The sequence below is a fragment of the Ruegeria sp. BHSB056 genome (genome assembly GCF_059613305.1).
The window spans coordinates 1-55,393 of record NZ_JBXWSG010000016.1; the positions used below are offsets into that span (position 1 = coordinate 1).

The window sequence follows — 55,393 nt, forward strand, 5'->3', positions numbered from 1 at the left end:
TTCGCCGATTTGCATCCGCGACCGACCGGCCAGATCACCTGCCTCGACCGCGATGCTGAAAACCTCGTTCGGCAGCGGTTCGCCATCGACTTCAATCGAATCCAGTGAAATGCCCAGTTTGTCAGCAGTGTAGTCATAGGTCATGTCTTCGGGTGTACCCGAAACAACCATGTTCAGTTGGCTGTGCGAATAAATCACTTTGGCTGCAAACTCTTCATCATCGGCTTTTCCCGTGACATCCATGGGAAAGCTTTCGGGCAGTCCGATGGTAACGGTTCCGTCACCATTTTCGGTCAGCGTCATTTCCGGCATGACCATCTGGAACTGCCCGTCTTCTTCCGGAAAGGTCAAAGAAAGTGTCATGTTCGAAATTGTGGTGACGTCACCGGCAATGCTTTCGTCGCCTGTAACGGTGTAGCCCATTGATGTGAAATAGCTTTGCCAGTCGGACCAGACATCATTTGCAGTAAGGTCGGCGAACGCGCCCTGGGTCGCAACAGCATAAGCCAGAACAGCACCGCAGCTGCGGTGGAGGAAAACGGACATAAGGTAACCCTTCTTGATCAATTTGCGGCGCATGGTCGGGGTTGTGGCACCTATCGTCAAGGGGGCAAGGGCTGGACCATTTCCCCGTTTCCGCGTTACGGCTGTTGCCGGGATCAACAACAATACGTGAGGAGAGGCAAATGCAGGGGAAAACAGTTCTGATCACCGGGGCCAGCCGTGGCATCGGGGCCGAAGCGGGGCGCGTTTTTGCCGCAGCCGGCGCCAATGTCGCATTGGTGGCCCGCAACCGCGATCAGATTGATGCCTTGGCCGCTGAACTGGGTGATCAGGCCATCGCGCTGGCCTGCGATGTCAGCGATTTCGCGCAGGTCGAGCAGGCAGTGGCCACATGTGTGGATCGGTTCGGAAGGTTGGATGTTCTGGTTGGCAATGCCGGTGTGATCGATCCGATCTTTCATCTTTCCAACGCCGACCCTGAGGCCTGGAGCAAAGCTATCGACATCAACCTCAAAGGTGTTTTCTACGGGATGCGTGCTGCGTTGCCAGTAATGCGGGCCGCCGGGGGTGGAAGCATTCTGACCGTCTCATCCGGCGCGGCGTCCAACCCGGTTGAGGCGTGGAGCCATTATTGCGCGTCAAAGGCCGGGGCAAAAATGTTGACGGAATGCCTGCATCTGGAAGAAGCCCAACACGGTATTCGCGCCATGGGGCTGTCGCCGGGGACGGTTGCCACGGATATGCAGCGGTCCATCAAGGCAAGCGGCATCAATCCGGTCAGTCAACTGGACTGGGACGCGCATATTCCCGCAGACTGGCCAGCGCGTGCCTTGTTGTGGATGTGTTCCAAGGACGCGGATGAGTATTTGGGAACGGAAATCTCGCTGCGTCTGGAAGACATCCGAAAAAGGGTCGGGTTGATATGATTGACCTGACGAAAGAGGATGGCCTGTGGGTCGTTACGATCAACAATCCCGAAAAGGCAAACGCCCTGACCGGAGCGATGCTGAATGAACTGGTCGGGATCGCCGAGGCCGCAACCAGCGCGCGGGCGCTGATCCTGACGGGCGCGGGCAAAGTGTTCAGCGCGGGGGCCGATCTGGACGAGGCGCGCGCCGGTCTGGCCACCTCTGACGTCTGGGAAAGATTGTCCGGTGCCATCGCCGCATTGCCCTGTCTGACCATTGCCGCGTTGAACGGAACTTTGGCTGGCGGGGCCAATGGCATGGCTTTGGCCTGTGACCTTCGCATTGCGGTGCCAACAGCCAAGTTCTTCTATCCGGTGATGAAGCTAGGGTTTCTGCCGCAACCTTCCGATCCGAAACGGTTGGCGGCATTGGTGGGTCCGGCCAGAACCAAGTTGATCCTGATGGCAGGTCAGAAAATCACCGCGCAAGAGGCTTATGACTTCGGTCTGGTTGATCGGATTGTCGAACCCGATCACCTGATGCAAACCGCGCGTGAGCTTGTGACAGATAGCGTGAACGCTGACCCCGTTATCGCCGCGGACATCGCAAGGATGTGTTCATGAGGATTTCGGCCATTCGGTTGCGGGTCGTTGATCCGGAAAGACTGGCCGTATTCTATCGCGACTTTCTGGGTATGCGGGTTGACCGGCAGGGATCAGGTTGTCGCGTCGGCTACAACTCGGAAGATGCAGACCTTGTGCTGTTGCCGGGTGGTGGCGGATACACCCATGACCGAGGCCAAAGATATTGGAAGATCGGAATAACCGTCCCTGATGTCGATCTTGCGGCAGCGCATCTGCGCGCGCTGGGTACTGCGGTAAGCACGCCGCGCCAGTTTCTGGATATCGGGTATATGTGCCATCTGGCTGATCCCGAAGGGTTTGTCATCGAATTGCTGCAACATGATTTCGAAGGTAACAAACCGGCGCAGGTGGCATATCCAGATGCTCCGTTTGCGCAGGCCCGGATCGGTCAGATAACCCTTCGGACCGGTGATATTGCGGGTGAGGGCGCGTTTTGGCGCGCGCAAGGCATGTCCTTGCTGTCAATGCAGGAGGTGGCCCCACATGGCTTTGATCTGCATTTTTACGCCTTTACCGACGAAACCCCTCCAAACCGCGATTTGTGGGCCATCGAGAATCGCGAATGGTTGTGGAAGCGGCCGTATACGACATTGGAATTCCAGCATCTTGCGGGCGCGCAGTTTGCGCCTGTACCGGATTACCGGGGAATAGAAGTCGAGGGGTTGGCCGCACCTTTGAAAGACGCCTTTGGCGATCCGATCCTGCCGGGCTGATCACCTGTTGCGTCGCTTGCCCGGAACTTTCGACCGAAATCCGGGTGGGCGTTTACGCACCCAGATCAGGAATTTCTCAAGCCTGGGATGCGCGCGCAAGGCTGCGACCGTGTTGTAACTGCGCGCCAGTTCGGCCTCGGTCAGGGTGGCATGCACTTCTTTGTGGCAAATCTGGTGCAGAAGGACGGTAGGTCCGCCCTTGCCTCCTTTGAGTTTTGGGATCAGATGATGCTGGCTGCCACCCCCGCTGGGGATTGGGCGGTCGCAGAGCGGGCAGATCGGATCGTTGTTCGTCATAATGGTTTGAAACTTGCGCCGATGGATGGCGAAGGCAAGAGGGTGCGAATGGTGCAGGCAGTGGTGATCGGAGCAGGCCCCGCAGGGTTGATGGCGGCCGAGCAACTGGCCGAGGCTGGGCATTCCGTACTGGTTGCCGAAGCCAAACCTTCGGTTGCGCGCAAATTTCTGATGGCAGGTAAATCGGGGCTGAACCTGACAAAGGACGAACCGCCTGAGACACTGATGCGGTCGTATAACAATGCGGCGGACTGGTTGCGCCCGATGATCACCGCCTTTGATGCGCAAGCCGTGCAACACTGGGCGCGTGGATTGGGCCAGACATTATTCACGGGCTCTACCGGGCGGGTTTTTCCTGAGGCCATGAAGGCGTCGCCCTTGTTGCGCGCATGGCTTGCGCGACTGGACGCAGCAGGGGTTGAGATCAGAACCCGTTGGCGATGGAAAGGTTGGGAAGCTGATGCGCTGGTATTTGACACCCCGGACGGGCCGCAAAACCTAACCGCTGCTGTAACCGTACTGGCGCTGGGCGGGGCAAGCTGGGCCCGCCTTGGGTCGGATGGTCATTGGGCGCAAATCCTGTCCGACAGGAGCGTGGATCTGGCACCGTTTGAACCTGCGAATTCAGCCCTGTCTGTGGACTGGAGCCCTCATATGCAGCCACATTTCGGGGCAGCGCTGAAATCGGTTCGGTGGATGGCCGGTGGCCTGGAAAGCCGCGGCGAGGCTGCGATCTCGGCAACCGGGCTGGAGGGAGGGGGGCTTTACACTCTCACCCCTGCCTTGCGCAAAGGGCAGCCACTTTGTGTCGATCTGGTGCCTGATCTGGACCAGCAGTCCTTGCAGGCGCGATGGTCTTCCAAAAAGTCGAAAACCACGTTTTCGCAATGGTTGAGAAAGTCGTTGAACCTGTCACCGCAGAAGATTGCTGTGTTTCACGAGATGGCAAAACGCAGTCACTTGCCGCTGCCGGGCGACGTGGCGGTCCTCAAGAAACTGCCAATCCTGCACGCGGGGCTGCGACCGATGGATGAGGCTATATCGACGGCAGGCGGCGTGAAACGATCCGCGTTGGATGACGGGCTGATGCTGAGGTCCATGCCGGGCGTGTTCTGCGCGGGTGAGATGATGGACTGGGAAGCGCCAACCGGGGGGTATCTATTGACGGCCTGTCTTGCCACGGGTCGCTGGGCCGGTCGGGCTGCTGCCGATTGGCTGGATCAGCGCAGATAACTCAGCGCGACCGCGCAAGCATCGCCAGACGAATCATAGCGCGCTCAACCAGTGCCATTGAGGGGGCTGTTTGTCCGGCGGATCGCAGGGACAGGTCGGTGTCTGTCAGAACGGTCAGCGCTGTTTGCAACTTGGGCGCCCCCCAGCCCTGTGCCTGACGCAGAATACGGTCACGGCGTTTGCCGTAAACCGGCGGGCGCAACTTACCGATACCCTGCGCAGCACCACCCGGATCCGAGGCGCAGGCATAAAGTGTGCGGAAATGCCGGGTCGCCCCAATGCACAGAGTTACCCCGTTGGTGCCTTGTGCCTGCAACCGCCGGATCAGCGGCCCGATCTCACCGGCGCGGCCTTCGGCAACCACGTTCAGCACGTCGTCAAGCGCCGCCTCGGTCGAACGCGGGGCGCAGGCTTCGAGGTCTTCCATTGTCAGCTCAGAGTTGTCACCGCGCTTGTAAAGCGACAGTTTTTCAACGGTTTGGGTGAAGTCACCGGGGCTGAGACTGTTGGCTAGTTCGCTGATGGCAGACATGACATCGCGGGGGATGTTTTTCAGATGCGCCTCAGTCAGAACCCGTTCGACCTCTGCGCGCGATGGCGGGTCGTCATAAATACCTATTGCATAGGCTGCGGGATGCCCCTCGAACGCTTTGCGGATTTTCGAATTTGGTTTCAGCTGACCAGCCGTCACGATGATCTGAGCGTCGCCGGGGGTCCATTCTTCAAGCGCAGTCAGAATCGCAGGCGAGGCGGTTTCGGTGGCGTCTTCCACAAACACCGCGCGCGGGCCGGGGAAAAACCCAACCGCCTTGACCGCGTCCAGCAGCGACGCCGGATCGCCGCGCAAGTCACCACCCGGCAGGCGGGTCAGGCGCATTTCCTCTTCCGCGCCGGGACCAAGCAGTGCGGCCAGAACCTGTTGCCGCTTAAGCGCCACCCGCATGGCATCCGCACCATAGATCAGCAGCCCGATCTTGTCCGCATCCGGCTTGGCGAAATACCCGTCAGCCTCGCGCGGGCTCAACTTCATTTGGACAAGCCCGGTGTTGAATACAGGCGGTTCACGATATGCCCGGACAGGATCACCATCAGGCGTTCTTTCGCATCGCGTTCGTCAGCCAGCGTCGACACGGTAGAGCCCGAAGCAGAATAGCCCACAAAATCGGTTACGGTGCCGGACGCCGCGACTTGCCCGGTTTCGTTGGATTTCAAAGCGTATTGCGCCCGTCCATCAATCGTGTACCGCGTTGTCTCGTTCGTCGTGGTTATGGCCGCGCCGCGGATTTCGGTCGAGACCTGAACATCCAGAGTGTAATCGCTGACAGAGCCCGCGCTGCGGCCCAGTTGCTGTTCAAGGTTCTGAACCAGGAGATAGCTTTCGACGGTATTTGGCGCAGATACCGCCACCCGACCGAACAAGGTAGAACCCGACCCGCCCGGAGCATAAACCGGTTGAAAGCCGCAGGCAGCCAGTACCAGCGGCATCACAAGCAATGTTCTGCGATCAAACAACGACATTCACAATCCGGCCCGGAACAACGATAACTTTCTTCGGCGCGTTGCCATCCAGCGCCTTTTGGACAGCTTCGGTGCTAAGCGCGATATTTTCAACCTCGGCTTTGTCCATATCTTTCGGAACGCTGATTTCCGCGCGACGCTTGCCGTTGATCTGGATCGGCAGGGTGACGGTGTCATCAACCAGCATCGCCTCATCCGCGACGGGCCACGGGGCGACAGCCACTAGGCCCTCACCGCCCTGATGCGCCCAGATATCTTCCGCCAGATGTGGTGTCATCGGTGACATCAACTGGGCCAGAGTTTTGATCGCTTGTTTCTGAGCCGCCGCACCGGCCTTGGATTTTGCCAGTGTATTGGTGAAAGCATAAAGCTTGGCGATGGCGGCGTTGAAACCAAAGCTTTCAACACCCAATGTCACGTCGCGGATGGTTTTGTGCATCTCGCGCAACAGGTCCTCATCGCCTTCGCCTGCTACATCGGCGTCCATAGCGCCGATCCTATCGCATAGGTTCCAAACGCGATTCAGATGCTTATAGGCGGCTTCGGCCCCTGCTGCCGTCCATTCCACGTCCCGCTCGGGTGGCGAATCGGACAGCACGAACCAGCGGGCCGTGTCGGCGCCAAAGGCTGAAATGATGCTAACTGGATCGACCACGTTTTTCTTGGATTTCGACATCTTGGCCGAAGGGATAATTTCGACTTCAGTACCATCGGCCAGTTTGCCGTCGGTCACATCCTCGGGCAGGTGATAGACCGGCCGGCCGTTAGCGTCGCGCGTTTGGTAAATCTCATGCGTCACCATGCCTTGCGTGAACAGCGCATCGAACGGCTCGATAGCCTTTTTTGGCAGGTGGCCGGTAAGGTTCATCGCCCGCGCAAAGAACCGGGAATAAAGCAGGTGCAGAATCGCGTGTTCAATGCCGCCGATATACTGGTCGACATTCATCCAATACTCGGCCTCAGCCAGATCGGTGGGTGTTTTCGCGCGCGGCGCGGTGAAACGGGCGAAATACCACGACGAATCGACGAACGTGTCCATCGTGTCGGTCTCGCGCTTGGCCGGAGCACCACAGGAGGGGCAGGAACAATCGCGCCAGGTCGGGTGGCGGTCCAGCGGGTTGCCGGGTTTGTCGAATGTCACATCGTCGGGCAGGCGGACCGGCAGGTTTTCTTTCTTCTCGGGTACCACACCGCAGCTTTCGCAATGCACAACGGGAATCGGACACCCCCAATAGCGCTGGCGGCTGAGGCCCCAGTCCCGCAGGCGGTATTTTGTGACACCCTCGCCCCAACCGGCTTTTTCAGCAAAATCGACGGTGGCGTTGATGGCTTCCTCGCCTGTCGCCTCGGTCAAACCTGCAAAATGATTCACCCAGCGAACCTTCTCGGTTTTCGGCGGGACGAATGCAATTTTGTCGACCGGCGTGCCGTCATCCAGTGCAAAGAATGTGTCGACCACGGGCAGGCCGTACTTGCGGCAGAAGTCGAGATCGCGCTGGTCATGCGCAGGGCAGGCAAAGATTGCGCCAGTGCCGTAATCCATCAGGATGAAATTGGCGATCCAGACCGGCAGTTCCCAGCTCGGGTCCAGCGGGTGCTTGACCTTGATGCCTGTGTCAAAACCCAGCTTTTCTGCGGTTTCTATGGCTTCTTCCGTGGTGCCGCCTTTGCGGCATTCGGCCACGAATTCAGCCACTTCGGGGTTTTCGGCCTCAAGCTGTTTTGCGATCGGGTGATCGGGCGAGATGCCAACGAAAGATGCGCCCAGCAGCGTGTCAGGGCGGGTTGTATAGACGGTGATCGGATCGCCGCCGTCAGTGCGTTCAAAGCCGAATTGCAGACCACGGGATTTGCCGATCCAGTTCTCCTGCATCAGGCGCACTTTGGCGGGCCAGTTGTCCAGAGTGTCCAGCGCGTCCAGCAATTCTTCGGAATAGTCCGAGATCTTGAAGAACCACTGGGTCAGTTCGCGCCGCTCTACCAATGCGCCCGAACGCCAGCCACGACCATTTTCAACCTGCTCGTTGGCCAGAACGGTCATATCGACCGGGTCCCAGTTCACCACAGCGTTTTTGCGATAAACCAGCCCGGCATCCAGCATATCGAGGAAAAGCGCCTGTTGTTGGCCGTAATACTCCGGGTCGCAGGTCGCGAACTCACGTGACCAGTCGATGGACAGGCCAAGTGGCTTCATCTGATCGCGCATGTCGGCGATGTTGCTGTAGGTCCAGTCCTTCGGATGACCCCCGATGGCCATCGCGGCATTTTCCGCAGGCATCCCGAATGCGTCCCAGCCCATCGGGTGCAGCACGTTATGGCCCGTTGCCAGCTTGTGCCGCGCGATGACGTCACCCATCGTATAGTTGCGCACATGCCCCATATGGATTCTGCCAGACGGGTAAGGAAACATCTCAAGCACATAGTATTTTGGCTTGTCCGCCTTGTGGTTGGCGGTGAAGATCCCGGCCTTGTCCCAGGCCTCCTGCCATTTTGCTTCGATTTCGGTGGCCGAGTAGCGCGACATTGTGCGGTCCTTCGTGAATGAAAACGCCGGGTAGGAACCCGGCGTGGTAATATTGTGATTTTCGGCGGGTTGCTAGAACTTGTTGTCCGCTATGCGTAGCTGCCGGGCACGCGACAGAATCGCATCCTCGACTGCGCGGGAAGTTGCTGCACTTACCGGAGCTCCCCCACTCGATTGCAGCGCAACCGACAAAGAGCGCGCGGCAAGCGCCGGATCGCTGATGTGAACAGTTGCCCGGTAGGATCGGCCGCCGCCCGGAGGTGTGCCGTAACCCGTTACGATTACACCGGTAAACGGATCAACCTCTTGCACAGGCAGGAAACTCAGCACATCCAGAGAAGCCGCCCACAGATACCGGTTTACGTTTGTGGTCTGTTCGGCGGTACTGCGGTCGAAAATATCCCAGATTGTTGTCCGCTCGGGATCATTCAGCTCCTGTTCGTCCGAATTGCCGCCAGCGAGGTTGGGGGAGTACGTTGTCGAAGTGTTTCGATTCTGCCCACATGCCGAAAGAGCGGCGGTCAGCAGGATCATTCCCAAAATCGTCGGCAGGCGCATTGTAAACAGGTCCTGTTTCACTTGTTCTACAGTATTCAGGGGATACTCCTAGCCAAGGACCCCCGCTGCAACAAGTCCATTCTTCTGAAATGTAAGTGTATCAGCTGCATCAGGGCGAAAACTGACTGTGGCATCCTTGCACCAATTTGACCTCAATGACGCTCCCGCCTTTATGCCAAGCTTGCGCAAAGGGGGCAAAAAGAGCGAAACGGTGTCCGTGCTGAGACATATGCCGAGGCATGTGTCGAGTAGATAACTCTTTTGAAACCGAGGGAAACAAGATGAAAAAAGTTCTCTTCGCAACTACGGCGCTGATCGCGACCGCAGGCGTTGCAGCAGCTGAAGTTAACTTCAGCGGTTATGGCCGTTTTGGTATTGGCTACCGTGAAGATCGTTCGACTGCACCTAACGTAGACGACACCATTCTGGTATCGCGTTTCCGTCTGAACATCGACGGCAGCACCGAAACCGATGGTGGCGTTCGCTTTGAAGGCCGTGTTCGTCTGCAAGCTGACGAAAACGCATCTAACGGCGAAGCAAACACCGCTGGCCTGAACGGCGCACGCTTCTCGGTCATCTACGGTGGTCTGCGTGTTGACGCGGGTAACGTCGCAGGTGCCTTCGACAACCTGGCAAACTACTACGGCAACGAAGTAGGTCTGGAACTGTTCGCAGGTCAGTATTCGGGCGTTGACTACAGCTTCCTGGGTTACTCGTCGACCGGCGCAGGTTCGAACGCTGTGTTCTTCCAGTACGCTGTTGGTGACTTCGCATTCGGCGCGTCCTACGACACCGACGGCATCAACGGTGCAGACCGCTGGGATATCAGCGCAACCTACACCTTCAACAACATCACTGCCGCTCTGGCTTACGGTCAGACCGACTCGACCGTTGCTGGTCAAAGCGATCCGAGCCTGACCGTTCTGACCCTGGGTGGCGAATGGGGTGACTTCTCGGGTACACTGTTTGTTGCTGACGACGCAACTGAAGTTGCTTCGACAGACGGTACTGCATGGGGTCTGTCGGCTGCCTACAACCTGGGCGCTGCAACCACCCTGCTGTTCACCTACGGTGACGGTAATGCGTCTGCTGATACTCAGCAGGTTGCTCTTGGCGCGATCTACGACCTGGGTGGCGGTGCATCGCTGCGCGGTGGTATCGGTGTCAACGACTGTGACAGCTGCGCAGACTCGACGCTGGTTGCTGACTTCGGTGCTCAGTTCAACTTCTAAGCTGATCTGAACCGCAAGGTTTAAGGGCGGGTCTTCGGACTCGCCCTTTTCTTTTGCGCCGACTTGGTGTTTTCCTGCTCCAAAACAGGATGAGGGCCCCATGTCGTTGCAAGACATCACCGCACGTATCGCCAAAGCCGAAGCCAAGTCGGACAGACCGGCAGGTTCCGTCAAACTGATTGCCGTGTCCAAAGTGCAGCCGAATGACAGGGTGCAGGAGGTTCTTGAGCAGGGGCACAGATGTTTTGGCGAGAATCGCGTGCAGGAGGCGGCAAGCAAGTGGCCCGCTTTCAAAGAACAGTTCGAGGGTATTGATCTGCACCTCATTGGCCCGTTGCAGACCAACAAGGCCCGTCACGCAATGGAACTGTGCGATGCGATCCATTCGGTAGATCGACCCAAACTGGCCAAGACACTGGCACGTTTGGCACAGGAAATGGGAACCTGTCCGGATCTGTTCATTCAGGTCAACACCGGTGAGGAAGACCAAAAGGCCGGTATCCTTCCTGCGGGCGCGGATGGTTTCATAGCCGAGTGCCGGTCATTGGATCTGCCCGTGCGTGGATTGATGTGCATTCCTCCGGTCGATGAAGAGCCTGCTCTGCACTTTGCGCTGTTGGCAAAAATCGCAGCGCGCAACGGGCTTGACGGATTGTCTATGGGGATGAGTGACGATTTCGAACAGGCCATCGCCCTTGGCGCGACACATGTGCGCGTTGGCTCAGCTATCTTTGGCGAACGAATTAAACCTCGGGAATAATCAACCGTGTTCCGGGGGCAATGCGCTGTGATATCCAGTGTAGATGGTCCCGACGAAATGCAACGCAGCCTTCTGTTGGATAGCCGGGTCTGCGCCATTGGTGCAGAAATATCGCTGACCCTCTGCCCGGAACGGCGTCTGGCCAGTTCCAGTCGGTCAACAAAATCAGATCATATAATGGGTCGGCGCGGTGCAGCCTTTCGTGGCTGAATGCATAGGGTGCGCTGACCATGTGGTTGTATCTGCTTTCAGACACGTCGTCAGACCACAAGTCTCGTGGGCCAATGGCACAGGCCCATTTGCTGGGGGCGGCCAATCGGTCTGCCCGGTATAGCATCCCAACGATTCGATGATATCCGGTGGGGGTCGCCCCATCGCCTTCGTGTTTTGCGTTGCTCAACCCGCCTTTGCCCACGGAACAGGGGAACACCCTGCCAAGAAACCGGATGCCGCGCGGGGTCAGAACAAGATCGCCTGGGGTCAAAGCAGATGGCCTGACTTCTTGGCCTTGGTTGCCAGGTATCCCCGGTTGTGAGAGGTTTCGCCAACTTTCAGAGGGACACGCTCGGTTACTGCGATACCTGTTCGCTCCATCATGGCGATCTTGGCCGGGTTGTTGGTCAGCAAGCGGACTGAGTTGAAACCCAGCGACTTCAATATGTCCGACCCAAGCCGAAAATCGCGCTCATCGTCCTCAAAACCCAGCCTGTGGTTCGCCTCAACGGTGTCAAAACCTTGATCCTGAAGGAAATAGGCGCGCATCTTGTTGGCCAGACCTATACCGCGCCCTTCCTGATTCAGATACAAAAGAACGCCTGCACCTTCTGCCCCCATCTGCTCCAGGGCGCCGCGCAGTTGCGGGCCGCAGTCACATTTCAGGCTTCCCATCAGATCGCCGGTGAAACAGGCAGAATGCAATCGGGCCAGCACAGGCTTATCGCGGTCCGGACGTCCGATCTCGACGGCGTAGTGTTCTTCACCGCCGTCTTCCGGGCGGAACACGTGTAACCGACCGGCTTCGGACACCTCCATCGGAAGGCGGGCCGCGACGACTTCGTGCAAAGTGCTGCGATCCGCCAGATGAGGCGTGGCGCGCGTGTGATCAATGCATGTCAGACCGTGGGACGCCGCAAATGCCTTGCCGTCCTCGACAGGTACCACGACCACAGCGGGAAGGATGCGCGCGGATTTGGCCAATGCAATTGCGATACGGTGCAGATTGGCATTGCCGTGACGCTCGGTCATCAACGGGCCCTTCATGGGCGCGTTCAGATCGTCGGAAGGATCGGCAACCGCCTGCACCCATGCGATATCTGCATCCGCCGGGATCGATACCCGTGCCAGATCCCCGTCGTATACCCGCGCTTTCAGGGTTTCAGCGCGTCGCCCAGTTATGGCCACCACCGGATTCCCTAGTTTTTTCAGGTCGGCCAAACGCTGCGGGCTGAGCGTTTCGGCAGAAACCGCAAGCACGCTGAAGCCGCTGTCATCAGTCAGCGCAACGGGAACGCCCATGCGCAGATCGGCCCGGGCCCGGGCGAGAAGTTCCGTGATATCGGGGATGAGACTCATCAATGTTACCCTATAACGCTCAATCTTTCTCCTAGCTCTTTCGAAAGGAAATGTGAAACAATTCCGCGAACTCTGACACGAAGGCGTGAAACGGTTGCAGCAAATCTTGTTGATTGCATATTCCACACGCAAGTGATGGAAAAGCGTTTGGAGGACCGGGAAATGGCTCAACTCAAGAAAATCCTGCTGGTGGACGATGACGAGGATCTGCGCGAGGCGCTCAGCGAGCAACTTGTCATGACCGAAGACTTTGACGTGTTCGAGGCGTCAGACGGTCACTCTGCCATGGAGCGCGCGCGCGAAGCGATCTATGACCTGGTCATTCTTGATGTAGGTCTGCCTGATACCGACGGGCGCGAACTGTGCCGCCTCATGCGTAAACAGGGTGTCAAAAGCCCGATCCTGATGCTGACCGGTCATGACAGCGATGCCGATACGATCCTGGGCCTGGATGCCGGCGCGAATGACTATGTTTCGAAACCATTCAAATTCCCGGTGCTTCTGGCACGTATCCGTGCGCAGCTTCGCCAGCACGAACAATCCGAGGACGCAGTATTTGTACTTGGCCCCTATACGTTCAAACCGGCGATGAAGATGCTGATCACGGAAGAGGACAGAAAAATCCGCCTGACCGAGAAGGAAACCAACATCCTCAAATTCCTGTACCGCTCGACCGACGGCGTGGTGGCGCGGGACGTGCTGCTTCACGAAGTTTGGGGATATAATGCAGGTGTTACAACGCATACGCTGGAAACCCACATCTACCGCCTGCGACAGAAGATTGAGCCCGATCCGTCAAATGCGCGCCTTTTGGTCACAGAATCCGGTGGATATAGGCTGGTGTCTTAACTGGGTGTGGATTGACTTGGATCAAAGTGATACCCTGTACTCATAATTAGGTTACTCCCAACCCGCGCATGTCCGGGTTATGACATGCACCTCCCTGTTGGACTGCCGGGCCGAATGGCCCGGCTTTTTTCTTTTCTGAAGGGCGAGATCATGCGCCGCCTATACCGTCACAGGCGTTGCGAAACCCATTTTGTTCCTGTAATGTTCTATTTCTTGCGAAGGGTTGGAGGAGCGCGTGATGATCGAAGGAAGCTGTTTGTGCGGGGCGGTGAAGTTTAACCTGAAGTCTCAACCATCCGTGATGGGAACCTGCCATTGCTCAAGATGCAGAAAAGCCGGGGCCAGCACAGTCGTATTTGTCAACAAAGAAGACTTGGTGTGGGTTCGGGGAAGGGAAAATGTAACGCTGCACCGGCCTGATCCGCCCTACAAATACGGCAGGTGTTTCTGCGGGAGTTGTGGGACATCTTTGGGCGAAATCATTTCAGAAGCAGACAGTTTTCCAATCGCAGCAAATGCACTGGATACTGGGTTAGAGCAGAAAGTTCAGTTTCACGAATTTGTTTCGGAGAAACCGGACTGGTACGAGATTTGCGATGATGCCCCCCAAAATGAAAGCCACCCGTCCTAGATTTTCTTTTCTGATGGTACCCCATCCCCCACCGCGTTAACCTTCGCCAAATCGCGACAGAGGAATCCTCGCCATGCCCTTCACACTTGCCACCTGGAACATCAACTCGGTCCGACTGCGCGAACCTATCGTGCTGAAACTGTTGGAAGAAGAGGCGCCGGATATTCTGTGTTTGCAAGAATGCAAGTCTCCGGTTGAAAAGATCCCGACCGAAGGGTTCTCGGCACTGGGCTATACCCACATGATTGCCCGTGGCCAGAAAGGATATAATGGCGTCGCGATCCTGTCCCGCCTGCCAATAGAAGAGGTGGGCGACAAGGATTTCGCAGATCTCGGTCACGCGCGCCACATAGCTGGTCGGTTGGAGAATGGTGTGACGATCCACAACTTCTATGTCCCCGCTGGCGGTGATGTGCCGGATCGTGAAGTGAATGAGAAATTTGGCCAAAAGCTCGACTATCTGACGGACATGCGCGATTGGTTCCACGCGGAAAAGCCGGAAAAATCCATCCTCGTCGGCGATCTGAACATTGCCCCGCGCGAAGATGACGTCTGGTCGCACAAACAATTGCTCAAGATCGTCTCGCACACTCCGATTGAAGTGGAACATTTGGCCGAGACCCAGGACGCAGGTGGTTGGGTCGATATCACCCGGCAGGATATTCCCGAAGGGCAGCTTTTCAGCTGGTGGTCCTACCGGGCCCGCGACTGGGATGCGGCAGACAAGGGGCGGCGGCTGGATCATGTCTGGGCCACGCCCGATATTTCGAATGCGGGCCATTCCAGTCGCATTCTGCGGGATGCGCGTGGGTGGGAAAAGCCCAGCGATCATGCGCCGGTCTTTGCGACTTTCGACATTTGAACTGAAACTCTGCCCTTGGTTTCTGCGACAAGCGATTGCATATAGGGCGCAAGTTCGAACGAAAGAGTGATTGCCATGGACATCCTGAACGGCGCAACCGCCCCAGCCACCGATCTGATCAAGGACGGGACCGAGGCCACTTTCATGGTCGATGTGATCGAAGCCTCGCAGGAAACGCCTGTTATTGTTGACTTCTGGGCACCCTGGTGCGGCCCGTGCAAGACGCTGGGCCCGATGCTGGAAGACGCTGTTACCGCCGCCAAAGGCGCGGTGAAGATGGTCAAGATCAACGTGGACGAGGCACAGATGATCGCCTCGCAAATGCGCATCCAGTCGATTCCAACGGTCTATGCGTTTTTTAAAGGGCAACCTGTGGACGGTTTTCAGGGCGCGCTGCCGGGGTCCGAGATCAAGGCTTTCGTGGACCGCGTGATCGAGGCGTCAGGTGGGGAAAGCCCGGGCGGCCAGTTGGATGACGCCGTAATAGCCGCCGAAGAAATGCTGAGCGACGGCGCAGCGGCAGATGCTGCGCAGACTTTTGCCGCCATTCTTGGCGAAGACCCGAACCACGCGGCAGCATATGGCGGGCTGGTGCGGGCACATATCGCCATTGGCGATCTGGAGCATGCCGAGGCGATCCTGAACGGTGCACCGGCCGAAATATCCAACTCGGCCGAGGTCGAGGCTGCGCATGCGCAATTGCAGCTGGCCAAGCAAGCGGCTGATGCGGGTCCGGTGGCGGATCTGACAGCTGCCGTTGATGCTGATCCCAATAATCATCAGGCCCGGTTTGATCTGGCGCAGGCATTGCACGCGAACGGCGAAGTGGAAGAAGCCGTGGCGCAATTGCTGGAATTGTTCCGCCGGGATCGTGAGTGGGATGACGGGGCCGCCAAGACCCAGCTTTTCACGATCTTTGACGCGCTCAAGGCCAATGACCCGATCGTTCTGAATGGTCGCCGCAAACTCAGCTCGATGATATTTGCCTAATTGCTGATCAGAGCTAGAATTGGGACATGATGCATCCCGCTGATCTGCCGGACACCGTATCCGTTTTCCCCTTGCCCGGGGCGCTGTTGTTGCCCCGCTCGCGCTTGCCGCTTCACATCTTCGAGCCGCGCTATTTGCAGATGCTGGACGATGCGCTCAAGACCAAGGAACGGCTGATTGCGATGGTCCAGCCAAATCCTTCGGCCCATGATGAGAACAAACTGCACCGCATCGGATGCGTCGGGCGCGTGACCCAGTTTTCCGAAACGGAAGATGGCCGTTATCTGATCACGCTGACCGGCGTGTCCCGGTTCCGTGTGGTATCAGAGCTGGACGCTTTCACGCCATATCGGCGATGCGAAGTCTCGTGGGACGGCTTTGACAGGGATCTGGGCAAGGCCGAAAACGACGACAGGTTCAATCGCACCAAGTTCCTGGCTTTGCTGGAACGCTTCTTTTCGTCCCGGCAATTGTCCACCGATTGGGATTCGCTGAAAGATGCCGAGGATGAATTACTGGTGAACTCGCTGTCCATGTTGTTGGACTTCGATCCGGAAGATAAACAGGCCTTGTTAGAGGCCCCTTGCCTGCGCACACGGCGCGAGACGCTGATGACATTGATAGAATTCGCAATGCGAGGCGGATCGAATGAGGAAAAACTGCAATGACTGACCCTGAACACGCCTTTGATCGCCGTATGCTCGAAGCTCTGGTCTGCCCGCAGACGCAAACGACCCTGCGCTATGACGCCGAAAGGCAGGAGCTTGTGTCACAGGCTGCTGGTCTGGCTTTTCCCATCCGCAACGGCATTCCGGTCATGTTGGTCGACGAGGCACGCCAGCTGGACTAAATTGGTTGCCCTTGCAGCAGCTTGGGCAAATCTCCGGTCAAACCGGCGGCTTCGCGCACGAAACCGCGCCGCAGCCCCGGCAGTGCGCCGACAATTCCCATACCAACGTCTCGCCCAATGCGCAGCAACGGGTTGTCGTTCGAGAACAGCTTGTTGAAGACATCCGTTGCCATCGCGAGAGCAGCGGTGTCGAACCTGCGCCATTCCTGATAGCGTTCCAGCACCATAAGCGATCCGATGTCTTCGCCGCGCCGTCCTGCCAAGGTCAGAACCTCTGCCAACGCGCCGACGTCACGCAAACCGGCGTTCAGGCCCTGACCGGCAATCGGGTGCATCCCGTGGGCAGCATCCCCGACCAGTGCCAGACGATCAGCGATAAAGGAATTGGCGATGGTCAGGTTCAAAGGATAGGTGAAACGATCACCAGCCAGGTGGATGTCACCGAGGAAATCGCCAAACCGCGGGCGTAGCACTTGCAGATACTCATCCTCGGGCAGGGCGTTGATCTGGTGCGCGGCCTCGGTGCGTTCGCTCCATACAATGGAACTGCGATTGCCGGTCAGCGGCAGAATCGCCAAGGGGCCCGGTGGCATAAAGAACTGATGGGCTATGCCGTGATGCGGCAGCTCGTGTTCAATGGCGCAGACAAGTGCGGTCTGGCCATAATCCCAACCGGTGCGCTTGATACCCGCGCGGTCCGCAGTGCCGCTGCGGCGACCGTCGCACCCGATCAGCAGTCTGCTGTTCACCGTCGAACCATCGTCCAGCGTCACGGTCACTCCAGTGGTGTCGGCTTGTTGCGACACAACAGTCTTGCCACTCAGCTGAGTGATGCGGGGCTCTTCGGCCATTGCATCCAGAAAGGCGCGGCGCAGGTGACGGTCTTCGACCATATACCCCATCGGGCCTTCTTCAATTTCGGCATGGTCGAAATGCATGAAAAACGGTGACGGGCCTGTACCGGCGTGGCCGTCTGTGACCTTGATCTCCAGCATCGGTTGGGCGTGTTCCGCAACGCGGTCCCAGACACCGATGGCAGCCAGCAAGCGCTGTGACGCCAAGGCCAGCGCATAGGCTCGCCCGTCGAACGCCGCATTCTTGCGGATCTTCTCTTCCAGCGCATCAATCACTGTGACCGAATGTCCGGTTTGTGCCAGAGCCAATGCCAAAGCCGGGCCGTTCAACCCGCCGCCCACGATCAGAATGTCAGATGCCTGTGTCATGCCCTGCAATATGCGCGCCCTTTCGGGATTGTCCATGTGCAGTCCTGTCGCTACCGTTCTTTCAAGCCAAAAAGCAGGAGGGGCGGGATGCAGGATTGGTTGACCATGACGGCGTGTGATTTGGGCCGTGGCATTGGGATGGGCCAGATCGATCCGGTTGAATTGACGGAAACCTACCTGTCCGCAATAGACGCCCATCCGCACCGCGACCGTATCTATGCCCGCGTCACCCATGATCGCGCCCGCGCCGAGGCCGAAGCCGCGCAGCAACGTGCGAAAATGGGATTGCGGCGATCGTTGCTGGATGGGGTTCCGATCAGCTGGAAAGACCTGTTCGACACTGCCGGCACCGCGACCGAGGCCGGGTCGGCGCTTTTGAAAGACCGTGTGCCGGATGCGGATGCGCTTGTGGTACGCAACGCAACCCAGATGGGAACGGTCTGTCTGGGTAAGACGCATATGAGCGAGCTGGCCTTTTCCGGCCTTGGATTGAACCCGATCACCGAAACGCCCCCTTGTATCCATGATGAAACGGCGGTGCCGGGTGGGTCTTCATCTGGCGCGGGCGCGTCGGTTGCCTGGGGGCTGGCGGCCTGCGGGATCGGTTCCGATACCGGCGGTTCGGTGCGAATTCCAGCGGCATGGAATGATCTGGTGGGATTGAAAACCACGGCCGGGCGGCTGAGCCTTGAAGGTGTGGTGCCGCTCTGCCTGCGGTTTGACACTGTCGGGCCACTGGCGCGATCTGTTGAAGATGCAGCACATATGCTGGCCCTAATGGAAGGCGGGGCACCTGCGGACCTGAGGGGTGCTTCGCTGAAAGACCGTCGCTTTGCCGATTTGCAGAACATTGCCAAGGACGACCTGCGCGATGCACCGCGAAAAGCTTATGACGAGGCCATCGAGAAACTTGCAGATGCAGGCGCTGAGATTGTTCCCTTGGACGTGCCCGAGCTGAACGAGGCGATGCCCCTGTCCAGCGTCGTCTACACGACCGAGGCCTATGGGTTGTGGCGCGATGTGATCGAGGCCAACCCAGGGGCAATGTATCCCGAAATCCTGGAACGGTTTCGCATTGGTAAGGGCTATTCCGGCCCCGATTATGTCGCGGCCTGGGCCAAGCTCAAGGCGTGCCGCAGTGCCTGGGATGCGGCAACTGCCGGGTTCGATGCGGTTCTGGCACCTACAGCACCGATTTTGCCGCCCAATCTGGACCGGTTGATGACCGATCACGACTATTACGTGACAGAAAACCTGCTGGCCCTTCGCAATACGCGGATCGGCAACCTGATGGGGCTTGCAGCGCTGACTCTGCCCACCGGAACGCCCAGTTGCGGGCTGATGATGATGGGGTATCCGAACTCGGAAGAGGCCCTGTTGCGGTTGGGGTCAGCGGCAGAATCGGCATTGGCCTGAATGCCACAATCCACTGATTCGGAACCTCTTTGTCTGGACGAAGAGGTATGCGGACTGTAATCTGCCAAAAAAACGGGGCGCAAACGACCCCGATATTGAGGCAGTAACATGGATTTTCCCGAGCGGTTTTCGAACCTACCGGAATATGCATTCCCGCGTTTGCGCGCCCTGTTGGATCACCATCAACCGGGCGGTGACGTCGTTCATATGACGATTGGCGCGCCCACGCATGATTTTCCGGCTTGGGTGACGGATGTCATCATGGAAAATGCTGCCGGGTTTCAGGGCTATCCGCCGAACGAAGGCTCGGAAGACCTGCGCGGCGCAATCACGGGCTGGATCAAGCGGCGTTACGGGGTCGAAATGGACCCTGACGTCAACGTCATGGCGCTGAACGGCACACGTGAGGGGCTGTATAATGCGGCCATGGCGCTGTGCCCGGAACAGAAGAACGGCAAACAACCGATCATCCTGTGCCCGAACCCGTTTTATCAGGTCTACATGGTCGCGTCGATTTCGGTGGGTACGCAACCCTATTTTGTCCCTGCAACTGCCGCGACTGGTCATCTGCCGGATTATTCCGGCCTGCCCGAAGATGTGCTGAACCAAACAGCGGTGGCTTATATTTGTTCCCCGGCCAACCCGCAGGGCGCGGTTGCATCGCGCGACTACTGGGCTGACCTGATCCGTCTGGCCGAGGCTTATGATTTCCGCATCTTCGCCGACGAATGCTATTCCGAGATTTACCGTGACCAAGCCCCGACGGGGGTTCTGACTGTCGCGCAGGAACTAGGGGCTGATCCCGAACGGATCACGCTGTTTAACTCCCTGTCAAAACGCTCGAACCTAGCTGGTTTGCGCTCGGGCCTGATTGCCGGTGGACCAAAGTCCATCAGCCAGGTGAAAAAACTGCGCACCTATGCCGGATCCCCACTGCCTTTGCCTTTGCAGGCTGCTGCGGCCCGTGTCTGGGCGGATGAGACACATGTCGAGCAAAACCGCGCGCTCTATCAGGAGAAATACGCCATAGCGGATAAGGTGTTTGCGGGCGTGCAGGGCTACATGTCGCCCGAGGCCGGGTTCTTTTTGTGGTTACCGGTCGAGAATGGCGAGGACGCGGCATTGAAGGTTTGGAAGGAAACCGGGGTTCGGGTTCTTCCGGGCGCATATCTTTCACAAGGTGATCCGGGAAATAACCCGGGCGAAGGCTTTATCCGGGTTGCATTGGTAGCCCCAAAAACAGAGTTGCAGCGTGGTTTGATCACACTCCGCGACTGCATCTATACGTGAGGTACGAGGGCAAAATGGCATCATATAACGCGCGAAACCGCGACCCATTGCTGGACAGCACAACACAGGCAGCCCTGGAGCGACGCAGTAAGGAACTGATCGGTATCGCGCTGATCCTGTTGGGCTTGGCCGCGGCTGCGATGATCTGGTCCTATACGCCCGATGATCCTAATTGGATGGTTTCGACCGACGCGCCGGTGCAGAACTGGATGGGACGGGTCGGCGCGTCTATTGCAGCCCCCTTGTTCATGATCGTGGGCTGGGGAAGCTGGGGCATCGCGCTTGTTCTGGTCGGATGGGGTCTGCGTTTTGCGGGCCATTTCGGTGAAGACCGGGCCATTGCCCGCCTGATCTTTGCCCCGATCTGGATCGCTGTAGCCTCGGTTTATGCCGCAACCCTTGTTCCCGGTGCCGAGTGGCGTGCAACGCATAGCTACGGTTTGGGCGGTTTGTTCGGCGACACGGTCATGGGCGCGTTGCTGACGCTGGTGCCGATCTCTTCGCATTTTTTGGTCAAAATGATGTCGCTGGCCATGGCCGTCGGCATGACCGCGCTGGGTGTTTTTGTGCTGGGCTTCACCAAGGCCGACGTGAAACGCGGCTTCCGAGCCTTCCTGCTGGGTCTTGTTATGTCTTATGACATGCTAATGACGCTGATGGGGCGTGGTGCGGCCTCGGCCGCGCAAGCCGCGCGGGATCGCCGGGCGCAGTGGGAAGAACGCAAGCTTGCTCGCGCTGAAGCGGCCGAGGCGATGTTTGACGACGAACTGGCCTATGCCGATCCTGTTTTTGAAGAACCTGAATTGGGACGTCCTGAACCTCCGGTCAAATCAGGCCTGTTGGCGCGAATGCCGTCGCTTATCCGGCGCCCCGATCCAATGCCCGAGCCTGAGTTGGTGGATCCTGAACCGATCGCGGGCTTTGACGACATGCCCGGTGAAGATCGCATCCGCTCCAAAATCTCGGCCGCCGTGCGAAATCGCAAGGTAGCCGTGGGCGAAATGACACCCGAGCCGGATCCCAACCTACCGTTGACCAAGGGTCGTGGACGCGGTCCCGATCCGCTGATCCTGAACCAGCATACCTCGTCCGAACTGCCACCCGAACCGCCGATGACGGCGTATGGTCTGCGCCCCGAGCCGCATTTTTCCGCTGGTGACACTCCAGAGGCGCAAGAGCCTGCTGTGTTCGGTTATGAGGTCGGGACAGAACAATACGACTACGCGTCCGAGTTGGATATCGATGATGAGTCGGTTTTCGAGGATGTCACCGACGCCGCGCCGCAACCGCGTCAGGCGATGAAGATCCCCGTGGCTGAACCGCGCAAACCTGTGGTGGCGCAGCCCGTGCGTCGGACACCGTTGCCGTCTCGTCGTGCGCAGGCCGAAGCGCAACCGGCATTGTCCTTCGAGGAACGGCACTCTGACTTCGAACTGCCGCCTCTGGGCTTGTTGTCCAACCCCGCCAGTATCCAACGCCATCACCTGAGCGATGAGGCCTTGGAAGAAAATGCACGGATGCTGGAAAACGTTCTGGACGATTACGGCGTCAAGGGTGAGATCGTCAGCGTACGCCCCGGCCCGGTCGTGACCATGTACGAGCTGGAGCCCGCTCCGGGCCTCAAGGCGAGCCGTGTGATCGGTTTGGCAGACGATATTGCCCGCTCGATGTCGGCGCTGTCGGCGCGGGTTTCGACCCTGCCGGGGCGTTCGGTGATCGGTATCGAATTGCCCAACGAAAACCGCGAGATGGTCGTGCTGCGGGAAATCCTGGCCAGCCGCGATTTCGGCGATGGCAATCAGGCGCTGCCGCTGGCGCTGGGCAAGGATATCGGCGGTGAATCCGTTGTGGCGAACTTGGCCAAGATGCCACACCTGCTTATCGCCGGGACTACGGGTTCGGGTAAGTCGGTGGCGATCAACACGATGATCCTGTCGCTGCTTTACAAGCTGACGCCGGATGAATGCCGTCTGATCATGATCGACCCGAAGATGTTGGAACTGTCCGTTTACGATGGCATCCCGCATCTGCTGTCACCCGTTGTGACCGATCCAAAGAAGGCGGTTGTCGCCCTGAAATGGGTCGTGGGCGAAATGGAAGACCGCTATCGCAAGATGTCCAAGATGGGCGTCCGCAACATCGCGGGCTACAATGGCCGTGTAAAGGATGCGCTGGCCAAAGGCGAGATGTTCAGCCGCACGGTGCAAACCGGGTTTGACGATGAAACCGGCGAACCAACGTTCGAGACGGAAGAATTCGCGCCCGAAGCGATGCCCTATATCGTCGTCATCGTCGATGAGATGGCCGATCTGATGATGGTCGCGGGCAAGGAGATCGAAGCCTGCATCCAGCGTCTGGCGCAAATGGCGCGGGCCTCGGGCATTCACCTGATCATGGCCACACAGCGCCCGTCCGTTGACGTGATCACCGGCACGATCAAGGCCAACTTCCCTACGCGGATTTCGTTCCAGGTGACCTCGAAAGTCGACAGCCGTACCATTCTGGGCGAGATGGGCGCCGAACAGCTTCTGGGGCAGGGCGACATGCTTTACATGGCCGGTGGCGCCAAGATTACCCGCTGCCACGGACCGTTTGTGTCGGATGAAGAGGTCGAGGAAATCGTCAACCATCTGAAACAATTCGGTCCGCCCGATTACGTGGGCAGTGTTCTGGACGGACCGGCCGAGGACAAGGTCGACAACATTGACGCCGTTTTGGGGCTGAACACTGGCGGCAACACGAACGGAGAGGATGCGCTGTACGATCAGGCGGTGGCAATTGTGATCAAGGACCGCAAATGCTCGACCTCTTACATTCAGCGGAAACTCGCCATTGGGTACAACAAGGCGGCGCGTCTTGTTGAACAAATGGAAGACGAAGGTGTTGTTTCGTCAGCAAATCATGTCGGGAAGCGCGAAATCCTCGTCCCCGAGCAATAGGATATTTAATAACAAGGGCAGACAGCCTATCTGTACGGTATGAAACAGATTGCTTTTGCCCTTGCCTTGACACTGGCCGCACCCGCCGCATGGGCGGCGGAAAAACTGCCGCTTTCGCAGATTTCCAATTACCTGAACGGATTGAAAACGGTTCAGACGACGTTCACGCAGGTGAACGATGATGGCTCGTTGAGCACCGGGCAGCTGTGGATGCAGCGCCCGGGCAAGATGCGGTTCGAATATGATCCGCCCAACAGTGCGGTGGTGCTGGCGCGCTCGGGCAGTGTTCAGATCTTCGATCCGAAATCGAACCAGCCGCCCGAGCAATATCCGCTGAAGCGCACGCCGCTTTCCATTGTGCTGGCACGCAACGTGAATCTTGATCAGGCCAATATGGTTGTCGGCCACAGCTTTGACGGCACGGCCACAGTGGTCACTGCGCAAGACCCCAAGAACCCTGAGGCAGGTCGGATTGAATTGATGTTCACCGATAATCCGGTCGAGCTGCGCAAATGGGTGATTCATGACAACGCCGGCAGCCAGACCACCGTTCTTTTGGGTGCGCTGACCGAAAGCAATGGTCTTGATCAGGGTCTTTTCTCAAACAAGGAAAGACGCGGGTCAGTCAATCGCTGACCCGCTTTTGCTGGTCAATACCGGCAATTCTCCAACTGCGCTTGATACAGTTGTGCGCGCGCGTCCACGTCATTGGCTACGCTCAACAACCACGACTTGCTGTTGTAAGTTCCGCGCGCGTACCCCGTGTGGCCTTCATGATAGGCTAGGTATTGATTGCGTGTGTCGCCGGGGTGGATTCCGTTGCGCTCATAGCTTTTGTTCATATACCAGCCGATGAAGTCCGACGCGTCGCGGATGCGATCTCGTTTGGCCCGGCGCTTGCCGGTTTCGCGCTGATATTGATCCCAGGTGCCGTCCAGTGCCTGGCTAAACCCATAGGCGCTGCTTTGCCGCCCCATCGGGATCACGCCCAGCACATAACGGTGCGGGGTGCGCGCATCGTGGCGATACCGGCTTTCCTGATAAATCGTGGCCATCTGAACGTGAACCGGAACACCCCATTTCTGCTCGGTGCTTTTGAAAGCCTTGATAAAATCGGGTCGTTCGCGTGCAATGCTGCACGCGTCGTTCAGTTTGCTGGGCGGTTGTTTTGACCCGCCGCCACAGGATGCCAAAAGCAGCACCCCGAAGAGTACGATAAGAATTCTGCTCATGTGCCTCATGCCTTTTTTGTTTATTCTAGCGCAGATTGAGCTCTGAGGAAATCACAATCGCTATAAAACAATGGCAAGAATTACGGGTAACGCCGCCACGGACAGCACAGTGGACACCATGACCATGCCGGCAACGGCATCGGAATCGGCTTCAAATCGCTCTGCCAACAAATATGAGGTCACAGCGACTGGTGTACAAATCTGCAATACCAGAACGCCAAAGGCGACAGTGTCCAGATCAAAAAACACCCCAATCCCCCAGCCCAACGCAAAGCAGACGATAAGTTTCAGGACTGACAGCCAGAGCGCTTGCCCCAGACTGCGCGAGGTCAGGCGGGCGATTGCCACACCGACCGTGACCAACATCAGCGGAACAGCCATTTGCCCCAAAAGCTCTAACGTGTTGGTCAGAAATGTCGGAGTTTGCCACCCTTGCCACAAAAACATCGCACCCAGAATGGACGCCCAGGCCATCGGCTGGCGTAAGACCTGTCCCCATGCGCCTTTTCCGGCGACCAGATAGATCCCATAGGTGAAAGAAAACAGCGCAGTTACAGACAGAAAGATGACTGCGTAACCCAAGCCAATCTGCCCGAACGCAAAGATACATAGCGGCAGGCCAAGGTTGCCGGTATTGCTGAATATCAGCGGTGACAGGTACGTGCGCTGATCCAGTTTCAATCCGCGAACCAGCAACCAGAACACCCCTGCCAGCAGAAGATTTGCGACCAGGGTCGCCGATGTGAAACGCGATAAATCTCCGCCCGGAATGTCGGTTTGCATGAGTGCAACAAAGATTAGACTGGGCATTGCCAGCGTTGTTGCAAAGCGTGTCACGAATTGCAGCCGGTATTCGAACCCCAGTTTGACCCACGTAAAGCCAATGGCCGCCAAGAGAAAAACCGGGGCCACGATTTCGAACACTGTCAATATTAGGTTCACAGACTGTTTCCCTGAATTTCACATCAATGATTGGCATTTCGGGCCAAAAACCGTTAGTAAATGCGGTGGGGGCCGAAACAATGTTAAAGACACGCGCGAAATACGGATTGGGCCAGGTGGTCCGTCACAAGAAACACCCTTTTCGAGGGGTGATTTTTGACGTGGACCCAGAGTTTTCGAACACAGAAGAATGGTATCAGGCCATTCCGGAAGACAGCCGTCCACGGAAAGAACAGCCGTTCTACCACCTGTTGGCAGAGAACGACCAATCCTTCTATGTTGCTTATGTTTCAGAACAAAATCTGGTTGCAGACTATTCTGGAGAGCCTGTCGAGCACCCGGATATCTCCAACATGTTCGGCCCGTTCGAAGACGGTGCTTACCCTTTGCATTTCCAACTGAACTAGGTTTGGCGAACCGGTCGGCATTGTACTGCCGCTGATCAGTATCCAAGGGCGCACCCATCCTTGCGCGGGTCGCTGGCGCCTTCCAAAACACCGTCTTTTCGGATTCGGATCGCTTGCGCTCCACCGAGCGGCGTTTCTGGAATTTCAATATTGTGGCCGATTTCAGACAATTGTTTCGCCACTTCTTCGGAATAGCCCCGCTCCAGTTTCAGGATATTTCCATCGAAAAAGGCTCGCGGCGCGTTGATGCTTTCCTGTAGCTCCAGCCCAAAGTCCCTAAGGTTCGAAACGAAACGCGCGTGCCCGGTCGGTTGATAAGCACCGCCCATAACGCCGAATGGCATCGTGACACGGTCATTTTCGGTCAACATCCCCGGTATGATCGTGTGCATCGGGCGCTTGCCGCCAGCCAGTTCATTGGGGTGACCCGGCTGAAGCGTGAACCCCGCCCCTCTGTTCTGAAGCAGAATGCCGTATTTCTCGGACGCGATTCCTGATCCAAAGCCATGAAAGATCGAATAGATTAGCGACACAGCCATAAGGTCGCGGTCGACCACTGTAATATAGACCGTGTCCTTGTGAACGGCTTCCGTCAAAGGTGCTGCTGCGGGCATTGCGCATTTTGGGTTAATCAGTGCCGCCAGCCTGACCGCAACATCCATATCAAGAAACCGCTCGGCCCGTGCGACATGATCGGGATCCGCAATGAACCGGTTGCGCGCGTCATAAGCCAGCTTGGTGGCTTCAGCCTCGATATGAACTCGTTCTGCTCCAAATGGATCCATACTGGCCAAGTCGAACTGTTTTAGAATGTTCAGTAACAGGATCGCGGTTGCGCCTTGGCCGTTTGGGGGGTGTTCGACCAGATCAACACCCTTGTAGGCCCCGCGCATGGGCTGCGTTTCAGTACACTTAGTGCGGTGGAAGTCCTCGGCGGTGTGGACACCTCCGAGTGCGGACAGGGCCCGGATCATATCCTCGGCAATGTCTCCAGAATAAAAAGCGTCGCGCCCATGGCTGGCGATCCTGCGCAGGACCTCAGCCTGACCGGGGGCGCGAAAAATCTGCCCGATTGTAGGTATCTGTCCGTTGATCAGATAATGATCACGCGCAGCGCCCTGTAATGTGGCCGCCCCCGTTTTCCAGTCAAATGCAACCCGAGGGGCCACCGGAACGCCAGCATCGGCATAGTGAATTGCGGGTTCCAGAATCGCACCCAGCCCCAAACGCCCTTCGGTTTCTGCAAGGTGACAGAAGGCGTCCACGGCACCGGGAACAGTCACCGCGTCCGGGCCGTTCAACGGTACAGATGACAGACCCTTGTCCCGCAAGGGGTCCGCCCGTGCGGCGGCCGGTGCGCGACCCGATCCGTTCAATGCGTGTATTCGGTTTTCGCCCGCACGGTTGAACAAAACGAAACAATCACCCCCTAACCCTGTCATCTGCGGTTCGCAGATCCCAAGCAGAACTGCACCTGCTATCGCGGCGTCCATGGCGTTACCGCCGCGCTCAAGAATATCGATTGCCACCTTGGCGGCCAGCGGGTGCGACGTTGCGCACATCCCCCGCGTCGCAAAAACTTCCGACCGGCCAGGTTTGTGCAGATCACGCATGGTGGGTTCTTTCTCCTTCAAACAAGGGAAAGCTATTCTCTGATTGCCGGTTGTCCAGTCATTTCAAGGGAGGAGATCCTCGGCGCCGTTCACTGGGTGGGGGCTGTGATAATTGGCGCCGAGGGAAGCTATCTGAGCTACGAGTCACTTTATGGCGGCGATTTGCGGCGCGACAATGTTTCGAAAAAGGCGTTATTGTGGCCAATTTCGGCGGGCTACCCGTTTTTTTCAAAGTTAAATCGCAAGGAAAGTCGATTGCACCCGTCGCGGCGTTCATAACAAATGTCGCTGGTAAGTTGATGAATCAGGAACCAGCCGAACCCGCCTTCGGGCAAATCCTGAATGCGGGTTCCCAGCGGCGCTGGTGTTCCGTCTGGTGGTTCGTAGCCAGGCAATGGATGGCCCGTGTCCGAAATCAGAATGTCCAGCCGGTTTCTGTCCAACCGGCATGTCACCTGAACCCCGGCCGGGGCCACGTCCATGTAGGCATGTTCCACAACGTTGTTGATTGCTTCTGCCAGTGCGATCTTGACGTCGTCCGCCTTGTGCGGCGGCAACCCTCGTTTCGCCAGTCCGGCGCTGAGTTTCGCAATCCCCGCGCTGGCTTCTGTTTCCGTTGCGGGAAAGCTCAGTTCCAAGCAGGTCGCGTTACAAATGGGCTCCACGTTGTCGCACTCCTGCTGTTGTCACCTGTCTGGTTCCGACAGGGCGTCATCCAGTGTTGCAAACAATCTGAAGACTGTATCCATGCGCGTCAGGCGAAAGACCTTTTCCACCACGGGCTGCGGGCCTGCCAGATCGAGTTTTCGGTTCAGACCCAGTTGTTTCATGGAGGCCACGATTGCGCCCAGTCCGCTTGAATCGATGAACTCGACGCCTGACAGGTCCAGAACAACCCGATCGGCGCAGGCCTCGGTTTCTGCGCGCATGTCTTCTTTGAACTGAATGGCCATCGCAGCGTCGATCCGGTCAGAGTGAACCGTGATAATCTGTGTCGTTCCGTCTGATGTGCTGGTCAGCCCCATGGTCCGGCTGCCTCCAATCTGAAAATGAGTCGTAGAAATACGCTAGACGCGAATTCTTACCATTCGGTATTCAAGGGCCGGACGACAGGAGGATTATCCGGATGAGAGATGTTGTTATTGCAGGTGCTGCCAGAACGCCAATGGGTGGTTTTCAGGGCATGTTCGACGGTGTCGCAGCATCCGAGCTTGGCGGCGCAGCGATTCGTGCCGCGTTAAAGCAGGCAGGGGCGCAGACGGTTGACGAGGTGTTGATGGGATGTGTCCTGCCCGCAGGTCAGGGGCAGGCACCGGCGCGCCAGGCGGGTTTCGCGGCGGGTTTAGGCGAGGAGGTTCCTGCCACCACGCTGAACAAGATGTGTGGTTCCGGGATGAAGGCGGCGATGATGGCCTTCGACCAGATCGCATTGGGTCATGCGGACACAATGGTCGCCGGAGGGATGGAGAGCATGACCAACGCGCCCTACCTGCTGCCGAAAATGCGGGGCGGTGCGCGCATCGGTCATGGTCAGGTGATCGACCACATGTTCCTTGACGGGCTGGAAGACGCCTATGACAAGGGCCGCCTGATGGGAACCTTTGCCGAAGACTGCGCCGAGGCGTATCAGTTCACCCGCGAAGCGCAGGATGAATATGCCTTGAAATCCTTGTCCAACGCACTGTCCGCGCAAGAAAGCGGTGCTTTCGACGGCGAGATCGTCCCCGTCACAGTGCGCACGCGAAAGGGTGAGGTTGTACAGACCGTCGACGAGCAACCCAAATCCGCCCGCCCCGAGAAAATTCCGACGCTGAAACCGGCTTTCCGCAAGGACGGGACAGTGACGGCCGCCAATTCCTCGTCAATTTCTGACGGCGCGGCGGCGCTTGTTCTGGCATCGGCTGAAACGGCGGAAGCGCTAGGGCTGACAGTTCTGGCGCGGATTCTGGGGCATGCCAGCCATGCTCAAGAGCCCGGACTTTTCACGACTGCGCCCGTTCCGGCGGCGCAAAAGCTTCTGTCCCGCATCGGTTGGAACAAGGATGATGTCGACCTGTGGGAAGTCAATGAAGCCTTCGCAGTTGTGCCGATGGCTTTCATGCACGAGATGGGATTGCCGCGCGACAAGGTAAACGTAAATGGCGGGGCCTGTGCCTTGGGCCATCCTATCGGCGCATCTGGCGCCCGTATCATGGTCACTTTGCTGAACGCGCTCGAGAAACGAAATCTCAAGCGGGGGGTTGCTGCAATCTGCATTGGCGGCGGTGAAGGAACAGCTATCGCGATCGAACGCATTTGACCCTTCATCTTTTTCGAAATACTCCGGGGGTTCGGGGGCAGCGCCCCCGAGTTTTCCAAGGGGTTCGGGACCTATGACCGTCGATTACAGTTCGCTGGCCAGTACAATTGCAGCATTGACCGAAGGCGAAACCGATCAGATTGCCCTGATGGCCACGGTTGCTTGCGAGGTCCACTATTCTGACGACCGCTTCGACTGGACCGGGTTTTACCGGGTGACAGAACCAGGCTTGCTGAAAATCGGCCCCTACCAGGGTGGGCATGGCTGTCTGGTCATCCCGTTCGCGCGCGGCGTATGTGGCGCCGCAGCGCGCACCGGGCAGGCGCAGCTTGTGCCGGATGTGGATGCGTTTCCGGGTCACATCGCCTGCGCCTCGTCCACCCGGTCCGAACTGGTTCTGCCGGTCCGGAACGCAGCGGGCGAGTTGATTGCAGTTTTCGACATCGACAGCAATCAACCCGATGCGTTCTCAACCGAAGACGCGGATAACCTGTCCGCGATCCTGTCAAAGACCTTCGCACAAGTCTGATTGAAACTAAGGTGGTACAGGGCGCGTCTGCCGATTTCTTCATTTCGATCTCACTCGGAGCCTGATAAAACCGGAAAATCCGAACCGTATTGGATTAACCATGGTCCCAGGCCATTTCCGAACTTCGCGCCTTTCGGTCAGCGACTGGAAGGTTGAACTCGCCGATCCGCGATTGCGAGGTCGGCTTGAAGATGATCTGGCAGCGCTTCTGACCCCTGAGGTCCTGAAACACCTGCCGCCGTCGATGCAGTTGCAGGGTCGGGGAATTTCGAGCTGGATTGATGACAGACGTGCTGAAAGCAATATTCTGCTTGCGCGCCAAAACCACGGTAACCACCTTATTGGCCTATTCGTGTTGGCCATGAGTTCAGAGGCCGATTCAATTCCAAACCTTCACATCGGCTATCTGATTGCAGAATCCGCCTGGGGGAATGGTTACGCCTCCGAGATGCTGCAAGGCCTGCGGGACGCATTGGCGCCTGGGCCTGACATACGCCTCATCGCCGGGGTTGGGCGCGACAATCCGGCCTCAGCCCGCGTTCTGCAAAAAACAGGCTTTACGCTTTGGCCGGAGCGCGCCTCAGAAACCGCCGATATTTATGTTTGCCATATCAGCTGAGTGACCGAACCGTCAGGGCATAGCCACCCGGAATACGGGCTTGCGTGAAAAAATGCTTGGAAATTTCACGGAATCGAGTCATCGTGAAAAACGAGGTGAAATTTTCACGATCGTTGGAGCCATCCTTGAACAGCCACGCCCCACAAAGTGCGACACTTGGTGCAGATATCCGCGCGCTGCGCAAGGCGCGTGGATTGACGCTGAGTGATATCGCGATCCGGTTGGACAGGTCTGTGGGCTGGCTCAGCCAGGTTGAACGTGACATATCCGAGCCGTCGATTTCGGACCTCAGGCAGATCGCCGAATGCCTTGGCGTACCCATGTCGATGTTGTTTGCGCATTCGGCGGCACCGGCGGACGAGCAGGGATATGTCGTGCGTGCCGGCTCGCGCCGCCCCATGGGGTCGGGCGAGGAAGGGTTGATCGAAGAGCTGCTCTCGCCGGATCTGACCGATGATTTCGAAATGGTACATTCCACCTTCAAACCCAACTCGCAGATGCAGACACCGGCCAATCGCCCGACACAGGAAGTCGGATACATGATCTCGGGCAGGCTGGACCTGACAATCGGGTCGCGCGCGTTCACGGTTGGGCCGGGTGACAGCTTTCGGATCCGACATGAACCCTATCAATGGGCCAACCCTTATGATGAGCCCGCTGTGGCCATCTGGGTCATCGCCCCGCCGGTTTACTGATGTCGTTCGAAGCCTGGGCCATATTCGCGTTGTTCTGGGTGGTTTTCGTGACCACCCCGGGCCCGAACGCGGTTAATTGCATCTCGAACGGGATGAGTTTGCCGTTTCCAAAGGCAATGCTGGGCGTATTGGCTATTCTCACACAGGCGAGCGCCTTTCTGATCCTGTCTGCGCTGGGCGTGACCGCCCTGATCGCGGCATCGCCGACCGGGTTCTTCGTCGCCAAGCTGATTGGTGCGGGGTTTTTGATCTGGTTGGGCATTCGCGGCTGGATGAATGCGACAAAACCCGCACCAGCCTCCGAGCGTCCGGCACGACATGTCTATCTGCACGCGCTTGCAGTGGCCACGATCAATCCCAAAAGCGTCGCCGGATACCTGGCCGCGTTTTCGCAGTTCGTTCAGCCCGAGGTCCCGATCTGGCAGCAGATGGGGGTTATCATGCCGACCGCGCTGGTCATCACCACACTCAGCTACACCGGCTTTACGGCGCTGGGTGCCTTGATGGGCAAGGCAGCGCTGGGCGCCGTGTTCAATATCTGGGTGCGCCGTATCATGGCGGCTTGTTTTGTCATCTACGGTGTGTTGTTGGGAACCAGCACCACACCCGCAACAAAGGGGTAGTCAGATGCATAAGGGATCCTGCCTTTGCGGCTCGGTCGCGTTCACGATCAACGGAGACATGTCGCCGCCTTCGGTCTGCCATTGCGGACAATGCCGCAAACAGTCGGGCCATGTCTGGGCTTCGGCTTCGACCCGTCAGGACAACCTGAGCTTCTCTGCCAGCGACACGCTCAGCTGGTATCGCGCGTCTGACATCGCCCGGCGCGGATTTTGCAGCAGCTGTGGCTCGTTCCTCTTCTGGCAACACAACCAAGAGGACACGATTTCGATTTCCATGGGCGCGCTGGACGCACCCACAGGTTTAAAGCTCTCAAAGCACATCTTCGTGGCTGACAAGGGCGACTATTACGACATTACGGACGATCTGCCTCAAGAGGCACAGTAACAAGGATCAAAACGCATGAGTGATTTTCCAACAAAAGCCCGCGTGGTCATTATCGGAGGCGGTGTGGTGGGGGCTTCCTCGCTGTATCACCTTGCCAAGAAAGGCTGGACCGATTGTGTTCTGCTGGAAAAGAACGAACTGACTGCCGGGTCGACCTGGCATGCTGCAGGGAACGTTCCGACCTTCTCGACCTCATGGGCGATCATGAACATGCAGCGCTACTCGACCGAGCTGTATGCGCGTCTGGGCGAGGAAGTCGATTACCCGATGAACTACCACCAGACCGGTTCGATCCGACTGGCGCATTCGAAAGAACGTGTGCAGGAATTCGAGCGCGCCATGGCGATGGGCCGTTATCAGGGGATCCCGATGGAAATGTGGACCCCGGAAGAAGCGAAAGAGCGTTATCCCTTCCTGGAAACGCATGACCTTGAAGGTGTTCTCTACGATCCGACGGATGGCGACATCGATCCGGCGCAACTGACCCAGGCGCTGGCCAAGGGCGCACGCGATATGGGGCAGAAGATCATCCGTTTCTGCCCGGCGACTGGCGTGACGCAGCATGATGACGGCACCTGGACCGTGCACACGGACAAAGGCGATATAGCCTGTGACTATGTTGTGAACGCAGCCGGGTATTATGCACAGCGCGTGGGCGAATGGTTCAAGCCCTTCGGTGGCCGCACCGTTCCGGCAATGGTCATGAGTCACCAGTACCTGCTGACCGATGAAATCCCCGAGATCGAAGCATGGACCAAGCAAAGCGGTGCCAAGCTGCCGCTGCTGCGTGATGTGGATGTCTCGTACTACCTGCGGCAGGAAAAGAACGGCTTCAACCTTGGTCCTTACGAGCCCAACTGCAAGGGCCACTGGATGACCGAAGACGATCCGATGCCGGATGATTTCAGCTTTCAATTGTGGAATGACGATCTGGACCGCATCGAAGATATCGTCACCGATGCGATGGAGCGGGTGCCGCTGATGGCAACCTCGGGCGTTGGACGCGTCATCAACGGGCCGATCCCTTACGCGCCTGACGGGCTGCCTTTGATCGGCCCGATGCCCGGCGTCAAGAACGCGTTCGAAGCACATACTTTCACGTTTGGCATCGCGCAGGGCGGTGGCGCAGGCAAGGTTCTGGCCGAGTGGGTCGTTGATGGCGCGACCGAATGGGATATGTGGGCCGTCGATCCGCGCCGCTATACCGATTACACCGATCAGGATTATTGCAACCAGAAAGGCATGGAAGTTTATGGCAACGAATATGCCATGCACTTCCCGCACCATGAATGGCCTGCCGCACGAGACAAGAAGCTGTCGCCCGTGCATGACAAGGTGATCGCGCACGGCGGTGTCATGGGGGCCTATAGCGGCTGGGAACGCGCCAACTGGTTTGCACAGCCCGGCGATGACACCTCGCTGGACGCGACCCATACTTGGGGTCGGTCCGGACCGTGGGAACAGCGGATCAAGGAAGAATGTGAGGCCGTGCGCGATCATTGTGGCGTGTTGGACCTGCCGGGCTTCTCGCGGTTCAAAATACAGGGGCCGGGTGCTGATGAATGGCTGCGCGGTCTGGTTGCAGGGGCATTGCCCAAGATTGGTCGGGTTGGGCTGGTTTACTTCGCAGATGACCGCGGGCGTATCCTGACCGAAATGTCGGTCACGCGCGAGGCCGAAGACCTGTTCGTTCTGGTCACTGCAGCGACCGCGCAATGGCATGACCGTGAATGGCTTGAGCGTCACATACCTGCCGATGCCGAGTTCACGCTGGAAGACTGGACAACGCGGATGAGCACGCTGATCGTTACCGGGCCTCGATCTCGGGACATTCTCAGCAAAGTTACCGAGGCCGATCTGACCTTGCCGTGGCTCAGCTTTCAGGAAAGCGAAACCAAAGGCGGATGGGTCGCTCTGCTGCGTGTCTCATTCGCTGGTGAGCTGGGCTGGGAAGTTCACGCTGAAAATGCGGATATGCCTGCGATCTACGACGCGATCATCGATGCCGGTGCCAAGCCGTTCGGGATGTATGCGCTGAACTCGCTGCGGATCGAAAAGGGGTACCGCGCCTGGAAGGGCGATCTGTCGACCGACTATTCCCTGCTTGAAGGCGGGTTGGAGCGGTTCGTCAAACTGGACAAACCGCAGGACTTCCCTGGCAAGGCCGCAATCCTGAACGAAAAGCAGCAAGGCGTGAAAAAGTCCTTCGTCACCCTGACTGTTGATGCGGGCGATTGCGACGCGCCGTATATGTCCTGCATCTGGCATGGCGATGAGATCGTGGGCGAAACCACATCCGGCGCATGGGGCTACCGTGTTGGTAAATCCATCGCGCTGGGCATGATCCGGGCCGAGCTTGCCAATCCGGGAACTGAGCTTGAGGTCGAAATCTACGGCCAGAAATGCCGCGCCGTTGTAGAGCTGGACCAGCCGCTCTGGGACCCCGAGAACGAGCGGTTGCGCGCGTGACGCTTCCGGCGACCATGTCCGGCGTCTATCTGACCGGCCATGGCGGGCCAGAGGCGCTGGAATGGCGTGACGATATCCCTGTCCCGGCCCCTGGGCCAGGGCAGGTGCTTGTTCGGGTCGCTGCAGCAGGCGTGAATAACACGGACATCAACACGCGGGTCGGCTGGTATTCATCGGATGTCACCGGTGCGACGGATGCCGTCGATCAGGATATTGAAGCCGGCGGATGGGGTGGCGCACTGAACTTTCCCCGCATTCAGGGGGGCGATCTGTGCGGGATCGTTGAAAAGGTTGGGCCAAACTCGGGGTTCAAAAAGGGCCAGCGCGTGACTTGCCCGATCAACCTGCCGCGTCCGCGCCCCGGCAGCCCTCAGGGCTTTATTGCGCTCGGGTCTGAGATTGATGGCGCTTTTGCCCAATACTGTCTGGTTGAAGCAAATGACCTTTATGACGCAAGTACATCGCCCCTGTCAGACGTGGAAATTGCGGCCATTCCATGTGCCTTTGGTACTGCCGAAAACCTGCTGACGCGCGCGGGCGTGACGGCAGGGCAAAAGGTTCTGATCACCGGCGCGTCAGGCGGCGTTGGTCTGGCGGCGGTGCAGCTTGCTGCGCTGCGCGGAGCGTCGGTTTGGGGTGTGACGGCGGCAGCGAAGGCAGAGGTCGTCAAATCCCAAGGCGCGTTGGGCACATTTGGCCGGGATGAGCTGCCGCCGCAGGATATGTTCGACGCGGTTATAGATGTGGTGGGCGGGCCCGCATGGGCATCGCTGATCCTTGCCCTGAAACCCGGCGGGCACTACGCCGTTTCGGGGGCAATTGCCGGCCCGATTGTCGAGGCTGATCTGCGAGACATCTATTTGCGCGATATCACCATCCACGGCTGCACGCATCAGGCGCCCGAAGTCTTTGGCCGCCTTGTGGAGTTGATGAATACCGGACGGATCAAACCACTGGTTTCCCGAACCTACCCGTTGAAGGATATCGCCCGCGCACAGGCTGATTTTCAGGCAAAGACCCTTCCGGGTAAACTCGTGCTGCTGCCTTAAGGAGCAAGGACATGACAAAGATCACTCTGTTGGACGGTTCAATCGGACAGGAACTGGTCAAACGCAGCGGAGACCGGGCGACGCCGCTATGGTCCACACGTGTGATGATCGACCACCCTGATCTGGTCGGCGCGGTGCATGGCGACTACTTCCGCAGTGGTGCCACGGTTGCGACCACCAATACCTACGCCGTCCACCGCTCACGCCTTGTACGGGTGGGGATGGAGGACCAGATGCCCGCCCTTGTCGACACTGCCCTGACACAGGCCGAACGTGCCCGTATTTCGACCGGGGGGCGGATCGCCGGGTCTCTGGGGCCGCTTCTGGCATCTTACCGACCCGACCTGAACCCGGACCCGGCAGACGCGGCGGAAAAGTTTGCTGAACTTGTAGCTTTGATGGCTGCGCGCGTCGATCTGTTTCTGATCGAGACAGTGTCCTCGGTGCAGGAGGCCGAGGGCGCGCTGCGTGGAACGACCGGATGTGGCAAACCGGTCTGGCTGTCATTCACGGTCAATGACGACGATGGCCGTCGCCTCAGGTCCGGCGAACCACTAAGGGATGTCGCGCCTTTGGTAGAAGAGTTTTCGCCTGACGCGCTGCTGATCAATTGTTCGCGCCCCGAAGCGATCCCGGCTGCTCTGGAAATCCTGTCCACTATGAACAAGCCCTATGGTGCTTACGCCAACGGCTTTACACATATTTCAGATGAGTTTCTAAAGGACGCGCCGACAGTGGATGCGTTGGATCAACGCCATGATCTTGGTCCCGATGCTTATGCGGATCACGTCATGCGTTGGGTCGATCAGGGGGCCACGATTGTCGGCGGGTGCTGCGAAATTGGCCCGGACCACATCGAAGCGCTGGCCAACCGGTTGCGTGCTGCCGGGCACGAGATCGTCTAAGGTGACAGCGATGAGGAAAGTTGCTTCTGATTCACCGCAGGCGATACAGCAACATTTCGATATTCTGGTCGCACCCGGATTTGTGCTGCTTGAACTGGCCTCATTGGTCGAGGTTCTCAGGCTGGCAAATCGTGTGTGTCCGAAGCCGCCGTTCACTTTTGCCTATCGGTCGCTCAATGGTGGCCCGATCTCCAGCAGCAGCGACGCGGTGGTGCAAACGGAACGCGTGCAGCCGCAACCCAAGGCGAATTATCTTTTTGTGATCGGCAATTCTGACCCGGATCACCCGGACTTGTCTTTGGGGCGGGTGGTGTCGGACTATACTTTCCGCGATGCCAAGGTGTTTCTGCTGGCGGAAGCGGCCAGCCGGTATATCGACGAACAGGGTTCAGATGATTTGGCAACTCACTGGGAAAACGCCTCGTTCCTGCGGGAACGCGGGGCCCGGTTTGAAGCCAAGCTGTCGATTGCAACCGAACAGGGCGCCGTTGTGACCTGTGCCGGAATGGAGGCGACAACAGATGTCGCGCTGGCAGTAATCGGTCGCCATATCTCGGGGCCTGCAAAGATGACCGTGGCGGACATCATGCTGCATGAAAACATCCGGGATTTCGCCTCGATGCAGCCTTTCTCGGGGGTAAAGTTGACGGCGACCGGAGATGTGAAGCTGGATCAGTGCATCAAGCTCATGCAGGCCAATATCGAAGACCCTCTGCCGATCAATCAGATCGTCGATTCGCTGCAACTGTCGAACCGCTCGCTTGAGCGTAAGTTCAAAACCTTCTTTGGCACCACACCCAACGGATTCTATCGCGAAATGCGGCTGGCCAAGGCCAACAACCTGCTTTTGAACACCACTATGAGCGTTCGCGAAATCGGGTTGGCCTGCGGTTTTCCGAACGGGTTTTCCTCTGTTTACAAAAGCTTCTTCGGCGTCACTCCCTTTGTCGTTCGGCGGGAAAAGCGGGCCGCGACACATCGGTGAAAAATGCGGATCTTGTGACGTTTTTGGTGCATTTATTGTCGATCTTCCGTGGCAGTTTACGCCTAACCTGACACAGCGGAGATTTCAGGATGGTTGATCTTCCCAGCAAGGCCCGAGTGGTCATCATCGGTGGCGGCGTCATCGGATGTTCGGTCGCGTATCATCTGACCAAGAAGGGCTGGACCGATGTTGTTCTGCTTGAGCGCAAGCAACTGACCAGCGGCACCACCTGGCATGCGGCGGGTCTGATCGGGCAACTGCGCGCGTCTTCCAACATGACCAAACTGGCGCGCTATTCCGCCGAACTTTATCTGGGCCTTGAGGAAGAGACCGGCGTCGCCACCGGCCTCCGTCAGGTCGGGTCCGTTTCGGTTGCCCTGACAAGTGAGCGGTTGGAAGAGCTTCACCGAAATGCGGCAATGGCCCGCGCTTTTGGCGTTCCGGTCGAAGAGCTTTCTCCGACTGAAGTCAAAGAGCGATATGAGCACATCAACCTCGACGGCGTGGCAGGTGGCGTCTGGTTGCCAACCGATGGCCAGGCGGATCCTGCTAATATTGCCTTGGCGTTGGCCAAGGGTGCGCGTCAACGCGGTGGGGTGATCAAGGAACGGGTGAAGGTGACCGGGATTTCCCGGCGCGGACGGCGTGCAACCGGTGTCGACTGGGTCAGTGATGATGGGCAAACCCAAGGGCATATCGCCTGCGATATGGTTGTTAACTGCGCGGGAATGTGGGGACACGAGGTAGGCAAGATGGCCGGCGTGAATGTGCCGCTGCACGCCTGCGAACATTTCTATATCGTCTCTGAACCCATTGAAGGGTTGAGCCAAATGCCGGTTCTGCGGGTGCCAGATGAATGTGCCTACTACAAGGAAGACGCGGGCAAAATGATGTTGGGCGCATTCGAGCCCAATGCCAAACCCTGGGCCATGAACGGTATTCCCGACAACTTCGAGTTCGACCAACTGCCCGAGGATTTCGATCACTTCGAACCGATCCTCGAAGCGGCGTGCAACCGGATGCCAATGCTGTCCGAGGCGGGTATTCACACCTTCTTCAACGGCCCCGAATCCTTTACTCCCGACGACGCCTATCACCTGGGTCTGGCGCCCGAGATGGACAATTTTTGGGTCGCGGCCGGGTTCAACTCGATCGGTATCCAGTCCGCCGGTGGCGCGGGCATGTCGCTGGCCGAGTGGATGGATACAGGTGAAAAGCCCTTTGATCTGGGCGACGTGGATATCGGTCGGATGCAGCCGTTTCAGGGTAATAAGAAGTACCTATTTGAACGCTCAAAAGAAACGTTGGGATTGCTCTACGCCGACCACTACCCCTATCGCCAGAAAGCCACCGCACGGGGCGTGCGCCGAACCCCGTTTCACCATCACCTGAAAGAACAGGGCGCCGTATTTGGTGAACTCGCAGGTTGGGAACGGGCCAATTGGTACGCGAATGAAGGGCAAGAGCGCGAATACCAGTACAGCTGGAAGCGCCAGAACTGGTTCGAGAATTCCGCTGCCGAGCACAGAGCCGTGCGCGAGAATGTGGGCATGTATGACATGTCTTCCTTCGGCAAGATTCGCGTGGAAGGCCCTGATGCCGAAGAGTTCATGAACTACATCGGCGGGGGTGACTACTCGGTCCCTGTCGGCAAGATCGTCTATACGCAGTTTTTGAACCGCACAGGCGGGATCGAAGCAGACGTCACCGTGACCCGCCTGACCGAAACCGCCTATCTGGTCGTGACCCCCGCAGCCACACGCTTGGCGGATCAGACATGGATGATGCGCCATGTCGGGGATTTCAACGTGGTCATTACAGATGTCACAGCGGGTGAAGGCGTTCTCGCTGTCATGGGTCCAAACGCCCGGGCTCTGATGGAAAAGGTCTCGCCCAACGACTTCACAAACGCGACCAACCCCTTCGGTACGGCACAGCAGATCGAGATCGGAATGGGCCTGGCCCGTGCACATCGCGTGACCTATGTGGGTGAGCTTGGATGGGAAATCTATGTTTCCTCAGACATGGCGGGCCACGTCTTTGAGACGCTGCATGAGGCTGGTCGGGACATGGGGCTGAAGCTGTGTGGTATGCACATGATGGACAGCTGCCGGATCGAAAAAGGTTTCCGCCACTTCGGCCATGATATCACCTGTGAAGATCACGTGGTTGATGCTGGTCTTGGCTTTGCCGTCAAGGTGGACAAGGGCTGCGACTTCATCGGCCGCGAGGCGGTGATCGCGCGCAAGGAAACCGGCCCGAAATCGCGCCTGGTGCAGTTCCGTCTGACCGACCCTGAACCGCTGTTGTTCCACAACGAGCCGATTGTGCGTGATGGCGAATATGTCGGCTACCTGAGTTCCGGCAATTACGGTCATAGCCTCGGCGGTGCCATCGGATTGGGCTATGTGCCGTGCGAAGGTGAAAAGGCCGCGGACGTTTTGGGTTCAACCTATGAGATCGATGTTTGCGGCGTGAAGGTCAAAGCCGAAGCATCGCTAAAACCGATGTATGACCCGAAATCTGAACGGGTGAAGGTCTGACAGACAGGGCAGGGGGCTCTGCCCCCACCGCCCGTGCCGGGCGACTCCCCCGGGATATTTGGAGCCAGGTGAAGCAAGAGATACGCACTTCATCTGGCCTAAAATATCCCGGAGCGCGAGGCAGCGCCTCGCATTTTTGGCGGCAATAGCTGCGGTCAGCTAACATATCACAAATGTTTATGTGACACTTCACTGTTTTCAGAGTTTTCAATCCGTTCAGTTCTGCCGTAAACGAAACCGGTATCAACCGGAGAGCCTTCGTGACAGCCTCGCCTTTATCACCTCAGAATGCAGACACGCCCAAAGGTTTGGCTTTGGCTGTCACGGCGTATGTCCTGTGGGGATTTCTGCCTCTTTACATGAAGGCGATGGATCACATAGGACCGGTCGAGGTGGTGGCGCATCGGATTATCTGGTCTGTTCCGGTTGCAGGTTTGCTGCTGGTCGCGCTGGGGCGCACCCGGGATTTGAAGGCGGCACTTGGCAATCCCCGGATGCTGGCCATGGCGGCTTTGACGGCGGCGCTGATTTCCGTGAACTGGGCGATCTATGTTTGGGCGATCTCGACGGGGCACGCGCTGGACGCGGCGTTGGGGTATTACATCAATCCGCTGTTCAGTATCGCGTTAGGCGCGATTTTGCTGCGTGAGCCCCTGACGCGGACCCAATTGTTTGCGGTGGGGCTTGCCGCGCTGGGCGTTCTTGTGCTTGTGCTTGAGGCTGGGCGACTTCCCTGGGCGGCGCTGGGTTTGATGGTCAGTTGGGGTTTCTATGCATTCTTTAAGAGATCCCTTCCAATTGGTCCCAACCAGGGTTTTCTGCTTGAGGTCCTGATCCTTTTGATCCCGGCCCTGGCCTATGTCACCTGGCTGGGTGTGCAAGGCGCAGGTCATTTTGGCGTAGCGATGTCTGATACCCTGCTGTTGTCCTGCGCCGGTATCGTCACGGCGGTGCCATTGCTGGTCTATGCGAACGGAGCCAAGCTGGTGCGCCTGTCGACCATGGGCATCCTGCAATACATTGCGCCGACTATGATTTTCACTACAGCCATCACTCTGTTTGGTGAGAAGATCGACACCGGACGCATGATCGCATTCCCCCTGATCTGGGTGGCTTTGGTCATTTACTCGATCCCATTGATCCGGCAGGCGCGGGCTCAGGCCTGAAGCAACAGGCGTGATGCAGCATCTGCCCACAGCGCATAGGCCCGCGGGCTTGGGTGATAGCCGTCCGGTGCCGCCAGGGCCGGGTCGTCGGGCAGATCAAGCTTCAGGTGCTCCACATGGGAATGGACGGAAACAACCTGTTGCAACGCGTTATCCAGCCGTGCAGCCTGACGGCCAAGCACCCAGGCCAATGGGTGTGGCAGGGCCGGAAACCTGTGCATTTGTGGAACGCCGGTGATGATTATGCGCCGCGCCTTCAGTTCGTTTGACAGGATGTTAATAAGCTGAGCCTGACGTTCCGAAAATGTGCGGCAGGAGACGGCGCAGGTGACGTCATTCACCCCCAAAGCCGTGACCACCGCATCGAATTCTCCCTTTATGCCCCTCAGACGTTCAATTGTGTCCAGCGTCGTGTGCCCTGTAGTGGCCTCAAGTTGCCATTCAACCGTGTGGTGTCTGGCCAACCGGTCCACAAGCTGTCCCGACAAGGCCTGTGCCTGAGTTCCCGCGCCCACTCCGGCCGCCGAGCTGTCACCAGTGATCAGCAGACGCAGGCGGGGCCCACGCCCTGTTCGGCCCTCTCTCGGGCCAGTGGGCTCCGGCAAAAGCCGGGCGTTGCGGCGCACCAAAAGCGCTTGCGTGGCCAGAACGGGCAGCAAGGGCACACGTAGTACCTGGTCGGGTGCTATCAGGGCGCGCATCATCAAGTCACGTCAGGGCGTTTTTGAATTCCAGAAAACGAGCGTCAGTCATCACGCGCGCCATCATCGCCTCGCGTAAAGCGCCGACTGTTTTGTAGGGGCGCATGGCGACTTCGAAGATTTGGATCAAACCGGCCTCGTTCAGTGTAATGAGGTCAACGCCAATGCCGTCCAAATCTCCAATCTTGCATTGAAATTCCAGCGCCCAATCGTTGCCGGCGCCCATGACCCGGCGATACCGGAAGTCGGAAAAGACCTGCCCGACATGGCCAAGAACGGCAGCCACAGGTGCGCGCCCGGTCCAGGTGCTGTAATAGGTTGGTGGCAGGAACTGCACATCTTCGGCCAACAGATCGTGAATCAGCGCCTCATCGCCCTTGGCGACAACCTCTTGCAGTCGTTCAATTGTCGGGTGCATGTCCTATCCTCCTGCGCAGAAGTTCACCGAACATGACCGGGCGCGCAAGGACGACGTTGCGGGAAGAGGCGTGCTGAGATAGGCAGGCCCGCATGAGCGAAACCTATGCCCCCCCGCAAACCGCGCTGGACGTGCTGCACGAAGATGCGCAGCTGATTGTGGTGAACAAACCGTCGGGTCTGCTTTCCGTACCGGGGCGGGGCGAGCATCTGGCTGATTGCCTTCTGACACGCGTGCAGGCGGCTTTCCCTCAGGCGCTGCTTGTGCATCGACTGGACCGGGACACATCAGGTGTCATGGTATTTGCCCAAACGCCCCATGCGCAACGGCATCTGAGTATGCAGTTCGAAAAGCGGCAGACCCGGAAAACCTATATTGCCCGTGTCTGGGGGCGGATGGAGCCAAAGACCGGCACCGTTGACCTGCCGTTGATCGTGGACTGGCCCAACCGACCCAGACAAATGGTGTGTCATGATACGGGCAAACCTGCTGTCACCGATTGGCGCGTTGTGAAACATGAGGGTGAAACCTCTCGCGTGCGTATGTTTCCCAAAACCGGGCGGTCTCATCAGTTGCGCGTTCATATGCAGGCATTGGGTCACCCGATTCTGGGCGATCCATTCTATGCAACAGGTGCGGCAAGGGAATTTCCCAGATTGATGCTGCATTCCGAAGAACTGCGCCTGAAGCATCCCGAGGGCGGTCATTCGATGAAGTTTCGCGCCCATCCCGATTTCTGACCTCAGACAATTCCGGCCCACAGCATCTTCAGGTTGCCCAGCGAAATACGTCTTGTTCGTTTCGTGGAAACCGGCTGGCGGCAATGGCGCTCCTGCGCGAGCTCACGTTCAATCTCGAAGGCACGCAGTGTGTGATCCTGTGACCATTGGCCAAGTTTCAATGTCATCATGATGTGGTTGTCGAGGTGCGGCATTTCTTGGCTCCTTGTGTGATATCCACCCATTGTCGCCCTTCACTGCTGACAGCATGGTGTCAGTGGGGTGTGCTAGGGTGTCAGCAGAGTGTCAGGAGAATGCGATGCGCCGTTCGACCCGTTTGTTCGAAATCATCCAGATTCTGCGGGCCGCAAGTGCGCCGGTCACGGCAGAAGCACTGGCCACCCGGCTGGAGGTGTCCATCCGCACTGTCTATCGTGACATTGCCGAATTGCAGGCCCAGCGAACACCCATCGAAGGTGAGGCCGGTGTCGGTTACATGATGCGGCGCGGTTACGATTTGCCACCGCTGAATTTCGACGCGGAAGAGGTTGAGGCCCTGTGGGTTGGCCTTTCTCTTCTGGCGCGCACCGGCGACAGCCACCTGCAGCGGGCCGCCAGTCGGATCTGTCAGAAGATCGATGCTCTGCATAGCCCGACCGATTGGTTGCAGGTTTCACCCTGGGGGGCTCCGGCGGATGATCCCGACAAAGGGTGTGTTTCTGTTTCGCATTATCGCGAAGCTATTCGGGCAGAACGGAAAATCCGTATCACCTATATAGACGGCGAAGGCGAACAAACCATCCGCGTGGTGCGCCCGCTGGCGCTGATCTATCATGTCGAATGCACGTTGCTGGCAGGGTGGTGCGAGATGCGAAACGGCTTTCGCCATTTCAGAACTGATCGCATCTGGTCCAGTGAATACACTGACGAAGGATTTCTGGGGCAGGGTAAATCTTTGCGCGATCTCTGGCAGGAGCAACAGCACGCGGGCACCTTTGCGGAACCGGTATGAGTGGCCTTTGGCGGGTATTCGCCTATTTCACCGCATTGTTGCTTGAGCCTGTGAGCAAGCGCAGTGATATACTGGGTGAAATGGATCAAGCCCGAAGAACGGGTACCGGAGCAGAAGGTGATATCATGACGATTTCAAAGTTTTTCCTGGCGACAGGCTTGTGTTCAATCATGGCCGTGACGGCCTGTACCGATCCGGGCACCCTGACCGTGCAGAACGACCCCAATAAAAATACCAAGCAGGGTGCGGTTCTGGGGGGGCTTATCGGTGCGGGTGTCGGCGCGATCGCCAATAATTCGAACCCGGGTCTTGGGGCGCTGGCTGGTGCCGCCATTGGTGCCACAGGTGGCGGTCTGATCGGCAACCAGTTGGACAAGCAGGCTGCGGAATTGCGTCAGCAACTGGCAAATGACGGGATTACCATCGTCAATGCGGGTGACCGGCTGATCGTGACTGTCCCGAATGACATTACGTTTGACACGGACAGCTCGACCGTGCGTCCGGCGCTGCGGGCGGATCTGGTGAAAGTGGGCCAAAACCTTGTCAACTATCCCAACTCGAACGTGCAGATCATCGGTCATACCGACAGCGATGGTGACGCGTCTTATAATCAGGGATTGTCCGAGCGTCGCGCAAACGCGGTCGCGGATATCCTGCAGGCCAATGGTGTCAGCTACAGCCGTATCAGAACCTACGGTCAGGGTGAAAACAACCCGGTCGCGTCCAACCTGACGCCGCAAGGAAAAGCGCAAAACCGTCGGGTTGAGATTGTCGTCGTCCCCAGCGGAAACGCGTGATCCTGAAACGCAGGACCGGTCTGGCCGGCCCCTGTTGCGCAATGACTGTGCGTCAATGGGGGTTTGGTCAGGGTCAATCTCGGTCTAACTATTGGGAAACACTGAAACGGAGTTGTCCCTGATGTCTCAACCGACCCTGCTTGGCCTGTCCGGCTCCCTGCGCAAGGACGCGACGAACCGCAAGCTGCTGCGCGAAGCGGCCCGGTTGTTCGACCCTGTCAGCTATGCCGAAGCAGACCTGAACCTGCCGCTTTATGATGGCGACCTGGAGGATGCCGAAGGGATACCGGCATCTGTTCAGATGCTGGCCGACCAGATCGGGCAGGCGGATGCGGTGATCATCTCGACGCCCGAGTACAACAAAGGGCCTTCGGGAGTTCTGAAAAACGCACTGGACTGGGTCAGCCGGACGAAAGGCAATCCATGGGCGGGCAAGCCGGTCGCCGTGATGTCGGCCGCGGGTGGCCGCGCGGGTGGGGAAAGGGCGCAGATGATCCTGCGCGCCTGCATGGTACCCTTTCAGCCCCGCATCTTGCAGGGTCCGGAAATCCACCTCGCCGACAGTTCGAATGAGTTCGACGATCAGGGAAGGTTGTTGTCCGAGCGATATGAAAATTCACTGCACATGCTGATGCAGAAACTCAGGGCCGAGGCCGGTTTCTGAGCTTGGACTGCCCATATGTTGGAACAGCGTCAAAGCGATATCCTTGACCCGGCCCGTGCCGCGTCGTTTCAGGTTGCGTTGGGCTCTGAGCCAACTATTGCCAAAGGCTCAACTCTGCCGCCATTCTTCCATCAACTCTATTTCTGGGCGCCGCAACCACCTGCCGCGCTTGGGCGGGATGGGCATCCCAAGGTGGGTGGCCTGATCCCGGATATGGGATTGCCCCGCAGAATGTGGGCCGGTGGGCAATTGGAATTTCATGCACCGCTGATCGCGGGTGTCCCTGCTGACAGGACATCGGTTCTTGAAAACCAAAGCGCAAAAGCGGGGCGGTCCGGCCCGTTGGGTTTTGTCACGTTGCGGCACGAGATACGGCAAGGCGGCCAACTTTGTCTGACCGAGTGGCAGGATCTTGTTTATCGTGAAGACCCCGCACCGGGTGTGATGACTCCGGCGCCGCCCCAATCGCGCACGGATGAAACGGATATCCGCGCGGTCGAGTTTAATTCCACCCTGCTGTTTCGCTATTCGGCGCTGACCTTCAACGGCCATCGCATTCACTACGATCTGGACTATGCGCGTGATGTGGAAGGATATGCAGGGCTGGTTGTGCACGGGCCACTTCTGGCGCAGCTTCTGATGCTGTTTGCAGTTGATCTTGGCGGACCACTCAAGTCGTTTTCTTTCCGTGCGACCTCACCGTTGATGCATTTCGAGACTGCACAGCTGTGCCGGAACGGTCAGGACATGTGGGTGCGCGGCCCGGACGGGCGGCAATGCATGAAGGCTATGGCCCTATTACAGTGAGACTTCGGGGCGGAAGTCATCGGGGATCGAATCCCGGTCCTCCAGCATCAGATCGGCCATAACCTCGGCAACTTTCGGAGCCATGCCAAAGCCGATCTTGAAGCCGCCATTGGCGATGAACTGGCCCTGGTGCAATGGATGCAGGCCCAACATCGGGGCGCGGCTTTTGCTGCGGGGGCGCACCCCGGCCCAACGTTCGATCACCTCGGCCCCGTGCAAAAGCGGCAGCGCACGCGTGGCTCGGTCTATGACATCGTTCAAAGCACTGTCTGTGCTGGTCGAGTCGTCGTAGTCCCGTTCGGACGTTGATCCGATTGCAAGCGTCCCGTCCGCATGCGGCACGATATGGACCGCATCCGCGAATAGCTGTGGCATCTCTCCTGCATCAAAGCGCAACAGGGCGGCCTGACCTTTGACACCGTTTCCGACGGTCTTTCCGTAGGCGTCGTTCAGTTCCAGTAATCCTGCAAGGCCCGTGGCGTGGACAACCTGCCCCCTGTCGTCTGCGTTTGCGACAACGTGAACACCCATGACCTCAAGGGCTGCAACCAGCGCGGCGCAGGCCCGCCGGGGATGCATGCGCGCCGTCAGCGTATCGCGAATGACAAAGCCTGTGGGGCTGGGCGGGCACCACGATCCGGCCTGCGATGTGCTGATCACCCGCCATTCTGCCTGCCCCTGCCAAAGCTGATCGGCTGAACCTTCGCGCTGCCGGGCCAGATCCAGGCTTCGGGTATCAGGAATGGGTTGAAGACGGCCCAGCCGCCCGTAGCCGGGAGAAACGCCGCCGGTACCCTCGACCTGTTGCCAAAAGGGTTCGGCCATGATCAGGCTGTCGAATTGAAAAGCTTTCTTGGCATTCCAGTTTTCGGGCACATGCGGGGCCAAGGCCCCCACCAGACCGCCACTGGACCCGGAACCAGGTCCAAAAGGATCGACGACCTGTACCTTCGCGCCCCGCCGGGCGCAGGCCCAAGCGATGGACAGGCCGAAAATTCCCGCCCCGCGAACCGTCACATCGACCATTGCCAATTCCCTTTTCCTTGTTCAGTGTCGCGCCGCTTAGCTACAGGATTCCCCGATGGCAGACCAGCATGCCGAATTGACGTGGACCGAGGATCAGATACCGGTCTCGGACCGTTTCGACGATCCCTATTACTCTTTGCAGAACGGGCTGGAAGAGACGCGCCATGTGTTTCTGGCAGGCAATGGTCTGCCAGAACGCTTTGCGCCGGGGTTTCATATTGCCGAGTTGGGCTTTGGCACCGGTCTGAACCTGCTGACGGTTTGGTCCGAATGGGAGAGATCCGGCCAAACAGGGCCACTTCGGTTCACCAGTTTCGAAGCCTTTCCCATGGCCACGGATGATATGCGTCGCGCGCTTGGGGCCTTCCCCGAGTTGCACCCGTGGAGCAGCCGGTTTCTGGCCCATTGGACAGGTTGCGCCTGCAATCTTGAAACCCTTCAATGCGAAGTGATCATCGGCGATGCGCGCAACAGCCTGCCGCAATGGGCAGGCATGGCCAACGCCTGGTTCCTCGACGGGTTCTCTCCGGCCAAGAACCCTGAATTGTGGGGGGCAGAGTTGATGCAGAAAGTGGCGGCGCACACCGCCACCGATGGCACGGCAGCCACATATACGGCCGCCGGGTTTGTTCGACGCGGGCTTCAGGATGCCGGTTTCACCGTCACCCGTACATCCGGCTATGGCCGCAAGCGGCACATGACGCGGGCGCTCAAGGCATGACGCAGAAAAACAATGCAGGTGCGGGTATCGCGCTGATGGTGGGCGCGACGATTGTCTTTGCCTTGCAGGACGGCATCTCACGCCATTTGGCCGGAACCTATAACACCTACATGGTGGTGATGATCCGCTATTGGTTCTTCGCGGCCTTTGTCATTGCACTGGCGGCGCGATCCTCAGGCGGGTTAAGGGCAGCCATGCAGACGAACCAGATGGGGTTGCAAATATTGCGGGGCCTGCTGCTGGCCACCGAGATCTGCGTCGCCGTGTTCGGTTTCACAGTGCTCGGTTTGATCGACAGTATGGCCGTTTTCATATGCTATCCCCTGCTTGTCGCCGCGCTGAGCGGTCCGGTTCTGGGCGAAAAGGTCGGATGGCGGCGCTGGGTTGCAATCGGCGTTGGTTGCATTGGCGTTCTGATCATTCTGCAGCCGGGCGTTGGTGTTTTTGATCCTTGGGCCGTCATACCGCTGATCTCGGCATTTCTGTTTGCGATCTATGGCCTGCTGACGCGCTATGTCGCGCGCCAGGACAACACGGCCACCAGCTTTTTCTGGACCGGTGTCGTTGGCGCCGTCGCCATGACCCTGTTTGGGATGTGGTTCTGGGAGCCAATGGCCCGCAGCGACTGGCTTTGGATGGCGTTGCTGTGCGTCAGCGGGGCAACCGGGCATTGGCTGCTGATCAAGTGTTATGAGATGGCCGAAGCCAGCGCCGTCCAACCTTTCGCCTATTTCCACCTGGTCTGGAGCGCGATTCTGGGGATTTCGATCTTTGGTGAAAAACTGCGCCCCGAAGTTGTCGCGGGCGCAGCGATTGTTGTGGCCGCAGGGCTGTTTACCTTATGGCGCGAACGCCGCCAGCGATGATCCGATCAGTTCCTGCGAAAACGGAACCGGCAGGGCGGGCTGCCCCAGACGGGCGCGGTAGACCGGCAGGCTTTCGGTCACGCGCATCACATAATTGCGCGTCTCATTGAACGGAATGGTCTCGATCCAGTCTACGATATCCACCTCGCCGGTGCGCGGATCACCATAGCGCTCCATCCACGAGATCGGGCGCTTTGGACCGGCATTGTATCCGGCTGCCATCATGACGACATTCCCGTTGAACTCGGTCGCAAGGCCCGAAAGATAGTTGGCGCCAAGCTTGGCATTGTATTGCCAGTCCGACGTCAACCGACCGGTCTGGTGGCCGCTGAGTATCCCCAGTTCTCCGGCCACCAGCTTGGCTGTTGCAGGCATCACTTGCATCAGGCCGCGCGCACCCGCGCCGCTGACGACAACCGGATCAAATTCGCTTTCGCGCCGTGCGATAGCCAGCGTCATTTCCTTGGCCATTGGCAGACGCATGTCGGCTACAGGATGAACCGGGTAATAGGCCGCAGGCAAAACTGTGCCCGTGGTCGCTGCCCGCTTGGCGATCATGACGGCCAGATGCGGCTGTTTCAGCTCGATCGCAAGGTCGCCCAACTGATTGGCCTGCACAGGGTCAAGACCTTCGACAAGATGCGTCAGGAACCTCTCGGACAAGTTGTCTTCTCCGGCCTTCAGCAACAGCAGCCCGGCTTCCAGAACGCTGGAATCGGCGAAATCTGCCTGACGCCAATGCGGGGCGCGACGCGGATTGGCCAGTTCCTTGTCAAATGGCCGTCCGATCCGTTCCGCCGCCAGAAGACCATAAAAAGAGGTCTGATGATCCGCGCCCATCGCATAGGCCTCATAGGCTTTGTCTGCGTCCCCAAGCTCGGCGTAAGCCCGCCCCAGCCAATAGCCGCCGCGCCCTTTCGAGATCGGCGATTGCACGGCATTCGAAAAATTCTGGAAGTGTCGCACGGCTGTGGCAGGGTCATTCAGCTTGCGCAGGGCCAGAAACCCGGCCAGCCACTCCAGATCCGCATAGGAATATCCCATTTCCGGGGTCATATGGTGCTTGGCGGCCACGTCATAAGCACGCGCTGCCCGCCCCGATCGCATCTCGAGCCGGGCCAGACGGCGGCGTCCCTCGGCCCATTTGTCAGGCTCGCCTAGGGCCTCCGGTCCGGTTGAACGTGCCAGCATCAGGTCGACGGCGCTGTCATCCAGTTCTTTCTTGTCGCGCCAGACAAAACGGTCGAATGCCAGCCCCGGCGCATCTGCCAGCGACTTTGGCACCGCCGCCACCTTGCCGTCTACGCCCGACTGGCGTTTCTGCAACGCAATTCGCGCTTCGGCCAGCTTGCGCTCATCGGTGGTGACCAGGGGCAGCATCTGTTCTGCGCTGACCAAATGGCCATCCCACAGCATCCGGTCCAGCCGCGCGGCATGGTGCGGCTTCAGCAGTTTGGCAAAATTCTCCAGATAGTCCTTTTGCAACCCCGACCCCATCGGCATGGTACGCCAGGCTGTCACGATATCGGCTTCCGCCTCGCCAATGCGTCCTTTGGCCTTAAGGGCCACCGCATAGTTCAGCGCGCCTTCAGCAGTCTGAGGGGGCAAGCCAGCGTAAAACTTCAGAACCCTGTCCGGATCGGCCCCGGTAAAGACCGGCTCACTCTTGCGGCGCAGCCAATCCAGACCGGGCCAGTCCGCGCGGCGTTCGAGAAACACCAGCACATCGCCCGAGCTGCCAAACCCCTCACGCAACCAGTGCCAGACGATGACATCGCGCGAGACCGAGCCGCGCTGGCCCGATACGCGCAGCGCCGCGTTCCAGTCGCCCTTGCGCATTTCATAAAGCCCAGCGCGCAAATCACCGGCCGCGTCCGCGCGTGCGGCTTGCGGTGTCGCCGCTGCGTATAGAATCACACCAGTCAACAGTGCCAGAAAGCGTGTCATCCCTTGCATTTCCCAACCAACCGAGGATAGAGCCTGTGAGGATAAACCCTGCGCCGCCGGGATCAACTCACAAAGCTGGAAACGTGAGAGGCCGCGGCGTAAAAACTGCAAAATGCACCTTAAGGAGCGTGTCATGTTCAAAGGCTCGATGCCAGCCCTCGTCACTCCGTTCAACAACGGCGAGTTGGACCTGAAGACGCTTAAACATCTGGTCGAATGGCAGATCTCCGAAGGCTCGACCGGGTTGGTGCCTGTTGGAACCACCGGCGAAAGCCCGACGCTCAGCCATGACGAACACGAAACGGTCATCGAAGAAGTGGTCAAAACGGCTGCTGGCCGTGTGCCGGTTATTGCCGGTGCCGGGTCGAACAACACGGTCGAAGCCGTCCGGTTCGTTCATTTCGCCGAAAAAGTTGGTGCCGATGCGGCGCTGGTTGTCACACCTTACTACAACAAGCCGACTCAACGCGGCTTGATCGCGCATTTCCAAGCCCTGCACGAGGCTGCGGATATTCCGATCATCATCTACAACATTCCCGGACGATCGGTCATCGACATGACCCCTGTCACCATGGGCGAACTGGCCCGGTTGCCGCGTATTGTCGGGGTCAAGGATGCGACGGGCGATCTGGCGCGTGTCAGCCAGCAGCGTGCAACTTGCGGCGCAGATTTCTGCCAACTGTCCGGCGAAGACGCCACCGCACTTGGCTTCAACGCCCATGGCGGCGTCGGATGCATTTCAGTCACCGCAAACGTGGCCCCCAGGCTCTGCGCTGAATTCCAGCAGGCCACATTGTCGGGTGACTATGCAAAGGCACTGGAATACCAGGACAAGCTGATGCCGCTGCACGAAGCGATCTTTATCGAACCCGGGTTGGTCGGCGCCAAATACGCACTCAGCAAACTGGGTCTTTGCAGCACCGAAGTCCGCTCGCCTCTGACAAAGTTGGAAGACAGCACAAAGGCCGCGATTGATGCTGCAATGGCACACGCAGGCCTCATCTGACCCGGTCTTCAGAAACAGGAAAAGGCGGCCTCGAATACTGAGCGCCGCCTTTTTCATTTTCAGGATCCAGACTTCATCTGGCCAAAAATATCCCGAGGGAGCCGCGGCTTGCGGCGGCGGGGGCAGAGCCCCCTCAACGCTTACCGTAGTAAAGCCCAACGACATGTTCAGCCTGCGCAAAGAACAACCAGCGCGAGGTCGCGACACCTGCCAGATGCGATGCCACGGCTAGCAGGGCCAGGAAATGATTAAATGGCAGGACCAGCAACAGAACCGGCAGGGCAAAGGCCAATACAGACGAGATCACCCGTAGCTTTTCGGCATGTTTGCGCCCGACCACATGAACAAACTCACGCAGCAGATAGTTGGTACCGGTATGCGGTGGCTCGAAGGCTCTGACTGTGCCCCGGTTACCCAAACCTGTCGCCGTGCCCAGATCCGTTCCGGATGCCTCCAGCGCTTTGTCGCCTTTCTTCCAATACAAGAATTGAACCAAAGCGGCGATCAGCAGAAGCGGAATAGCAACACGTGTCTGGCCAGCCAGCAACGCACCACCCGCCAAGCTGAAGCTTAGAAACATGGCAGGGGTCAGGTTCATATTCCAGCGCGGGATGGTCTTGAGTTGCGTGTAGATCATCGAAGTCGTGAACACGGTCGCCAGTGACATCAACGCTCCGACCCAACCCAGTGGGCTCCAATGCCGATCCAGAAACACTACGCCAATCGCATAAAGTCCCATGACGACCAGAGCGAGCACGGCACACCAGCCCTCACGGCTAAGCCAGCTGGTTTTCCATTGGGTAAAAGCCTTCCAGGCCCGTTCCGGGTGGCCGAGGTGGAAGGTCGAGGCCATCAACCCTCCGACGGCCAGACCATAGGCAATGGCGAAGAACACAAAAGCCACCCAACCCGAGACAGCCGGAAACCCCAGGCCAAGAAAGAACAGCAGGCCGAAACCCAGACCGGACAGGGTGGTGAAGAGGATGACGGAGGGTGCGGGATGCATCAGAGTTTCTCCAACGTCTTGTCGAGCCAGCCAAGGAACCCTTTGGGTTCTTCAGCGACAGGTGCCAACAGGGGGGCCAGGATGTCGATCTGGTCTTCCACCGTGTCTTTCGGGCGCGGCGGCAGATATTTATTGACGGGTTTGGTGCCCATTTCGGGCATCAGGTCCATTCCGCCGCGTTCCGCAACAAGCTTGCTGACGTCGCTGTCCGGATCACCCAGATCGCCAAAGTGCCGCGCGCCCGCCGGGCAGGTTCTGACACAGGAGGGGATCCGGTCCACCTCGGGCAGGTTCTCGTTATAGATCCGGTCGACGCAGAGGGTGCATTTCTTCATCACCCCCTCGGCCTTATCCAGTTCACGCGCGCCATAGGGGCAGGACCAGGCACACAGGCCGCACCCGATACAGTCGCTTTCATTAACCAGCACGATGCCATCTTCGACCCGCTTGTAGCTGGCCCCGGTCGGGCAGACGGTGACGCAGGGCGCGTCTTCGCAGTGCAGGCAGGATTTAGGGAAATGGATCAGTTGCGCGTGCCCTTCCGCCGGTTGCACCTCGTAGGAATGCACGCGGTTCAGGAAAGTGCCCGACGGGTTGGCACCATAGGCGTCCTGATCGGACAGTGGCGCGCCATAATTTTCCGTGTTCCAGCCCTTGCAGGAAATCACGCAGGCATGGCATCCAACGCAGGTGTCCAGGTCGATCACCAGACCCATCTTGCGCTCGGTTGAGTTCGGTAGCTGGGTCATGTCAGGATACCTGTGCTGTTGAGGATGGGTGAGGGGGCCAGCCCCCTCTTGAGCCTGTGGCTCAATTCACCCCCGGGATATTTGTGGCCAGATGAAGTGCGGATCTGGGTCATTTGCCCACCTTCCACGCCAGATTTTCGGGGCCAGTTCCGACCGGTGATTTGATCGGGTCAAAATGAGGCTGGCTTTGGGCATCGGCGGGGGCGTCTGCCTTTTCGATTTTCACCTTCAGGTCAAACCATGCGGCCTGACCAGTTATGGGGTCAGAATTGGCCCAGCGTAGCCCGTCGCCTTTTGGCGGCAGCAGTTCGTGGATCAGGTGGTTCAGCAGGAAACCTTTTGTGGCCTCCGGCGCGTCCTCTTGCAGCGCCCAGGCACCTTTGCGTTTGCCGATGGCGTTCCATGTCCAGACGGTGTTGTCGTTCAGCGCGGCCATTTCCATCACAGGGACCGTAATCTCACCATGAGGGGATGTGACTTTGGCCCAATCTCCGTCGCTCAGCCCATGCTTGCGCATCAGCCTGGTCGGAACATAGAGCGGGTTTCGCCCGTGCAACTGCCGCAGCCAGGCGTTTTGCGTGCCCCAGCTGTGATACATCGCCATCGGGCGCTGAGTCAGCGCGTTGACAGTGAAGCCGTCGTTGCCGTGCTGGTCGGTTTCGTACCAGATCGGAAGCGGGTCCATCGTGTCTTTGATCCGCTGGCGCAGATGATCAGGCGGCTGTCGGTCGCCATGGCCTTCGGCTGCCAGCTGAAACTTGCGCATTGGTTCGGAGTAAAGCTGGAATAGGTATGGCTGCGGGCTGTCATAGAGCCCCATGCCCACGGCCCAGTCCTGATAGGCTGTATTCCATGGTTTGTAGTAATCAGCGCCTTGCGGGATATGCGCCACGTAGAAGCCACCGTTTTCGATATAGCGGTTCAACTGATCCGGGTTGACCTCTCCGCGCCCTTCCTTGTCGGCGTTTTCACCGCGGAAT

General features: G+C 58.4%; 58 protein-coding genes and 1 pseudogene (1 of these 59 cut by a window edge). 37 read left to right on the forward strand and 22 right to left on the reverse strand.

Annotated elements, in window-relative coordinates:
* Positions 1–546 (reverse strand): annotated as a pseudogene (locus AC2FND_RS06145) (DUF2125 domain-containing protein); the annotation flags it as partial.
* Positions 547–686: 140 nt separating this feature from the next.
* Here AC2FND_RS06145 and AC2FND_RS06150 point away from each other — a divergent pair.
* From AC2FND_RS06150 to AC2FND_RS06160, 3 genes are read left to right on the forward strand one after another with little or no spacing between them, the layout of a single operon-like run.
* Positions 687–1,430, forward strand: a complete 744-nt coding sequence (locus AC2FND_RS06150; RefSeq protein ID WP_496768569.1) for an SDR family oxidoreductase — start codon at positions 687–689, stop codon at positions 1,428–1,430.
* Positions 1,427–2,035, forward strand: a complete 609-nt coding sequence (locus AC2FND_RS06155; RefSeq protein WP_496768571.1) for an enoyl-CoA hydratase/isomerase family protein — start codon at positions 1,427–1,429, stop codon at positions 2,033–2,035. Before AC2FND_RS06150 ends, AC2FND_RS06155 begins: the two co-directional genes overlap by 4 nt.
* On the forward strand, positions 2,032–2,769 hold the full coding sequence (locus AC2FND_RS06160; protein ID WP_496768573.1) for a VOC family protein: 738 nt from the start codon (positions 2,032–2,034) through the stop codon (positions 2,767–2,769). Before AC2FND_RS06155 ends, AC2FND_RS06160 begins: the two co-directional genes overlap by 4 nt.
* Here AC2FND_RS06160 and AC2FND_RS06165 read toward each other — a convergent pair whose 3' ends face one another.
* Positions 2,770–3,066, reverse strand: a complete 297-nt coding sequence (locus AC2FND_RS06165; protein ID WP_496768575.1) for an HNH endonuclease — start codon at positions 3,064–3,066, stop codon at positions 2,770–2,772. It lies immediately after the preceding gene.
* A 48-nt stretch (positions 3,067–3,114) separates the two neighbouring features.
* Here AC2FND_RS06165 and AC2FND_RS06170 point away from each other — a divergent pair, with 48 nt between their 5' ends.
* A complete protein-coding gene (locus AC2FND_RS06170; protein WP_496768577.1) occupies positions 3,115–4,299 on the forward strand; it encodes a TIGR03862 family flavoprotein in 1,185 nt (394 codons plus the stop codon).
* A gap of 1 nt (position 4,300) precedes the next feature.
* On the opposite strand, the gene holA is transcribed toward AC2FND_RS06170, so the two are convergent.
* The 4 genes from holA to AC2FND_RS06190 all read right to left on the reverse strand — a co-directional run bounded on the left by holA (position 4,301) and on the right by AC2FND_RS06190 (position 8,899).
* Positions 4,301–5,329, reverse strand: a complete 1,029-nt coding sequence (gene holA / locus AC2FND_RS06175) for a DNA polymerase III subunit delta (RefSeq protein ID WP_496768579.1) — start codon at positions 5,327–5,329, stop codon at positions 4,301–4,303.
* Complete coding sequence (gene lptE / locus AC2FND_RS06180; protein ID WP_496768581.1) at positions 5,326–5,817, reverse strand: LPS assembly lipoprotein LptE; 492 nt, start codon at positions 5,815–5,817, stop codon at positions 5,326–5,328. The genes holA and lptE overlap by 4 nt, the downstream gene beginning before the upstream one ends.
* Positions 5,804–8,341 carry a leucine--tRNA ligase gene (gene leuS / locus AC2FND_RS06185; RefSeq protein WP_496768582.1) on the reverse strand — a complete coding sequence of 846 codons (2,538 nt, stop codon included), beginning with the start codon at positions 8,339–8,341 and terminating at the stop codon, positions 5,804–5,806. The genes lptE and leuS overlap by 14 nt, the downstream gene beginning before the upstream one ends.
* A 72-nt stretch (positions 8,342–8,413) precedes the next feature.
* Positions 8,414–8,899, reverse strand: a complete 486-nt coding sequence (locus tag AC2FND_RS06190) for a DUF3576 domain-containing protein (protein ID WP_209504982.1) — start codon at positions 8,897–8,899, stop codon at positions 8,414–8,416.
* Positions 8,900–9,180: 281 nt separating this feature from the next.
* On the opposite strand from AC2FND_RS06190, the gene AC2FND_RS06195 reads away from it, so the two are divergent.
* Positions 9,181–10,131 (forward strand): porin, encoded by a 951-nt coding sequence (locus tag AC2FND_RS06195; RefSeq protein ID WP_496768583.1) that lies wholly within the window; start codon positions 9,181–9,183, stop codon positions 10,129–10,131.
* Between the two features lie 100 nt (positions 10,132–10,231).
* Positions 10,232–10,891 (forward strand): YggS family pyridoxal phosphate-dependent enzyme, encoded by a 660-nt coding sequence (locus AC2FND_RS06200; RefSeq protein ID WP_496768585.1) that lies wholly within the window; start codon positions 10,232–10,234, stop codon positions 10,889–10,891.
* Here the strand turns inward: AC2FND_RS06200 and AC2FND_RS06205 are convergent.
* Positions 10,875–11,375 (reverse strand): L,D-transpeptidase family protein, encoded by a 501-nt coding sequence (locus AC2FND_RS06205; protein ID WP_496768586.1) that lies wholly within the window; start codon positions 11,373–11,375, stop codon positions 10,875–10,877. The two genes, AC2FND_RS06200 and AC2FND_RS06205, sit on opposite strands and share 17 nt — an antisense overlap.
* Positions 11,372–12,463, reverse strand: coding sequence for a GTP cyclohydrolase II (gene ribA, locus AC2FND_RS06210; protein WP_496768587.1), 1,092 nt, complete (start codon positions 12,461–12,463; stop codon positions 11,372–11,374). The genes AC2FND_RS06205 and ribA overlap by 4 nt, the downstream gene beginning before the upstream one ends.
* A 162-nt stretch (positions 12,464–12,625) precedes the next feature.
* Between ribA and AC2FND_RS06215 the strand changes: the two genes are divergently transcribed.
* From AC2FND_RS06215 to AC2FND_RS06240, 6 genes are all read left to right on the forward strand, one after another.
* Positions 12,626–13,312: a response regulator transcription factor gene (locus AC2FND_RS06215; RefSeq protein ID WP_171724917.1), complete on the forward strand. Its 687-nt coding sequence runs from the start codon at positions 12,626–12,628 to the stop codon at positions 13,310–13,312.
* A gap of 238 nt (positions 13,313–13,550) precedes the next feature.
* The gene (locus AC2FND_RS06220) at positions 13,551–13,943 is read left to right on the forward strand and encodes a GFA family protein (RefSeq protein ID WP_496768589.1); all 393 of its coding nucleotides are present in this window, start codon (positions 13,551–13,553) and stop codon (positions 13,941–13,943) included.
* Between the two features lie 73 nt (positions 13,944–14,016).
* Positions 14,017–14,805, forward strand: a complete 789-nt coding sequence (locus AC2FND_RS06225) for an exodeoxyribonuclease III (RefSeq protein ID WP_496768590.1) — start codon at positions 14,017–14,019, stop codon at positions 14,803–14,805.
* Positions 14,806–14,880: 75 nt separating this feature from the next.
* Positions 14,881–15,795: a thioredoxin gene (gene trxA / locus AC2FND_RS06230; protein ID WP_496768592.1), complete on the forward strand. Its 915-nt coding sequence runs from the start codon at positions 14,881–14,883 to the stop codon at positions 15,793–15,795.
* Between the two features lie 26 nt (positions 15,796–15,821).
* Positions 15,822–16,463: an LON peptidase substrate-binding domain-containing protein gene (locus AC2FND_RS06235; RefSeq protein WP_480484107.1), complete on the forward strand. Its 642-nt coding sequence runs from the start codon at positions 15,822–15,824 to the stop codon at positions 16,461–16,463.
* Positions 16,460–16,645, forward strand: coding sequence for a Trm112 family protein (locus AC2FND_RS06240; protein ID WP_209504973.1), 186 nt, complete (start codon positions 16,460–16,462; stop codon positions 16,643–16,645). Before AC2FND_RS06235 ends, AC2FND_RS06240 begins: the two co-directional genes overlap by 4 nt.
* Here the strand turns inward: AC2FND_RS06240 and AC2FND_RS06245 are convergent.
* Positions 16,642–17,904 carry an FAD-dependent monooxygenase gene (locus AC2FND_RS06245; protein WP_496768594.1) on the reverse strand — a complete coding sequence of 421 codons (1,263 nt, stop codon included), beginning with the start codon at positions 17,902–17,904 and terminating at the stop codon, positions 16,642–16,644. The genes AC2FND_RS06240 and AC2FND_RS06245 overlap by 4 nt on opposite strands.
* A gap of 51 nt (positions 17,905–17,955) precedes the next feature.
* On the opposite strand from AC2FND_RS06245, the gene AC2FND_RS06250 reads away from it, so the two are divergent.
* From AC2FND_RS06250 to AC2FND_RS06265, 4 genes are all read left to right on the forward strand, one after another.
* Entirely contained in the window at positions 17,956–19,284 is a 1,329-nt protein-coding gene (locus AC2FND_RS06250; RefSeq protein WP_496768596.1) for an amidase, read from the forward strand.
* Positions 19,285–19,392: 108 nt separating this feature from the next.
* Positions 19,393–20,574, forward strand: coding sequence for an aminotransferase class I/II-fold pyridoxal phosphate-dependent enzyme (locus AC2FND_RS06255; protein ID WP_480506413.1), 1,182 nt, complete (start codon positions 19,393–19,395; stop codon positions 20,572–20,574).
* Between the two features lie 14 nt (positions 20,575–20,588).
* Positions 20,589–23,513 carry a DNA translocase FtsK gene (locus AC2FND_RS06260; RefSeq protein WP_496768597.1) on the forward strand — a complete coding sequence of 975 codons (2,925 nt, stop codon included), beginning with the start codon at positions 20,589–20,591 and terminating at the stop codon, positions 23,511–23,513.
* Positions 23,514–23,552: 39 nt separating this feature from the next.
* Positions 23,553–24,149: a LolA family protein gene (locus tag AC2FND_RS06265; protein ID WP_209504969.1), complete on the forward strand. Its 597-nt coding sequence runs from the start codon at positions 23,553–23,555 to the stop codon at positions 24,147–24,149.
* Between the two features lie 14 nt (positions 24,150–24,163).
* Here the strand turns inward: AC2FND_RS06265 and AC2FND_RS06270 are convergent, their stop codons facing one another.
* Both AC2FND_RS06270 and AC2FND_RS06275 read right to left on the reverse strand, forming a co-directional pair.
* Positions 24,164–24,745, reverse strand: coding sequence for a transglycosylase SLT domain-containing protein (locus AC2FND_RS06270; RefSeq protein ID WP_209599591.1), 582 nt, complete (start codon positions 24,743–24,745; stop codon positions 24,164–24,166).
* 60 nt (positions 24,746–24,805) lie between these two features.
* Positions 24,806–25,687, reverse strand: a complete 882-nt coding sequence (locus AC2FND_RS06275) for an AEC family transporter (RefSeq protein ID WP_496768600.1) — start codon at positions 25,685–25,687, stop codon at positions 24,806–24,808.
* Positions 25,688–25,767: 80 nt separating this feature from the next.
* Between AC2FND_RS06275 and hspQ the strand changes: the two genes are divergently transcribed.
* Complete coding sequence (hspQ, locus tag AC2FND_RS06280; protein ID WP_209598336.1) at positions 25,768–26,094, forward strand: heat shock protein HspQ; 327 nt, start codon at positions 25,768–25,770, stop codon at positions 26,092–26,094.
* A gap of 35 nt (positions 26,095–26,129) precedes the next feature.
* Here the strand turns inward: hspQ and AC2FND_RS06285 are convergent, their stop codons facing one another.
* The 3 genes from AC2FND_RS06285 to AC2FND_RS06295 form a co-directional block, all read right to left on the reverse strand.
* Positions 26,130–27,707, reverse strand: coding sequence for a gamma-glutamyltransferase family protein (locus AC2FND_RS06285; RefSeq protein WP_496768602.1), 1,578 nt, complete (start codon positions 27,705–27,707; stop codon positions 26,130–26,132).
* A 215-nt stretch (positions 27,708–27,922) separates the two neighbouring features.
* Complete coding sequence (locus AC2FND_RS06290) at positions 27,923–28,372, reverse strand: ATP-binding protein (protein WP_480506409.1); 450 nt, start codon at positions 28,370–28,372, stop codon at positions 27,923–27,925.
* A gap of 21 nt (positions 28,373–28,393) precedes the next feature.
* Complete coding sequence (locus tag AC2FND_RS06295; RefSeq protein WP_496768603.1) at positions 28,394–28,732, reverse strand: STAS domain-containing protein; 339 nt, start codon at positions 28,730–28,732, stop codon at positions 28,394–28,396.
* A 101-nt stretch (positions 28,733–28,833) separates the two neighbouring features.
* Between AC2FND_RS06295 and AC2FND_RS06300 the strand changes: the two genes are divergently transcribed.
* The 12 genes from AC2FND_RS06300 (at position 28,834) to rarD (ending at position 41,974) form a co-directional block, all read left to right on the forward strand.
* Positions 28,834–30,006, forward strand: a complete 1,173-nt coding sequence (locus AC2FND_RS06300; protein ID WP_496768604.1) for a thiolase family protein — start codon at positions 28,834–28,836, stop codon at positions 30,004–30,006.
* Positions 30,007–30,079: 73 nt separating this feature from the next.
* A complete protein-coding gene (locus AC2FND_RS06305; protein WP_496768605.1) occupies positions 30,080–30,535 on the forward strand; it encodes a GAF domain-containing protein in 456 nt (151 codons plus the stop codon).
* Positions 30,536–30,635: 100 nt separating this feature from the next.
* Entirely contained in the window at positions 30,636–31,154 is a 519-nt protein-coding gene (locus AC2FND_RS06310) for a GNAT family N-acetyltransferase (protein ID WP_496768607.1), read from the forward strand.
* A gap of 125 nt (positions 31,155–31,279) precedes the next feature.
* Positions 31,280–31,849, forward strand: coding sequence for a helix-turn-helix domain-containing protein (locus AC2FND_RS06315; RefSeq protein WP_496768609.1), 570 nt, complete (start codon positions 31,280–31,282; stop codon positions 31,847–31,849).
* The gene (locus AC2FND_RS06320) at positions 31,849–32,472 is read left to right on the forward strand and encodes a LysE family translocator (RefSeq protein WP_496768611.1); all 624 of its coding nucleotides are present in this window, start codon (positions 31,849–31,851) and stop codon (positions 32,470–32,472) included. The genes AC2FND_RS06315 and AC2FND_RS06320 overlap by 1 nt, the downstream gene beginning before the upstream one ends.
* A gap of 4 nt (positions 32,473–32,476) precedes the next feature.
* A complete protein-coding gene (locus tag AC2FND_RS06325; RefSeq protein ID WP_480588275.1) occupies positions 32,477–32,857 on the forward strand; it encodes a GFA family protein in 381 nt (126 codons plus the stop codon).
* Positions 32,858–32,872: 15 nt separating this feature from the next.
* Positions 32,873–35,326, forward strand: coding sequence for a GcvT family protein (locus tag AC2FND_RS06330; RefSeq protein WP_496768613.1), 2,454 nt, complete (start codon positions 32,873–32,875; stop codon positions 35,324–35,326).
* A gap of 14 nt (positions 35,327–35,340) precedes the next feature.
* Positions 35,341–36,375: an alcohol dehydrogenase family protein gene (locus AC2FND_RS06335; protein ID WP_496768642.1), complete on the forward strand. Its 1,035-nt coding sequence runs from the start codon at positions 35,341–35,343 to the stop codon at positions 36,373–36,375.
* Between the two features lie 11 nt (positions 36,376–36,386).
* A complete protein-coding gene (locus AC2FND_RS06340; RefSeq protein ID WP_496768615.1) occupies positions 36,387–37,280 on the forward strand; it encodes a homocysteine S-methyltransferase family protein in 894 nt (297 codons plus the stop codon).
* Between the two features lie 10 nt (positions 37,281–37,290).
* Positions 37,291–38,265: a GlxA family transcriptional regulator gene (locus tag AC2FND_RS06345; RefSeq protein WP_496768617.1), complete on the forward strand. Its 975-nt coding sequence runs from the start codon at positions 37,291–37,293 to the stop codon at positions 38,263–38,265.
* 89 nt (positions 38,266–38,354) lie between these two features.
* Positions 38,355–40,808 (forward strand): GcvT family protein, encoded by a 2,454-nt coding sequence (locus AC2FND_RS06350; protein WP_496768618.1) that lies wholly within the window; start codon positions 38,355–38,357, stop codon positions 40,806–40,808.
* A gap of 260 nt (positions 40,809–41,068) precedes the next feature.
* Positions 41,069–41,974, forward strand: coding sequence for an EamA family transporter RarD (gene rarD, locus AC2FND_RS06355; RefSeq protein WP_496768620.1), 906 nt, complete (start codon positions 41,069–41,071; stop codon positions 41,972–41,974).
* Here rarD and AC2FND_RS06360 read toward each other — a convergent pair.
* The gene (locus AC2FND_RS06360; RefSeq protein WP_496768622.1) at positions 41,965–42,678 is read right to left on the reverse strand and encodes an SGNH/GDSL hydrolase family protein; all 714 of its coding nucleotides are present in this window, start codon (positions 42,676–42,678) and stop codon (positions 41,965–41,967) included. The two genes, rarD and AC2FND_RS06360, sit on opposite strands and share 10 nt — an antisense overlap.
* 4 nt (positions 42,679–42,682) lie before the next feature.
* Entirely contained in the window at positions 42,683–43,093 is a 411-nt protein-coding gene (locus tag AC2FND_RS06365) for a nuclear transport factor 2 family protein (RefSeq protein ID WP_209504951.1), read from the reverse strand.
* A 92-nt stretch (positions 43,094–43,185) separates the two neighbouring features.
* Here AC2FND_RS06365 and AC2FND_RS06370 point away from each other — a divergent pair, with 92 nt between their 5' ends.
* Complete coding sequence (locus AC2FND_RS06370) at positions 43,186–43,833, forward strand: RluA family pseudouridine synthase (protein WP_496768624.1); 648 nt, start codon at positions 43,186–43,188, stop codon at positions 43,831–43,833.
* A gap of 2 nt (positions 43,834–43,835) precedes the next feature.
* Here AC2FND_RS06370 and AC2FND_RS06375 read toward each other — a convergent pair whose 3' ends face one another.
* A complete protein-coding gene (locus tag AC2FND_RS06375; RefSeq protein ID WP_209598325.1) occupies positions 43,836–44,027 on the reverse strand; it encodes a hypothetical protein in 192 nt (63 codons plus the stop codon).
* Between the two features lie 104 nt (positions 44,028–44,131).
* Between AC2FND_RS06375 and AC2FND_RS06380 the strand changes: the two genes are divergently transcribed.
* From AC2FND_RS06380 to AC2FND_RS06395, 4 genes are all read left to right on the forward strand, one after another.
* Complete coding sequence (locus tag AC2FND_RS06380) at positions 44,132–44,824, forward strand: helix-turn-helix transcriptional regulator (protein ID WP_209598324.1); 693 nt, start codon at positions 44,132–44,134, stop codon at positions 44,822–44,824.
* 125 nt (positions 44,825–44,949) lie between these two features.
* Positions 44,950–45,621, forward strand: coding sequence for a YiaD family glycine zipper/OmpA-like lipoprotein (locus AC2FND_RS06385; RefSeq protein ID WP_209505259.1), 672 nt, complete (start codon positions 44,950–44,952; stop codon positions 45,619–45,621).
* Between the two features lie 121 nt (positions 45,622–45,742).
* Positions 45,743–46,285, forward strand: a complete 543-nt coding sequence (locus tag AC2FND_RS06390) for an NADPH-dependent FMN reductase (RefSeq protein WP_480900432.1) — start codon at positions 45,743–45,745, stop codon at positions 46,283–46,285.
* A gap of 15 nt (positions 46,286–46,300) precedes the next feature.
* Positions 46,301–47,092, forward strand: coding sequence for an HTD2 family dehydratase (locus AC2FND_RS06395; protein WP_496768626.1), 792 nt, complete (start codon positions 46,301–46,303; stop codon positions 47,090–47,092).
* Here AC2FND_RS06395 and AC2FND_RS06400 read toward each other — a convergent pair.
* The gene (locus AC2FND_RS06400; protein WP_496768627.1) at positions 47,084–48,118 is read right to left on the reverse strand and encodes an NAD(P)/FAD-dependent oxidoreductase; all 1,035 of its coding nucleotides are present in this window, start codon (positions 48,116–48,118) and stop codon (positions 47,084–47,086) included. The genes AC2FND_RS06395 and AC2FND_RS06400 overlap by 9 nt on opposite strands.
* Positions 48,119–48,173: 55 nt before the next feature.
* Here AC2FND_RS06400 and mnmC2 point away from each other — a divergent pair, with 55 nt between their 5' ends.
* Both mnmC2 and AC2FND_RS06410 read left to right on the forward strand, forming a co-directional pair.
* Positions 48,174–48,839: a tRNA (5-methylaminomethyl-2-thiouridine)(34)-methyltransferase MnmC2 gene (mnmC2, locus tag AC2FND_RS06405; RefSeq protein ID WP_496768629.1), complete on the forward strand. Its 666-nt coding sequence runs from the start codon at positions 48,174–48,176 to the stop codon at positions 48,837–48,839.
* Complete coding sequence (locus AC2FND_RS06410; protein ID WP_496768630.1) at positions 48,836–49,705, forward strand: DMT family transporter; 870 nt, start codon at positions 48,836–48,838, stop codon at positions 49,703–49,705. The genes mnmC2 and AC2FND_RS06410 overlap by 4 nt, the downstream gene beginning before the upstream one ends.
* Here the strand turns inward: AC2FND_RS06410 and AC2FND_RS06415 are convergent.
* A complete protein-coding gene (locus AC2FND_RS06415) occupies positions 49,679–51,652 on the reverse strand; it encodes a lytic transglycosylase domain-containing protein (RefSeq protein ID WP_209598320.1) in 1,974 nt (657 codons plus the stop codon). The genes AC2FND_RS06410 and AC2FND_RS06415 overlap by 27 nt on opposite strands.
* A 133-nt stretch (positions 51,653–51,785) precedes the next feature.
* Here AC2FND_RS06415 and dapA point away from each other — a divergent pair, with 133 nt between their 5' ends.
* On the forward strand, positions 51,786–52,658 hold the full coding sequence (dapA, locus tag AC2FND_RS06420; RefSeq protein WP_496768632.1) for a 4-hydroxy-tetrahydrodipicolinate synthase: 873 nt from the start codon (positions 51,786–51,788) through the stop codon (positions 52,656–52,658).
* Positions 52,659–52,791: 133 nt separating this feature from the next.
* Here the strand turns inward: dapA and AC2FND_RS06425 are convergent, their stop codons facing one another.
* From AC2FND_RS06425 to AC2FND_RS06435, 3 genes are all read right to left on the reverse strand, one after another.
* On the reverse strand, positions 52,792–53,664 hold the full coding sequence (locus AC2FND_RS06425) for a dimethyl sulfoxide reductase anchor subunit family protein (RefSeq protein WP_496768634.1): 873 nt from the start codon (positions 53,662–53,664) through the stop codon (positions 52,792–52,794).
* Positions 53,664–54,413 (reverse strand): 4Fe-4S dicluster domain-containing protein, encoded by a 750-nt coding sequence (locus AC2FND_RS06430; protein ID WP_496768636.1) that lies wholly within the window; start codon positions 54,411–54,413, stop codon positions 53,664–53,666. The genes AC2FND_RS06425 and AC2FND_RS06430 overlap by 1 nt, the downstream gene beginning before the upstream one ends.
* A gap of 109 nt (positions 54,414–54,522) precedes the next feature.
* On the reverse strand, positions 54,523–55,393 hold the 3' portion of the coding sequence (locus AC2FND_RS06435) for a molybdopterin oxidoreductase family protein (protein WP_496768638.1). Its footprint extends 1,949 nt past the window's final position; only the last 871 of its 2,820 coding nucleotides appear in the window; the start codon falls outside the window, past its right edge; it ends in the stop codon at positions 54,523–54,525.

Excerpts from the sequence above, each read along its gene's own strand:
- AC2FND_RS06375 (WP_209598325.1), bottom strand. The coding sequence starts at position 44,027 with ATGCCGCACCTCGACAACCACATCATGATGACATTGAAACTTGGCCAA.
- AC2FND_RS06285 (WP_496768602.1), bottom strand. The coding sequence starts at position 27,707 with ATGCGTGATCTGCACAAACCTGGCCGGTCGGAAGTTTTTGCGACGCGG.
- AC2FND_RS06320 (WP_496768611.1), top strand. The coding sequence starts at position 31,849 with ATGTCGTTCGAAGCCTGGGCCATATTCGCGTTGTTCTGGGTGGTTTTC.
- AC2FND_RS06430 (WP_496768636.1), bottom strand. The coding sequence starts at position 54,413 with ATGACCCAGCTACCGAACTCAACCGAGCGCAAGATGGGTCTGGTGATC.
- AC2FND_RS06165 (WP_496768575.1), bottom strand. The coding sequence starts at position 3,066 with ATGACGAACAACGATCCGATCTGCCCGCTCTGCGACCGCCCAATCCCC.
- holA (WP_496768579.1), bottom strand. The coding sequence starts at position 5,329 with ATGAAGTTGAGCCCGCGCGAGGCTGACGGGTATTTCGCCAAGCCGGAT.
- AC2FND_RS06220 (WP_496768589.1), top strand. The coding sequence starts at position 13,551 with ATGATCGAAGGAAGCTGTTTGTGCGGGGCGGTGAAGTTTAACCTGAAG.
- AC2FND_RS06245 (WP_496768594.1), bottom strand. The coding sequence starts at position 17,904 with ATGGACAATCCCGAAAGGGCGCGCATATTGCAGGGCATGACACAGGCA.
- AC2FND_RS06390 (WP_480900432.1), top strand. The coding sequence starts at position 45,743 with ATGTCTCAACCGACCCTGCTTGGCCTGTCCGGCTCCCTGCGCAAGGAC.
- AC2FND_RS06350 (WP_496768618.1), top strand. The coding sequence starts at position 38,355 with ATGGTTGATCTTCCCAGCAAGGCCCGAGTGGTCATCATCGGTGGCGGC.
- AC2FND_RS06160 (WP_496768573.1), top strand. The coding sequence starts at position 2,032 with ATGAGGATTTCGGCCATTCGGTTGCGGGTCGTTGATCCGGAAAGACTG.
- AC2FND_RS06330 (WP_496768613.1), top strand. The coding sequence starts at position 32,873 with ATGAGTGATTTTCCAACAAAAGCCCGCGTGGTCATTATCGGAGGCGGT.
- AC2FND_RS06370 (WP_496768624.1), top strand. The coding sequence starts at position 43,186 with ATGAGCGAAACCTATGCCCCCCCGCAAACCGCGCTGGACGTGCTGCAC.
- AC2FND_RS06380 (WP_209598324.1), top strand. The coding sequence starts at position 44,132 with ATGCGCCGTTCGACCCGTTTGTTCGAAATCATCCAGATTCTGCGGGCC.
- AC2FND_RS06260 (WP_496768597.1), top strand. The coding sequence starts at position 20,589 with ATGGCATCATATAACGCGCGAAACCGCGACCCATTGCTGGACAGCACA.
- AC2FND_RS06335 (WP_496768642.1), top strand. The coding sequence starts at position 35,341 with ATGTCCGGCGTCTATCTGACCGGCCATGGCGGGCCAGAGGCGCTGGAA.
- AC2FND_RS06150 (WP_496768569.1), top strand. The coding sequence starts at position 687 with ATGCAGGGGAAAACAGTTCTGATCACCGGGGCCAGCCGTGGCATCGGG.
- AC2FND_RS06215 (WP_171724917.1), top strand. The coding sequence starts at position 12,626 with ATGGCTCAACTCAAGAAAATCCTGCTGGTGGACGATGACGAGGATCTG.
- AC2FND_RS06200 (WP_496768585.1), top strand. The coding sequence starts at position 10,232 with ATGTCGTTGCAAGACATCACCGCACGTATCGCCAAAGCCGAAGCCAAG.
- AC2FND_RS06310 (WP_496768607.1), top strand. The coding sequence starts at position 30,636 with ATGGTCCCAGGCCATTTCCGAACTTCGCGCCTTTCGGTCAGCGACTGG.
- AC2FND_RS06270 (WP_209599591.1), bottom strand. The coding sequence starts at position 24,745 with ATGAGCAGAATTCTTATCGTACTCTTCGGGGTGCTGCTTTTGGCATCC.
- AC2FND_RS06410 (WP_496768630.1), top strand. The coding sequence starts at position 48,836 with ATGACGCAGAAAAACAATGCAGGTGCGGGTATCGCGCTGATGGTGGGC.
- hspQ (WP_209598336.1), top strand. The coding sequence starts at position 25,768 with ATGTTAAAGACACGCGCGAAATACGGATTGGGCCAGGTGGTCCGTCAC.
- ribA (WP_496768587.1), bottom strand. The coding sequence starts at position 12,463 with ATGAGTCTCATCCCCGATATCACGGAACTTCTCGCCCGGGCCCGGGCC.
- AC2FND_RS06170 (WP_496768577.1), top strand. The coding sequence starts at position 3,115 with ATGGTGCAGGCAGTGGTGATCGGAGCAGGCCCCGCAGGGTTGATGGCG.
- AC2FND_RS06340 (WP_496768615.1), top strand. The coding sequence starts at position 36,387 with ATGACAAAGATCACTCTGTTGGACGGTTCAATCGGACAGGAACTGGTC.
- AC2FND_RS06425 (WP_496768634.1), bottom strand. The coding sequence starts at position 53,664 with ATGCATCCCGCACCCTCCGTCATCCTCTTCACCACCCTGTCCGGTCTG.
- AC2FND_RS06265 (WP_209504969.1), top strand. The coding sequence starts at position 23,553 with ATGAAACAGATTGCTTTTGCCCTTGCCTTGACACTGGCCGCACCCGCC.
- AC2FND_RS06190 (WP_209504982.1), bottom strand. The coding sequence starts at position 8,899 with ATGCGCCTGCCGACGATTTTGGGAATGATCCTGCTGACCGCCGCTCTT.
- leuS (WP_496768582.1), bottom strand. The coding sequence starts at position 8,341 with ATGTCGCGCTACTCGGCCACCGAAATCGAAGCAAAATGGCAGGAGGCC.
- AC2FND_RS06225 (WP_496768590.1), top strand. The coding sequence starts at position 14,017 with ATGCCCTTCACACTTGCCACCTGGAACATCAACTCGGTCCGACTGCGC.
- AC2FND_RS06395 (WP_496768626.1), top strand. The coding sequence starts at position 46,301 with ATGTTGGAACAGCGTCAAAGCGATATCCTTGACCCGGCCCGTGCCGCG.
- mnmC2 (WP_496768629.1), top strand. The coding sequence starts at position 48,174 with ATGGCAGACCAGCATGCCGAATTGACGTGGACCGAGGATCAGATACCG.
- lptE (WP_496768581.1), bottom strand. The coding sequence starts at position 5,817 with ATGTCGTTGTTTGATCGCAGAACATTGCTTGTGATGCCGCTGGTACTG.
- AC2FND_RS06195 (WP_496768583.1), top strand. The coding sequence starts at position 9,181 with ATGAAAAAAGTTCTCTTCGCAACTACGGCGCTGATCGCGACCGCAGGC.
- AC2FND_RS06345 (WP_496768617.1), top strand. The coding sequence starts at position 37,291 with ATGAGGAAAGTTGCTTCTGATTCACCGCAGGCGATACAGCAACATTTC.
- AC2FND_RS06360 (WP_496768622.1), bottom strand. The coding sequence starts at position 42,678 with ATGATGCGCGCCCTGATAGCACCCGACCAGGTACTACGTGTGCCCTTG.
- dapA (WP_496768632.1), top strand. The coding sequence starts at position 51,786 with ATGTTCAAAGGCTCGATGCCAGCCCTCGTCACTCCGTTCAACAACGGC.
- AC2FND_RS06305 (WP_496768605.1), top strand. The coding sequence starts at position 30,080 with ATGACCGTCGATTACAGTTCGCTGGCCAGTACAATTGCAGCATTGACC.
- AC2FND_RS06235 (WP_480484107.1), top strand. The coding sequence starts at position 15,822 with ATGATGCATCCCGCTGATCTGCCGGACACCGTATCCGTTTTCCCCTTG.
- AC2FND_RS06365 (WP_209504951.1), bottom strand. The coding sequence starts at position 43,093 with ATGCACCCGACAATTGAACGACTGCAAGAGGTTGTCGCCAAGGGCGAT.
- AC2FND_RS06250 (WP_496768596.1), top strand. The coding sequence starts at position 17,956 with ATGCAGGATTGGTTGACCATGACGGCGTGTGATTTGGGCCGTGGCATT.
- AC2FND_RS06155 (WP_496768571.1), top strand. The coding sequence starts at position 1,427 with ATGATTGACCTGACGAAAGAGGATGGCCTGTGGGTCGTTACGATCAAC.
- AC2FND_RS06255 (WP_480506413.1), top strand. The coding sequence starts at position 19,393 with ATGGATTTTCCCGAGCGGTTTTCGAACCTACCGGAATATGCATTCCCG.
- AC2FND_RS06400 (WP_496768627.1), bottom strand. The coding sequence starts at position 48,118 with ATGGTCGATGTGACGGTTCGCGGGGCGGGAATTTTCGGCCTGTCCATC.
- AC2FND_RS06325 (WP_480588275.1), top strand. The coding sequence starts at position 32,477 with ATGCATAAGGGATCCTGCCTTTGCGGCTCGGTCGCGTTCACGATCAAC.
- trxA (WP_496768592.1), top strand. The coding sequence starts at position 14,881 with ATGGACATCCTGAACGGCGCAACCGCCCCAGCCACCGATCTGATCAAG.
- AC2FND_RS06300 (WP_496768604.1), top strand. The coding sequence starts at position 28,834 with ATGAGAGATGTTGTTATTGCAGGTGCTGCCAGAACGCCAATGGGTGGT.
- AC2FND_RS06415 (WP_209598320.1), bottom strand. The coding sequence starts at position 51,652 with ATGACACGCTTTCTGGCACTGTTGACTGGTGTGATTCTATACGCAGCG.
- AC2FND_RS06240 (WP_209504973.1), top strand. The coding sequence starts at position 16,460 with ATGACTGACCCTGAACACGCCTTTGATCGCCGTATGCTCGAAGCTCTG.
- AC2FND_RS06385 (WP_209505259.1), top strand. The coding sequence starts at position 44,950 with ATGACGATTTCAAAGTTTTTCCTGGCGACAGGCTTGTGTTCAATCATG.
- AC2FND_RS06295 (WP_496768603.1), bottom strand. The coding sequence starts at position 28,732 with ATGGGGCTGACCAGCACATCAGACGGAACGACACAGATTATCACGGTT.